The organism is Microbacterium sp. B19(2022) (genome assembly GCF_012030385.1).
Classification (GTDB): Bacteria; Actinomycetota; Actinomycetes; order Actinomycetales; family Microbacteriaceae; genus Microbacterium; species Microbacterium oxydans_B.
Map to the genome: position 1 here is coordinate 57,029 of NZ_JAAUVO010000009.1, position 55,093 is coordinate 112,121.

57 protein-coding genes and 1 tRNA gene (2 of these 58 cut by a window edge) are annotated in these 55,093 nt (G+C 68.9%); 30 read left to right on the plus strand and 28 right to left on the minus strand.

Annotated elements, in window-relative coordinates:
- Positions 1-631: the 3' portion of a DUF1206 domain-containing protein gene (locus tag HCX50_RS09895; RefSeq protein WP_167634107.1), read on the plus strand. 170 nt of this gene lie to the left of the window's left edge; the window shows 631 of its 801 coding nt (coding positions 171-801); its start codon lies beyond the left edge, outside the window; its stop codon occupies positions 629-631.
- A gap of 19 nt (positions 632-650) precedes the next feature.
- On the opposite strand, the gene HCX50_RS09900 is transcribed toward HCX50_RS09895, so the two are convergent.
- Complete coding sequence (locus tag HCX50_RS09900) at positions 651-1,298, minus strand: LysE family translocator (RefSeq protein WP_167634109.1); 648 nt, start codon at positions 1,296-1,298, stop codon at positions 651-653.
- Positions 1,299-1,360: 62 nt separating this feature from the next.
- Entirely contained in the window at positions 1,361-1,753 is a 393-nt protein-coding gene (locus HCX50_RS09905) for a nuclear transport factor 2 family protein (protein ID WP_167634111.1), read from the minus strand.
- An 89-nt stretch (positions 1,754-1,842) separates the two neighbouring features.
- On the opposite strand from HCX50_RS09905, the gene HCX50_RS09910 reads away from it, so the two are divergent.
- The 8 genes from HCX50_RS09910 (at position 1,843) to HCX50_RS09945 (ending at position 7,677) form a co-directional block, all read left to right on the plus strand.
- A complete protein-coding gene (locus tag HCX50_RS09910) occupies positions 1,843-2,223 on the plus strand; it encodes a winged helix-turn-helix transcriptional regulator (RefSeq protein ID WP_091035630.1) in 381 nt (126 codons plus the stop codon).
- Positions 2,224-2,265: 42 nt separating this feature from the next.
- Positions 2,266-3,573 (plus strand): aminotransferase class V-fold PLP-dependent enzyme, encoded by a 1,308-nt coding sequence (locus HCX50_RS09915; protein WP_167634113.1) that lies wholly within the window; start codon positions 2,266-2,268, stop codon positions 3,571-3,573.
- Positions 3,570-4,004 (plus strand): Fe-S cluster assembly sulfur transfer protein SufU, encoded by a 435-nt coding sequence (gene sufU / locus HCX50_RS09920; RefSeq protein ID WP_091035625.1) that lies wholly within the window; start codon positions 3,570-3,572, stop codon positions 4,002-4,004. The genes HCX50_RS09915 and sufU overlap by 4 nt, the downstream gene beginning before the upstream one ends.
- A 16-nt stretch (positions 4,005-4,020) precedes the next feature.
- Positions 4,021-4,962 carry a GNAT family N-acetyltransferase gene (locus tag HCX50_RS09925; RefSeq protein ID WP_167634115.1) on the plus strand — a complete coding sequence of 314 codons (942 nt, stop codon included), beginning with the start codon at positions 4,021-4,023 and terminating at the stop codon, positions 4,960-4,962.
- Between the two features lie 68 nt (positions 4,963-5,030).
- On the plus strand, positions 5,031-5,672 hold the full coding sequence (locus HCX50_RS09930) for an NADPH-dependent F420 reductase (RefSeq protein ID WP_091035620.1): 642 nt from the start codon (positions 5,031-5,033) through the stop codon (positions 5,670-5,672).
- A 136-nt stretch (positions 5,673-5,808) separates the two neighbouring features.
- The gene (locus HCX50_RS09935) at positions 5,809-6,462 is read left to right on the plus strand and encodes a GntR family transcriptional regulator (RefSeq protein WP_237682438.1); all 654 of its coding nucleotides are present in this window, start codon (positions 5,809-5,811) and stop codon (positions 6,460-6,462) included.
- 109 nt (positions 6,463-6,571) lie between these two features.
- Positions 6,572-6,817, plus strand: coding sequence for a hypothetical protein (locus tag HCX50_RS09940; protein WP_091035614.1), 246 nt, complete (start codon positions 6,572-6,574; stop codon positions 6,815-6,817).
- Positions 6,817-7,677 (plus strand): hypothetical protein, encoded by an 861-nt coding sequence (locus HCX50_RS09945; protein WP_167634117.1) that lies wholly within the window; start codon positions 6,817-6,819, stop codon positions 7,675-7,677. The genes HCX50_RS09940 and HCX50_RS09945 overlap by 1 nt, the downstream gene beginning before the upstream one ends.
- A 19-nt stretch (positions 7,678-7,696) precedes the next feature.
- On the opposite strand, the gene HCX50_RS09950 is transcribed toward HCX50_RS09945, so the two are convergent.
- Complete coding sequence (locus tag HCX50_RS09950; protein ID WP_167634119.1) at positions 7,697-8,536, minus strand: SDR family NAD(P)-dependent oxidoreductase; 840 nt, start codon at positions 8,534-8,536, stop codon at positions 7,697-7,699.
- A 130-nt stretch (positions 8,537-8,666) separates the two neighbouring features.
- Here HCX50_RS09950 and HCX50_RS09955 point away from each other — a divergent pair, with 130 nt between their 5' ends.
- Both HCX50_RS09955 and HCX50_RS09960 read left to right on the plus strand, forming a co-directional pair.
- Positions 8,667-9,251 carry an asparagine synthase gene (locus tag HCX50_RS09955; RefSeq protein WP_167634121.1) on the plus strand — a complete coding sequence of 195 codons (585 nt, stop codon included), beginning with the start codon at positions 8,667-8,669 and terminating at the stop codon, positions 9,249-9,251.
- A 64-nt stretch (positions 9,252-9,315) separates the two neighbouring features.
- Positions 9,316-9,388: transfer RNA gene (locus HCX50_RS09960), tRNA-Arg, on the plus strand.
- A gap of 115 nt (positions 9,389-9,503) precedes the next feature.
- On the opposite strand, the gene HCX50_RS09965 is transcribed toward HCX50_RS09960, so the two are convergent.
- Positions 9,504-10,439 (minus strand): LysR family transcriptional regulator, encoded by a 936-nt coding sequence (locus tag HCX50_RS09965; protein ID WP_091035601.1) that lies wholly within the window; start codon positions 10,437-10,439, stop codon positions 9,504-9,506.
- A 71-nt stretch (positions 10,440-10,510) separates the two neighbouring features.
- On the opposite strand from HCX50_RS09965, the gene HCX50_RS09970 reads away from it, so the two are divergent.
- Positions 10,511-12,241 carry an L-aspartate oxidase gene (locus HCX50_RS09970; protein ID WP_091035596.1) on the plus strand — a complete coding sequence of 577 codons (1,731 nt, stop codon included), beginning with the start codon at positions 10,511-10,513 and terminating at the stop codon, positions 12,239-12,241.
- 92 nt (positions 12,242-12,333) lie between these two features.
- On the opposite strand, the gene HCX50_RS09975 is transcribed toward HCX50_RS09970, so the two are convergent.
- The gene (locus HCX50_RS09975; protein WP_091035593.1) at positions 12,334-12,615 is read right to left on the minus strand and encodes a hypothetical protein; all 282 of its coding nucleotides are present in this window, start codon (positions 12,613-12,615) and stop codon (positions 12,334-12,336) included.
- Positions 12,616-12,740: 125 nt separating this feature from the next.
- Between HCX50_RS09975 and HCX50_RS19875 the strand changes: the two genes are divergently transcribed.
- From HCX50_RS19875 to HCX50_RS10000, 5 genes are all read left to right on the plus strand, one after another.
- Positions 12,741-14,237 (plus strand): L-serine ammonia-lyase, iron-sulfur-dependent, subunit alpha, encoded by a 1,497-nt coding sequence (locus HCX50_RS19875; RefSeq protein WP_091035590.1) that lies wholly within the window; start codon positions 12,741-12,743, stop codon positions 14,235-14,237.
- Positions 14,238-14,306: 69 nt separating this feature from the next.
- Positions 14,307-15,062: an AAA family ATPase gene (locus HCX50_RS09985; protein ID WP_091035587.1), complete on the plus strand. Its 756-nt coding sequence runs from the start codon at positions 14,307-14,309 to the stop codon at positions 15,060-15,062.
- Positions 15,063-15,106: 44 nt separating this feature from the next.
- A complete protein-coding gene (locus HCX50_RS09990) occupies positions 15,107-15,703 on the plus strand; it encodes a TetR/AcrR family transcriptional regulator (RefSeq protein ID WP_167634123.1) in 597 nt (198 codons plus the stop codon).
- A 57-nt stretch (positions 15,704-15,760) separates the two neighbouring features.
- A complete protein-coding gene (locus HCX50_RS09995) occupies positions 15,761-16,543 on the plus strand; it encodes an ABC transporter ATP-binding protein (protein ID WP_167634125.1) in 783 nt (260 codons plus the stop codon).
- Positions 16,540-17,274 carry an ABC transporter permease gene (locus tag HCX50_RS10000; protein WP_029263788.1) on the plus strand — a complete coding sequence of 245 codons (735 nt, stop codon included), beginning with the start codon at positions 16,540-16,542 and terminating at the stop codon, positions 17,272-17,274. Before HCX50_RS09995 ends, HCX50_RS10000 begins: the two co-directional genes overlap by 4 nt.
- Positions 17,275-17,295: 21 nt before the next feature.
- Here HCX50_RS10000 and hrpB read toward each other — a convergent pair whose 3' ends face one another.
- The 4 genes from hrpB to HCX50_RS10020 form a co-directional block, all read right to left on the minus strand.
- Entirely contained in the window at positions 17,296-19,851 is a 2,556-nt protein-coding gene (gene hrpB / locus HCX50_RS10005) for an ATP-dependent helicase HrpB (RefSeq protein ID WP_167634126.1), read from the minus strand.
- An 84-nt stretch (positions 19,852-19,935) separates the two neighbouring features.
- Entirely contained in the window at positions 19,936-21,537 is a 1,602-nt protein-coding gene (locus HCX50_RS10010) for an SPFH domain-containing protein (RefSeq protein WP_167634128.1), read from the minus strand.
- 114 nt (positions 21,538-21,651) lie between these two features.
- Positions 21,652-22,080 carry a MarR family winged helix-turn-helix transcriptional regulator gene (locus HCX50_RS10015; RefSeq protein WP_091035572.1) on the minus strand — a complete coding sequence of 143 codons (429 nt, stop codon included), beginning with the start codon at positions 22,078-22,080 and terminating at the stop codon, positions 21,652-21,654.
- A gap of 224 nt (positions 22,081-22,304) precedes the next feature.
- Complete coding sequence (locus HCX50_RS10020; protein ID WP_167634130.1) at positions 22,305-24,563, minus strand: right-handed parallel beta-helix repeat-containing protein; 2,259 nt, start codon at positions 24,561-24,563, stop codon at positions 22,305-22,307.
- 163 nt (positions 24,564-24,726) lie between these two features.
- On the opposite strand from HCX50_RS10020, the gene HCX50_RS10025 reads away from it, so the two are divergent.
- From HCX50_RS10025 to HCX50_RS10045, 5 genes are all read left to right on the plus strand, one after another.
- A complete protein-coding gene (locus tag HCX50_RS10025) occupies positions 24,727-26,046 on the plus strand; it encodes an ABC transporter substrate-binding protein (protein ID WP_091035567.1) in 1,320 nt (439 codons plus the stop codon).
- Positions 26,047-26,119: 73 nt separating this feature from the next.
- Positions 26,120-27,028, plus strand: a complete 909-nt coding sequence (locus HCX50_RS10030) for a carbohydrate ABC transporter permease (RefSeq protein WP_167381635.1) — start codon at positions 26,120-26,122, stop codon at positions 27,026-27,028.
- A 1-nt stretch (position 27,029) separates the two neighbouring features.
- Positions 27,030-27,818: a carbohydrate ABC transporter permease gene (locus HCX50_RS10035; protein WP_091035564.1), complete on the plus strand. Its 789-nt coding sequence runs from the start codon at positions 27,030-27,032 to the stop codon at positions 27,816-27,818.
- 14 nt (positions 27,819-27,832) lie between these two features.
- Positions 27,833-28,963: a glycoside hydrolase family 99-like domain-containing protein gene (locus HCX50_RS10040; protein WP_167381634.1), complete on the plus strand. Its 1,131-nt coding sequence runs from the start codon at positions 27,833-27,835 to the stop codon at positions 28,961-28,963.
- Positions 28,960-31,560 (plus strand): alpha-L-rhamnosidase, encoded by a 2,601-nt coding sequence (locus tag HCX50_RS10045; protein WP_167634132.1) that lies wholly within the window; start codon positions 28,960-28,962, stop codon positions 31,558-31,560. The genes HCX50_RS10040 and HCX50_RS10045 overlap by 4 nt, the downstream gene beginning before the upstream one ends.
- On the opposite strand, the gene HCX50_RS10050 is transcribed toward HCX50_RS10045, so the two are convergent.
- The 3 genes from HCX50_RS10050 to HCX50_RS10060 all read right to left on the minus strand — a co-directional run bounded on the left by HCX50_RS10050 (position 31,514) and on the right by HCX50_RS10060 (position 34,151).
- A complete protein-coding gene (locus HCX50_RS10050; protein WP_167634134.1) occupies positions 31,514-32,515 on the minus strand; it encodes a substrate-binding domain-containing protein in 1,002 nt (333 codons plus the stop codon). The genes HCX50_RS10045 and HCX50_RS10050 overlap by 47 nt on opposite strands.
- 91 nt (positions 32,516-32,606) lie before the next feature.
- On the minus strand, positions 32,607-33,131 hold the full coding sequence (locus HCX50_RS10055; protein ID WP_140403369.1) for a hypothetical protein: 525 nt from the start codon (positions 33,129-33,131) through the stop codon (positions 32,607-32,609).
- A 45-nt stretch (positions 33,132-33,176) separates the two neighbouring features.
- A complete protein-coding gene (locus HCX50_RS10060) occupies positions 33,177-34,151 on the minus strand; it encodes a helix-turn-helix transcriptional regulator (RefSeq protein WP_167634136.1) in 975 nt (324 codons plus the stop codon).
- 110 nt (positions 34,152-34,261) lie between these two features.
- Here HCX50_RS10060 and HCX50_RS10065 point away from each other — a divergent pair, with 110 nt between their 5' ends.
- Complete coding sequence (locus tag HCX50_RS10065; protein ID WP_167634138.1) at positions 34,262-35,203, plus strand: alpha/beta fold hydrolase; 942 nt, start codon at positions 34,262-34,264, stop codon at positions 35,201-35,203.
- Between the two features lie 17 nt (positions 35,204-35,220).
- On the opposite strand, the gene HCX50_RS10070 is transcribed toward HCX50_RS10065, so the two are convergent.
- Genes HCX50_RS10070 through HCX50_RS10095 form a run of 6 tightly spaced genes read right to left on the minus strand, consistent with a single transcriptional unit; the run spans position 35,221 to position 41,273 of the window.
- Positions 35,221-35,817: a DUF1349 domain-containing protein gene (locus tag HCX50_RS10070; RefSeq protein ID WP_167634140.1), complete on the minus strand. Its 597-nt coding sequence runs from the start codon at positions 35,815-35,817 to the stop codon at positions 35,221-35,223.
- Between the two features lie 58 nt (positions 35,818-35,875).
- Positions 35,876-36,574: an ABC transporter ATP-binding protein gene (locus tag HCX50_RS10075; protein WP_167634142.1), complete on the minus strand. Its 699-nt coding sequence runs from the start codon at positions 36,572-36,574 to the stop codon at positions 35,876-35,878.
- Positions 36,575-36,579: 5 nt separating this feature from the next.
- Positions 36,580-38,847 carry an ABC transporter permease gene (locus HCX50_RS10080; RefSeq protein ID WP_167634144.1) on the minus strand — a complete coding sequence of 756 codons (2,268 nt, stop codon included), beginning with the start codon at positions 38,845-38,847 and terminating at the stop codon, positions 36,580-36,582.
- Positions 38,848-38,900: 53 nt separating this feature from the next.
- Positions 38,901-39,575, minus strand: coding sequence for a TetR/AcrR family transcriptional regulator (locus tag HCX50_RS10085; RefSeq protein ID WP_167634146.1), 675 nt, complete (start codon positions 39,573-39,575; stop codon positions 38,901-38,903).
- A complete protein-coding gene (locus HCX50_RS10090; RefSeq protein WP_167634148.1) occupies positions 39,572-40,336 on the minus strand; it encodes an ABC transporter permease in 765 nt (254 codons plus the stop codon). The genes HCX50_RS10085 and HCX50_RS10090 overlap by 4 nt, the downstream gene beginning before the upstream one ends.
- Positions 40,326-41,273 carry an ABC transporter ATP-binding protein gene (locus HCX50_RS10095; protein WP_167634150.1) on the minus strand — a complete coding sequence of 316 codons (948 nt, stop codon included), beginning with the start codon at positions 41,271-41,273 and terminating at the stop codon, positions 40,326-40,328. The genes HCX50_RS10090 and HCX50_RS10095 overlap by 11 nt, the downstream gene beginning before the upstream one ends.
- Positions 41,274-41,518: 245 nt before the next feature.
- Here HCX50_RS10095 and HCX50_RS10100 point away from each other — a divergent pair, with 245 nt between their 5' ends.
- On the plus strand, positions 41,519-42,046 hold the full coding sequence (locus HCX50_RS10100) for a GNAT family N-acetyltransferase (protein WP_205829007.1): 528 nt from the start codon (positions 41,519-41,521) through the stop codon (positions 42,044-42,046).
- A 68-nt stretch (positions 42,047-42,114) separates the two neighbouring features.
- Here the strand turns inward: HCX50_RS10100 and HCX50_RS10105 are convergent, their stop codons facing one another.
- From HCX50_RS10105 to HCX50_RS10125, 5 genes are read right to left on the minus strand one after another with little or no spacing between them, the layout of a single operon-like run.
- The gene (locus HCX50_RS10105; protein WP_167634152.1) at positions 42,115-42,861 is read right to left on the minus strand and encodes an ABC transporter; all 747 of its coding nucleotides are present in this window, start codon (positions 42,859-42,861) and stop codon (positions 42,115-42,117) included.
- The gene (locus HCX50_RS10110; RefSeq protein WP_167634154.1) at positions 42,858-43,766 is read right to left on the minus strand and encodes an ABC transporter ATP-binding protein; all 909 of its coding nucleotides are present in this window, start codon (positions 43,764-43,766) and stop codon (positions 42,858-42,860) included. Before HCX50_RS10110 ends, HCX50_RS10105 begins: the two co-directional genes overlap by 4 nt.
- Positions 43,763-43,990 carry a PLD nuclease N-terminal domain-containing protein gene (locus tag HCX50_RS10115; RefSeq protein WP_167634156.1) on the minus strand — a complete coding sequence of 76 codons (228 nt, stop codon included), beginning with the start codon at positions 43,988-43,990 and terminating at the stop codon, positions 43,763-43,765. Before HCX50_RS10115 ends, HCX50_RS10110 begins: the two co-directional genes overlap by 4 nt.
- Before the next feature lie 7 nt (positions 43,991-43,997).
- On the minus strand, positions 43,998-44,537 hold the full coding sequence (locus HCX50_RS10120) for a helix-turn-helix domain-containing protein (RefSeq protein ID WP_167634158.1): 540 nt from the start codon (positions 44,535-44,537) through the stop codon (positions 43,998-44,000).
- Between the two features lie 49 nt (positions 44,538-44,586).
- The gene (locus tag HCX50_RS10125) at positions 44,587-45,693 is read right to left on the minus strand and encodes a fatty acid desaturase family protein (protein ID WP_167634160.1); all 1,107 of its coding nucleotides are present in this window, start codon (positions 45,691-45,693) and stop codon (positions 44,587-44,589) included.
- A 288-nt stretch (positions 45,694-45,981) separates the two neighbouring features.
- On the opposite strand from HCX50_RS10125, the gene HCX50_RS10130 reads away from it, so the two are divergent.
- The 3 genes from HCX50_RS10130 (at position 45,982) to HCX50_RS10140 (ending at position 49,228) form a co-directional block, all read left to right on the plus strand.
- A complete protein-coding gene (locus HCX50_RS10130; RefSeq protein ID WP_167634162.1) occupies positions 45,982-46,632 on the plus strand; it encodes a GntR family transcriptional regulator in 651 nt (216 codons plus the stop codon).
- A gap of 198 nt (positions 46,633-46,830) precedes the next feature.
- Complete coding sequence (locus HCX50_RS10135; protein ID WP_167634164.1) at positions 46,831-47,853, plus strand: TerC family protein; 1,023 nt, start codon at positions 46,831-46,833, stop codon at positions 47,851-47,853.
- A 94-nt stretch (positions 47,854-47,947) separates the two neighbouring features.
- Positions 47,948-49,228, plus strand: a complete 1,281-nt coding sequence (locus HCX50_RS10140; protein ID WP_167634166.1) for a hemolysin family protein — start codon at positions 47,948-47,950, stop codon at positions 49,226-49,228.
- Positions 49,229-49,246: 18 nt separating this feature from the next.
- Here HCX50_RS10140 and HCX50_RS10145 read toward each other — a convergent pair whose 3' ends face one another.
- The 5 genes from HCX50_RS10145 to HCX50_RS10165 all read right to left on the minus strand — a co-directional run bounded on the left by HCX50_RS10145 (position 49,247) and on the right by HCX50_RS10165 (position 52,775).
- Entirely contained in the window at positions 49,247-50,152 is a 906-nt protein-coding gene (locus HCX50_RS10145; RefSeq protein WP_167634168.1) for an arginase family protein, read from the minus strand.
- A gap of 40 nt (positions 50,153-50,192) precedes the next feature.
- Positions 50,193-51,098: an SDR family NAD(P)-dependent oxidoreductase gene (locus tag HCX50_RS10150; RefSeq protein WP_167634170.1), complete on the minus strand. Its 906-nt coding sequence runs from the start codon at positions 51,096-51,098 to the stop codon at positions 50,193-50,195.
- A 34-nt stretch (positions 51,099-51,132) separates the two neighbouring features.
- Positions 51,133-51,801, minus strand: coding sequence for a cation transporter (locus HCX50_RS10155; protein WP_167634172.1), 669 nt, complete (start codon positions 51,799-51,801; stop codon positions 51,133-51,135).
- A complete protein-coding gene (locus tag HCX50_RS10160; RefSeq protein ID WP_167634174.1) occupies positions 51,801-52,139 on the minus strand; it encodes an ArsR/SmtB family transcription factor in 339 nt (112 codons plus the stop codon). Before HCX50_RS10160 ends, HCX50_RS10155 begins: the two co-directional genes overlap by 1 nt.
- Before the next feature lie 93 nt (positions 52,140-52,232).
- Entirely contained in the window at positions 52,233-52,775 is a 543-nt protein-coding gene (locus HCX50_RS10165) for a small multidrug efflux protein (RefSeq protein ID WP_167634176.1), read from the minus strand.
- Positions 52,776-52,931: 156 nt separating this feature from the next.
- Here HCX50_RS10165 and HCX50_RS10170 point away from each other — a divergent pair, with 156 nt between their 5' ends.
- From HCX50_RS10170 to erm, 3 genes are all read left to right on the plus strand, one after another.
- Positions 52,932-54,131, plus strand: a complete 1,200-nt coding sequence (locus HCX50_RS10170) for a sensor histidine kinase (RefSeq protein WP_337749457.1) — start codon at positions 52,932-52,934, stop codon at positions 54,129-54,131.
- Positions 54,128-54,730, plus strand: coding sequence for a response regulator transcription factor (locus HCX50_RS10175; RefSeq protein WP_167634179.1), 603 nt, complete (start codon positions 54,128-54,130; stop codon positions 54,728-54,730). The genes HCX50_RS10170 and HCX50_RS10175 overlap by 4 nt, the downstream gene beginning before the upstream one ends.
- Before the next feature lie 225 nt (positions 54,731-54,955).
- A protein-coding gene (gene erm / locus HCX50_RS10180) for a 23S ribosomal RNA methyltransferase Erm (RefSeq protein WP_167634181.1) crosses the window boundary here: on the plus strand, positions 54,956-55,093 show its beginning. It continues 627 nt past the right edge of the window; 138 of the gene's 765 nt are visible here — the first part of the coding sequence; the start codon lies at positions 54,956-54,958; its stop codon lies beyond the right edge, outside the window.

Below are 55,093 nucleotides of genomic sequence, written 5' to 3' on the forward strand. Positions count from 1 at the left end.
GCAGATCCGGAACAACCCGGTCGGCGGATTGCTGCTCGTGCTCGTCGCCACGGGGCTGATCGCTCTGGCCGTGTGGCAGATCGCGAGCGCGTTCCTCGCCGCCGACCCCGCCGAGACGAAGAAGTGGGGGCAGCGTGTGAAGCTCTTCGGCATCGCGCTCGCCTACCTCGTGGTCGCGGGCATGGCCCTCATCTACGCGCTGGGTGGCAACGCCGATTCGGAGACGGCGTCGAAGACCCTCAGCTCCGTGGTGCTTTCCGCTCCGGGCGGCGTCGCCCTGCTCGTCGTCATCGGGCTGTCCGTGGTCGGCGTGGGGATCGGCTTCGTCGTGGGCGGCTTCACGCGCGGCTTCGAGAAACTGCTCGATCTGCCGACGGGAGTCGCACGCGGTGGCATCGTGACGCTCGGGGTGATCGGCTACTTCGGCAAGGGCATCGCGGTGGGCGTGACCGGTGTGCTGTTCGTGGTCGCTGCGGTGACGCAGGACCCGGAGAAGGGCGCGGGGCTCGATGCGGCGCTGCACAGTCTGCTGGAGCTGCCGCTCGGCGGACTCGCGCTGGGAGCGGTCGGCGCGGGCTTCGCGATCTACGGGGTCTTCTGCATCGCCCGGGCGCGCTTCGCCCGCATGTGAGCAGGGCCGCGCCGGGCGCTCACGCGGTCGCGGGCTTCTCGCTCCAGACCAGCAGGAACGCCCCGAGCGCGATCATGAGCCCGCCGCCGGTCGCACCCATCGCCTCGATGCGGCGAGGCGAGCGGCCGAACCAATCGCGGGCGGCGCTGGCGAGGAGGACCCAGACGGCATCGCACGTCACGCCGATGACGACGACGATCACGCCGAGCAGGAAGAGCTGGGCGGCGACGGAGCCCGCCTGCAGGTCGACGAACTGCGGCAGGATCGCGAGGAAGAACGCGATGGACTTCGGATTGGTGACTCCCACGACGAAGCCCTCGGTGAGCAGCCGCCATCCCGAGCGCCGCGCCGGAGCGGCGACCATCGCGCGCGCCGCATCCTTCCGGTGCCGGATGGCCTGGATGCCGAGGAAGATCAGGTAGCCGGCGCCGAGCACCTTGACGATGGTGAACAGCACGGCCGACTGGGCGATGATCGTGCCGACGCCGAGCGCGACCGCGACGACCAGCACGATCGAGCCGATCGCCGTGCCGAGAATGCTGAGGAACCCGCCCATCCGCCCGAGAGCCATGGCCCGGCCGATCGTGAACAGCACGGTCGGACCGGGGATCACCACCATGACGAACGCCGCGACGACGAAAGCGAGCAGCGTGTCCGGGGCGATCATGGGTCGAGCCTAGGGGCGCGGGCGTCGAGCGGTCGAGAGTGCGACCGCCCGACGCCGGTCGGTCAGCTCTGACCCCAGAAGCGGTCCTCCGCCTCCTGGTCCTCGCTGATGAGCCAGACTTCGGCGATGCGGTCGCCCGCGATGCGGAAGACGTCGACGCCGTGCTGGTCGAGGTCATCGCGTCCGGCGCGCTGCGCGCGGAAGCGCACGGTGGCGGAGACGAGGTCGCCGGCCTCCGTCGCCGAGTCGGTCTCGAGCACGAACGTGCCGCCGCTGAGTTCCATGAAGCGGCCGAGGTGGGCGAGGATCGCGTCGGGGCCGACGTGGTCGCCGGACGCCTGGTTGGCGCCCGGCTGGTGCCACACGGCATCCGGATGGAAGGTGGCCGCCAGCGCCTCCATGTCTCCCGCGGCCAGCGCCGCACCGTACTGTCCTACAACATCGATCGCCGACATGATGCTCCTTCTCGAGTGGTCGGTACTGTGGAGCATCCAGCGTCTCGCCGAGGGCGCGGTTACTTCAACGTCACCGGGAGGAGCAGCGCATGTCGCGCACGTGGACGGTGTTCTCCGCCAGCTGCCCGTCTCGGGCATCGCTCGCCCGCATCGCGAACAAGTGGACCGCGATGATCGTCGTCCTCCTGCACGAGCAGCCGCTGCGCTTCGGCGAGCTGCACCACCGGATGGACGGGATCACGAAGAAGGTGCTCGTCGACACGCTCCGGGCCCTCGAACGCGACGGGATGCTGGAGCGATCGGTCGGCGACGACGGCCATTCGCGCTACCTGCTCACCCCGCTCGGACGAAGCCTGCACGAACCGCTCCAGGCGTTGCAGGTCTGGGCGGAGTCGCACGTGGAGGATGTGCTCGACGCACAGGACCGCTACGACGAGGTCGCCGACGCGAAGACGCTCGACGGTCGCTGACCCGCGGGCCCACCCCGGGCTCACAGGTGGGAAACTGGAACGATGAGCGTTTCTTCCGGTGTCGACGTGATCGCCCCTCTGAGCGAGACCGAGGTGCAGCGCATCCGCGAGGACTTCCCGATCCTGCACACGCAGGTGCAGGGGCATCCGCTCGTGTACCTCGACTCGGGCGCGACATCGCAACGTCCGTCGGCCGTGCTGGATGCCGAGCGCGAGTTCTCGACCACCATGAACTCGGCCGTGCACCGCGGGGCGCACACGCTCGCCGCCGAGGCGACCGAGTTGTTCGAAGACGCTCGTGGCACTCTCGCGCGTTTCATCGGGGCCGCCGACGACGAGGTCGTCTGGACCTCGAACGCGACCGAGGCGATAAACCTCGTCGCCTACTCGCTGTCGAACGCGTCGCTCGGTCGCGGAGGAGCGGCTGCCGAGCGGCTCCGGCTGCGTGAGGGCGACGAGATCGTCACGACCGAGATGGAGCACCACGCGAACCTCATCCCGTGGCAGGAGCTCGCGGCCCGCACCGGCGCGACGCTGAAGGTGATCCCGCTCGACGACGACGGTGCACTGCGCCTCGACGCCGCGGCCGAGCTCATCACCGCGCGGACGAAGCTCGTGGCGTTCACACACGTCTCCAACGTGCTCGGCGTGATCAATCCGGTCGAGCGCCTGGTCGCTCTCGCCCGCGAGGTCGGCGCCCTGACGCTGCTCGACGCCTGTCAGTCGGCACCGCACCTGCCGCTCGACGTGCGAGCCCTCGGCGTCGACTTCGCCGTGCTGTCCGGCCACAAGATGCTCGGTCCCACCGGCATCGGGGTGCTCTACGGTCGCCGCGAGGTCTTGGCCGCGATGCCCCCGTTCCTCACCGGCGGCTCGATGATCACCACCGTCACCACGACCGAAGCCGAGTACCTGCCGCCGCCGCAGCGGTTCGAGGCCGGCACGCAGCGGGTATCGCAGGCCATCGCGCTCGCCGCGGCCGTGGACTATCTGACCGAGGTGGGGATGCCGCGCATCGCCGCGCATGAGGCCGCCTTCGGGCGTCGGCTCGTCGACGGGCTCAGCGCGATCGACGGGGTCCGGGTGCTCGGTGCCGGGATCGACCTGCCGCGCGTGGGGCTCGCGAGCTTCGACGTCGCCGGCATCCACTCGCACGATGTCGGGCAGTTCCTCGACGACCTCGGCATCGCCGTGCGCGTCGGACACCACTGCGCCCAGCCGCTGCACCGGCGCTTGGGCGTGACCTCGTCCACCAGGGCGAGCACCTACCTGTACACGACAGAGGCCGAGGTGGATGCCGTAGTCGAGGGCGTTGCCGGAGCGATCGACTTCTTCCGGAGGGGCGCATGAGCGACCTGCAGAACCTGTATCAGGAACTGATCCTGGACCACTCGCGCACCCCGCACGGCTACGGGCTGCGCGACGAGATCCCGGCGCAGTCGCATCAGCTGAACCCGACCTGCGGCGACGAGATCACGCTGCAGGTGCACCGCAGCGCCGACGGTGCTGTCGAGGCGATCGCGTGGGAGGGCCACGGCTGCGCGATCTCCCAGGCCTCCGCCTCCCTGCTGGCGGAGCTCGCCGAAGGACTCAGCGTCGAAGACCTCGAGATCCGCATCGCGGCGTTCCGCGAGGCGATGCGCTCCCGCGGCAAGATCGAGCCCGACGAAGAACTGCTCGGCGATGCCGCAGCCCTCGGCGGGGTGTCGAAGTACGTGGCGCGGGTCAAGTGCGCCATGCTCGCCTGGGTCGCCGCGGAAGACGCGCTCACCCGCAGCTGAGGTGCAGGATGGATGCATGCCCGTGCATCTGAAGCCGCTGCCCTCGGAACGCTTCGACGAGTGGCGGGGCGCGGCCAGGCAGCGCCTCATCGACGGCAACCTGGCCTCGGGCAGACGTGTCGGGGACGACGCGGTCGCGTTCGCCGATGAGTACTTCGACGAGCTACTGCCGCAGGGTTCGGCGACGCCGACGGCACGGGTCATGCGTATCGTCGATGAGCGTCAACGCGAGCTCGGCACGTTGTGGCTGGTGCTCGGCGGCCGGAAGCTGTTCCTGCTCGATCTCGCCGTCGAGACCGGCCTGACCGGCGCGCAGAACGACGCCCTGGTCGCGCGGATCCTCGCCGTCGCCCGCGACATGGGCGCCACGCAGATCAGTGTGCCGCTGTTCCCGCAGCAGGCGGCAGGTCACGCCCTGGTCGACGGTCGTGGCTTCACGGTCGCGTCGATCCAGATGGTGCTCGAGCCGCTGCCCTCCCGCGATGTCGCCGCGCACGTGGAGGTGGTGCCGATGACCGCGGAGAGGTTCCCCCGCTTCGTCACGGCATCGGAAGCGGGATTCGCCCAGGACCTCGTGTCTTCCGGCCGGTTCTCGCCCGAGGAAGCTGCCGCGGAGTCCCACCGTCAGCTGGTCGAGGAGCTGCCGGACGGCCTCGCCACCCCGGGGCAGGAGCTCTTCACGGCCGCGGTCGACGGCGTCGAGGTCGGCATCCTCTGGCTCGGCATGCGCGAACGCGATGGACGTGCGCATGCGTTCGTGCTCGACATCGAGGTCGCTGCAGATCAGCGCCGCAAGGGGTACGGGCGAGAGCTGATGCACGCTGCTGAACGCGAGGCCCGCCGGCTCGGCGCCGACTCGATAGGGCTGCACGTGTTCGGCTTCAACGCCGCCGCCGTCGAGCTGTACGAGAGCCTCGGCTACCGGCGGACCGAGCAGACGCTGCTGCGCGAACTGTGACGCCGGTCACGGGACGACACAGCCCGACTCGCAGGGAATAGTCCGCTCTGCTCGACGTTGCCCCCAGCATGACTACTCTCGGAATCATCGGTGCAGGACACATCGGCAGCCAGGTCGCGCGGGTCGCGGTGGCGAACGGCTACGACGTCGTGATCGCCAACTCCCGCGGTCCGGAGACGCTCGCGGACCTCGTGGAGGAGCTCGGGCCCCGCGCGAAGGCCGCCACGGCGGAAGACGCCGCGGCAGCTGCGGACGTCGCGGTCGTGACCGTTCCTCTCGGGGCGATCGACGCGCTCCCCGCCGCACAACTCGCCGGCAAGATCGTGCTCGACACGAACAACTACTACTTCGAGCGCGACGGTCACATCGAGGCCCTGGACAAGGGCGAGACGACGACGTCGGAGCTGGTTCAGCGCGCGCTGCCGGACTCGAAGATCGCGAAGGCGTTCAACCAGATCCTCGCGGCCGACATCACGACCGACGGCAAGCCGGCCGGTGACCCGGACCGTCGAGCACTGGCCACCGCCGGCGACGACGCCGAGGCCGTCGCGTTCGTCACCCGCTTCTACGACGAGGCCGGCTTCGACACGGTCAACGTCGGGCCGCTGAGCGAGTCGTGGCGGGTCGAGCGTGATCGTCCCGCGTACGTCGTGCGACAGAACGCCCAGGAGCTGACCGCGAACATCGCGATCGCCAACCGCCTCCCCTGAGCCCGGCGGGACGAGCGCGACGGAGACCTTCCGCGTCTCGCGCGCTCGTCCCGGACCGAGGCATCCCGGGCGTGTTGGGATACCAAAAGTTGAGTAACCCGGCCCGTGATGCGAGAATGCCCAGATGGCGGGGGCTATGGGGACAAGCGGCGAACTCGAATCGGTCAGGGTCACGCGCATCCTGCGCGACGACATCGTGCTGGGCAGACGTGCGCCCGGCTCGCGTCTGGTGGAGCGCGACATCGCGGCCGAACTGAGCGTCTCCCGCCTCCCGGTCCGCGAGGCCATCCGCACCCTCGTGGCCGAAGGGGTCGTCGTCGCACGCCCCCGCACCTGGGCGGTCGTGCGCGAGTTCACCCGCCGCGACATCCAGGATTTCGCCGAGGTCCGCGAGGCCATCGAGACGCTCATCTTCGTCTTCGCCGCCGAACGCCATGATGAGGCGGGCATCGCCCGGATCAGAGCCGCCTACGAGCGCGAGCTCGCAGCGGCCACGGCCGAGGACTCCGAGGCCGCGCGGATCGCGGCGGCCGAGTTCCACGAGGTCGCGGTCGAACTCGCGGGGAACGAGATGCTCGGGGAGCTCATCGCCGTGTTCCTCACGCGGCTGCGGTGGCTGTTCGGGCAGCACGACGATCTGCTCGCCATGGCCGACGAGCACCGCATCATCCTCGAGGCGGTGGCCGCACGCGACACGGAGGCGCTGCGCCGTATCGTGCCAGCCCACCTCGCCAGCGGCCAGTCGGCGGCGGAGCGACGTCTCGACGACGGCAGCGACCTGCTCGTCTGAACCGGCGCCATCCCGCTCGCGCAGATTCGGGAACACCGACGACGGGTCCAGTTGTATATTGGTCCGATCGGAGTCGGTCCGGAAACGTTGCGCTGTTCTGGGGAGCGAGATGCGGAGTCTTGCTGTCGCGGTCGGGTGCCTGCTGCTTCTCGGGGGAGTCGCGCTGGTCGCGATCGCCGATCAGGAGCGGGTGGCAGCCCTCACCGCCGTCAAAGCGGAGATCGTCCGTGTCGAGCGCGCCCTGGACGAGTCCCACGGCGAGAACCTCGAGCTCGCGCAGAAGCTCACCGCGCTGCGTTCGCAGATCGCTGAACAGGATGCCGAGATCGGCGACACCACGGGGTTCCTCCGGTGATGCGCCGGGTGCTGGCGGTCACGCTCGCGGCGGCGGTCGTGCTGTCCGCCGGAGTGCTCGCCAGGGCGGATGCCCTCGAGCAGGAGCGCGTCGCGGCCGTGGCGGAATTCGGCACCCTGTCGCAGCAGTACCACGAGGCCAGGCAGCGCACCGAGTATCTCGAGGCGACCATCGCGCAGGCCGAGCAGGACACCGCCGACCGCGCGTCGGTGCTCGCCGTCCGGCCGGCATTCGTCGCCGAGATCGCGGCTCTGAGCCGCGTCTTCGACAACGCACAGGGGATGGTCGACACGGCCTCTCATCGGGCGGCCGCGCTGTCGGCGCAGCAGACCGTGCTGGCCGAGTCGGACGACCCCGCGACCGTCACCGCCGCCACGGCCACGGTGCATGCGCTCGCCGAGAAGGTCGGCACGCAGGTCGCCTCGGTGCAGGCCGCGCAGAGCGCAGGGCCGGGTGGCCCGGCCTGGACATCGAGCGGGCCCGACGGGTACGCGCGGGTGCGGGCGGCGCTCGACCTCGTCGGCGGAGGCGGCGTCGGGCTGTACGAGTCGTCGTCGTGCGCGGGCGGGAACGCGCCGGCCTGCGCCAACAGCAACGGCTACATCAAGTACCGCGGCGACATCGCGAACTGGAGTGCGGGCCGGTTGAACTGGGCCATGGCGCACGAGCTCGCGCACATCTACCAGTTCCGGGTCTGGGGCGCGCTCACGTCTTCGGGCGCTTACGCCTCGATGTTCGGCAACGACCCGGAGTTCCTCGCCAACTGCATGGCCGTCGTCCGCGGCTACCCCGGCTCGGTCGGCTGCAACGGCGATCAGCAGGCCTGGGCCTCGGGCATCTGGGTGGGCGCGGTCCGCTGACCCGGGCCGGCCGGTGGGGTCAGGTGGCGGGCGTGGTCGTGTCGATCGCCGCGCGCAGCGGCCGCCGCATCACGCGCCAGTACGACGATGGGGCGATGCGCGTGAGCACGTCGATGAGCCGTGCCTCGCGTCCGACCATCGTGCGGGCAGCCCGTCGCTCGGTCGCCCGGATGATGCGGGCTGCGGCATCCGCCGGGTCGGTGTGGTACATCGCGGCCTGCGCCGCGGCGGCACGGGCGGCGACTTCCGGATCGATCGCGGCGGCGTAGCGCCCGTGCAGGATGATGCCGGTGCGCACGCCTGCCGGGTACACCGCTCCGACGCTGACCGTGGTGCCCTCCAGCTCGTGCCGCAGCGCCTCGGAGAAGCCCCGCACGGCGAACTTGCTCAGCGCGTAGGGGATGCGTCCGGCCGGAGCGGCGAGTGCGTACACGCTCGCGAAGTGGGTGATGTGCGCGGCGGGCGCAGCGCGGAGGGCGGGCAGCAGCGCCTTGGTGATCGAGACCGTGCCCCAGAGATTCACGTCGGTGAGCCAGCGCATCTCCTCCATCGTGAGCTGGTCGAGGTTTCCGAGCATCGACGAGCCGGCGCAGGTGATGAGGGCGTTGATCCTCGGATGCGCTGCGGTGATCTCGGTGGCGGCGGCGAACACGGCGTCGTCGTCGCGGAGGTCGACCACGTGCGTGGTCGCCCGTGCATCCCCCAGCTCGGCGGCGAGCGTCGCGAGCGCGGCACTGTCGTGGTCGATCAGGGCGAGGTGCGCTCCTCGGGCGGCCAGCAGGCGGGCGATGTCGGCGCCCATGCCGTTCGCGGCTCCCGTGATCACGGTGGTGCTGCCGGCGAGATCGAGGTGTTTCATGAGTCTCCTGCGGTGCGCGATCCGGGGCGGTGGCTGCGGATGTCGGAGGGGTGGGGCATGCTGATCCGGAACCATTCTGGCCGACACCGGGCCCTAGTGATACCGGTACGCTCGTGGAGAGGAGGTACCGGTGGGACGGACAGCGGATGCCATCGCCGAAGGCGTCGCGATCGCGACGGCTGCCGCGCGCCTCGCCGTGAAGAATCACATCCTCATCGGCACCATCGCCGAAGACGGCGTCTTCGACATGGAGAAGTACATCGACGATGCGCGGGAGGCGCTTCGGGCGATGGCCGAAGAGGCGGAAGAGGCGGCCGCCAACGTCACCGCTCTGCGCAAGCGGGCCAGGGGTCGGCACTCCGATCCGGTGGGCACGCACGACTACCGCGACCGCGATGTGCGCAACCTGCGCCGCCGGGCCAAGCAGTCCACCGGGGTCGGCCAGCGCCTGCGTGAGGTGATGGAAGACCGAGAGCGTCTCGCCCAGATCGTCGAAGAGGCGCGTGACGCCGCCTGGGCCGACGTGCGCCACAATCTCGACCGCCGACTGCGAGTCGAGGGCATGCGTCCTGACCAGGATCCCGACTACAACCGCATGCGCGAAGCGCGCATGCAGGCGCTGCGTCTCGTCGACCTTCAAGCGCTCTCGTCCGAACAGCGCGCGCGGGCCAAGCGGCGCAAGAAGCAGCAGAAAGCCGAGGCGGCGAGCGACTGAGGCCTCGTTTCGCTTTCGCGTCGGGACTGTTGTAGGCTGTTCCACGGCCCGCTGAGCGGGCTGGGCGCCCGTAGCTCAATGGATAGAGCATCTGACTACGGATCAGAAGGTTAGGGGTTCGAGTCCCTTCGGGCGCACACTGTGTTGAGACAGTACAGAATCCCCGTCGCGAAAGCGGCGGGGATTCTGCTGTATCCGGGTCCCATTCTCGGGGCCGCTGGTGGGGCGCTCTCGGGTTGACCGCAGGCCGCGTCAGAGGAGGCTGGTGATCGCGGGGTCGCGGCGGGCGACCTCCGCGGCGGTGGCGACGATGACCTCGCGGATCGCCGCGACCGCGACCGCAGGGGTGACGTCCGCTCGGTGGGCGAGGCTCACGGTGCGGGTCATCATCGGGTGCGTCAGTCGAACCGACCGCAGTGCGGGGCGATCGAGCAGCACCATCGCCGGGACCACCGCGACGCCGACACCGCGTTCGACGAAGCGCAGCACGGCATCCATCTCGGCTCCCTCGAGCACGTGGGTGGGCACCAGGCCCTCGGCGCGGAAGGCGGCGTCGGTGGTCGCTCGCAGCTCGTACGTCTCGTCGAGAGCGATCAGCGGGAGCGTTGCCAAGTGGGAGAGGCTCATCGCGGGCATGGTCGAGACCGGCGGCTCTGTCGCGGCGGAGATGACGACGAGTTCTTCGGCGAGCAGCGGCATGCGCGTGAGGCTGAAGCCCGACGGCGGTGGACCGTCGGATTCGGTGATGAGGGCGATGTCGACGGCACCGACGGCGAGCTGATCGACGAGCCGGCGCGAGCCGCTCTCGGTCAGATGCAGATCGACGCCCGGATGGCTGGCGTGGAACACGCTGATCGCCTCGGCGACGAGGCTGATGCAGAGCGTGGGCGGCGCGCCCAGTCGCACACGCCCACGGCGGAGGCCGGCCAGCTCGCCCATCTCGTCGCGGATCGCATCGGCTTCGGCGAGCATGCGCTGTGCGCGGGGGAGGAGCGTCTCACCTGCTGCCGTGAGCGCGATGTGGCCGCGTGCGCGGTGGAACAGTTCGGCGCCGAGCTCGCGCTCGAGGGTGGAGATCTGTCGGCTCAGCGACGGCTGTGCCAGGTGCAGGTGCTCGGAGGCGCGGGTGAAATGTCCGAGGCGTGCGACCTCGACGAACCCGCGGAGCTGCTCGAGGTTCATGGTCATAGCCTACCGGCATCGTTTCCACTCGAACTATGCATTGGAGTTATTAGGGTCCCCTAATTAGCGTGGAAAGCATGTCTACCCCCGAACGTCAGATATCCACCACCGTCCTCGTGATCGGCACCGGCGGCTCCGGTCTGCGCGCAGCGATCGAGATCGCCGAACACGGCGTCGATGTCCTCGCCGTCGGCAAACGTCCGCGTCAGGACGCGCACACCTCCCTCGCGGCCGGCGGCATCAACGCGGCGCTGGGCACCATGGACGCCGAGGACAGCTGGCAGCAGCACGCGGCCGACACCATCAAGGAGAGCTACCTGCTCGCCAACCCGCACACGGTCGAGATCGTCACGCAGGGCGCCGAGCGCGGCATCCGCGACCTCGAACGGTGGGGCATGGACTTCGCCCGAGAAGACGACGGCCGCATCTCGCAGCGGTTCTTCGGCGCACACACCTTCCGCCGCACCGCCTTCGCCGGTGACTACACGGGCCTCGAGATCCAGCGCACGCTCGTGCGCAAGGCCGAGCAGCTCGAGGTCCCGATCCTCGACCACGTCTACATCACCCGTCTGCTCGTGCGCGACAACGTCGTGTTCGGCGCCTACGGCTTCGACCAGGCCGACGGCACTCGCTACCTGATCCACGCGGATGCCGTGATCCTCGCAGCCGGCGGCCACAACCGCATCTGGCGCCGCACCTCGTCGCGTCGCGACGAGAACACGGGCGACTCCTTCCGCCTCGCGGTCGACGCCGGAGCGCGCCTGCGCGACCCGGAGCTCGTGCAGTTCCACCCGTCCGGCATCATCGAACCGGAGAACGCCGCCGGGACCCTGATCTCTGAGGCCGCACGTGGGGAGGGCGGCATCCTCCGCAACGCCCTCGGAGAGCGGTTCATGGAGAAGTACGACCCCGAGCGCATGGAGCTGTCGACCCGCGACCGCGTCGCGCTCGCCGCATACACCGAGATCAAGGAAGGACGCGGCACCGAGAACGGGGGCGTCTGGCTCGACGTGTCGCATCTGCCGCGCGAGACGATCATGACTCGGCTGCCGCGCGTCTACCAGACGATGATGGAGCTGCAGATGCTCGACATCACGACCGACCCGATCGAGATCGCGCCGACCGCGCACTACTCGATGGGTGGAGTCTGGGTTCGTCCCGAGGATCACCAGACCGACGTCGAGGGGCTGTACGCGATCGGCGAGGCCTCGAGCGGACTGCACGGAGCGAACCGGCTCGGCGGCAACTCGCTCATCGAGCTGCTGGTCTACGGGCGCATCGTCGGGCAGGCCGCCATGGAGCACGCGGCCGGTCTCGACGCGCAGCGCCGGTCGGCGACGGCGGTCGCGGCAGCACGGGCCGAGATCGACGACCTGCTCGCCGCGGAGGGGCGCGAGAACGTGCGCGCCCTGCAGCGCGCCATCCGCAACCTGATGACCGAGTACGCGGGCGTCGTCCGCTCGGAAGACGGGCTGCGTGCAGGACTCGCCGACCTCGACATGATCGAGGGGCGCATGGAGGATGTGGGGATCCACCCCGATATCGCCGGTTTCCAGGACCTCGCGCACGCGTTCGACCTCAAGGCCTCCGCGCTCGCCGCTCGTGCCACCCTCGAGGCTGCGCTCGAGCGTCGGGAGACGCGCGGATGCCACAACCGCAGCGACTTCCCCGACACCGACCCGACCCTGCAGGTGAACCTGGTGTGGTCGCCGACCGCGGGCGTCACCCGCGAGGAGATCCCGGAGGTCTCGCCCGAGATCGCCGAGCTCATGCGCGAGGTCGACACCGCGGGAAAGCTCGTCGAGTAGATCCGCCGAGGCCCCGGCTTCGCACCGAGACCCCGCCCTGCTGCTGTCTGCACGGGGGGTCTCGGCGGTGATCCGGGGTCTCAGCGAGCTGCTCAGCCGGCCTGCGGCTCTTCCGTGTCGACGACCCCGATCCCCACGGCCTCGTGATCCGGCTCGGGCTCTTCGCGCTTCGGCGCCTTCGGTTCCTCGCCCGGGTCCTTCTCGGTGCTCGGCTCTTCGAGGTCTTCGGTGCTCGGCACCTCGCTCGGGTCGGCGTCTTCGGGTGATTCGGCCTCGGCGGGTGTGGTCGCCTCGCCCGCGCTCGTGTCGGAGGCGGGCGTGGGAGTGGGCGTCTGCGCCTCGGCGGGATCCTGTCCGGCAGTGCTGTTCGTCATGGTGGCCCCTTTCGTGGTGTCGTCCGATCAGGATGCCTCGGAAGCACGCGCGGCTGAAGGGGCTTGACGCGGCGCCGAGTTAACCGGGGTGAACCGAAGGCGCCGATGCGGCGTAGCCTGGAGGGGTGACTGCGTACGTCTCGGCCTTCGACCTCTTCTCCATCGGAGTGGGGCCTTCGAGCTCCCATACGGTCGGACCGATGCGGGCCGCCCTCGACTTCGCGCGACGGCTCACCGCGACGGGCGTCCTCCCGCGCGTGGCGCGCGTCGGCAGCACGCTGTACGGCTCCCTCGGCGCCACCGGGATCGGGCACGGGACTCCGGATGCCGTGGTCGCCGGTCTGCGCGGACTCGCGCCGGAGACGTGCGAACCCGCCGACGTGAGGTCGGCCTGGACGGACTTCCCCGTGGGTGGCGCGCTGTCGATCGACGGCATCCATGACGTCCCGTTCGCGAAGGACGACATCGTCTTCGCGCCGCGCACCCGCCTGCCCGGTCACCCGAACGCCATGACGATCACGGCGTGGGATGCCGAGGAGCAGATCGTCGCCGAGGAGACCTATTACTCGGTGGGTGGCGGGTTCATCCGCCGCGACGGGGAAGAGGCGAAGCTCACGACCGCGGGGTTCCCCTACGCGTATGCGGATGCCGCGTCGCTGCTCGCCCTCTGCGACGAGAACGGACTGTCGATCGCCGAGGTCGCGCGGCTCAACGAGACCTCGCTGCGCGGCGAGGAAGAGGTCGCGGCCGGGCTCGACGCGATCTGGGATGCGATGTCGGGGTGCGTCGATGCCGGCCTCCACGCCGACGGCACGCTGCCCGGCATCCTCAAGGTCAAGCGACGGGCCGGAGTGATCCGCGGCCAGCTCGAAGCGGTCGAGGCCGATGGGCATCGAGAGCTGCCGGGCGAGTGGCTCGGCGCCTTCGCCCTGGCCGTCAACGAAGAGAACGCGGCGGGTGGCCGGGTCGTGACCGCGCCGACGAACGGCGCCGCCGGCATCCTCCCCGCCGTCGCCATGTACTGGTGGCGGTTCCTCGCCGACTCCGGACTCGGCGCGGGCAACGCCGTGACTCCCTACGGCGAGCTGGTCGGCAGCGCGTTGCTGGGCTTCGAGTCCGACGTCCGGGCGGTGGAGGCCGCGAGCGACCTCGATGAAGAACAGACTGCCGAGGCCAACCGTCGCCGTGGCATCCGTCGTTTCCTGCTGACCGCGACCGCACTCGGATCGCTGTTCAAGGCGAACGCGTCGATCTCGGGAGCCGAGGGCGGATGTCAGGCCGAGGTCGGCTCCGCGTGTGCGATGGCGGCCGGCGGACTCACCGCGGTGATGGGCGGCACGAACCGTCAGATCGAGAACGCCGCGGAGATCGCCATGGAGCACCACCTGGGGCTCACCTGCGACCCGATCGGCGGACTCGTGCAGATCCCGTGCATCGAGCGCAATGCGATCGCGGCGTCGACGGCGGTCACGGCGGCTCGTCTCGCCCTGCGCGGAGACGGCAGCCACTACGTCTCACTGGATGCGGTCGTCGAGACGATGCGCCAGACGGGCGCCGACATGTCGACCAAGTACAAGGAGACCAGCGAGGGCGGCCTCGCGGTCAACGTCATCGAGTGCTGATCGCGCCCGCCCGACTCCGTGTCCGCGGATGCCGGTAGCCTCCACCTGACACCACGCGGAGGGAGCACGATGGATGCGTTCTGGGAGCCGAGCTCTCGCCGACGGCGGCAGCAGCCGGTCGTGGCGGTGCGCCCGAACGACGACGCCCCGACGCCGGATGGGGAATGGCCGACGAGCATTCCCGCGGTCGCCCAGGTGCTGCGGGAGGGGATCGATCTCGACCCCGGGGTGACGTTCCTCGTGGGCGAGAACGGCAGCGGCAAGTCGACCCTGGTCGAAGGCGTCGCACTCGCCTACGGCCTCTCGCCCGAGGGCGGTTCGCGACAGGCGCGGCACAGCACGCGAGCGACCGAGTCCCCGTTGTCGGAGTGGATCCGGCTGCAGCGCGGTGTGGGAGCCAACCGCTGGGGCTTCTTCCTGCGGGCCGAGACGATGCACTCGTTCTACACGTACCTCGAAGACAACCCGTCGACCGGCGGCGCCGATGTGCGGTTCCACGAGATGAGCCACGGCGAGTCGTTCCTCGCGCTGTTGGAGAGCCGCTTCGACGAGCCGGGCTTCTACTGTCTCGACGAGCCGGAGGCCGCCCTGTCGTTCAACTCCACGCTGGCGCTCATCGCGGTGCTGCGGCGCATCGCCGACGACGGTGGGCAGGTGCTGTGCGCCACGCACTCGCCGGTGCTCGCGGCGCTGCCCGGCGCGAAGATCCTCGAAGTGGGGGAGTGGGGAGTCCGTCCCGCCGAATGGGGCGATCTTGAGATCGTGAACCACTGGCGCTCGTTCCTCGAGCATCCGACACGCTACCTCCGCCACCTGCTCGACTGAGGGTGGAGCCCCGCGCCGCCGGCACGCGTCATAGGCTGGCGGTCATGACCGAGCAGACGGCGCCGCGCCGGCGAGGGCGCCCCCGGGGCGGCTCCGATTCGCGGGCGCGCATCATCGCGTCGGCGGTCGACGACTTCGCCGAGAAGGGGTACGACGGGGCGACGATCCGTTCGATCGCCGCGAGAGCCGGCGTCGACTCGGCACTCGTGCACCACTACTTCGGCACCAAGGCCGACCTCTTCGCGGAGGCCGTCGGCATCCCGCTGCGCCCTGACGTCGATGTGCCGAAGATCCTCGCGGGTCCGCGCGACGAGGTCGGCGAGCGGCTGATCCGCTACGTGCTCGAGGCGTTCGAGCAGCCCGAGGTGCGCCGGCGAGGGGTCATGCTGCTGCGCACGGCGATCGGCAGCCGGCTCACGACCCCGCTGCTCGCGGGCTTCCTGTCTCGTGAGCTGCTGTCCCGCGTCGCCCGGAGCCTCGACGCCGACGATGCCGACCTTCGGGCATCCCTCGTCGCCTCGCAGATCGCCGGGATGCTGATCGCACGCTACGTGCTGCGACTACCGGCGCTCGCCGCGGCGTCGGTCGACGAGCTCGTCGCCCGGATCGGCCCCACCCTGCAGCGCTACCTCTTCGACTGAGCACACGGCCCCCGGATCCCGTTGACGTGATCGACCCGTAGGCGCATAATTCATCACATGATGAATAACTCGGCCGTCGAGATCGCGCAGCTGCGGGTGCACCGCGGGGCGGTGCAGGTCTTCGACGGGATCGACCTCACGATCCCGCGCGGGCAGATCACGGGACTGCTCGGGCCATCGGGATGCGGCAAGACCACCCTGATGCGCTCGATCGTCGGCGTGCAGCGGATCGCCGAGGGCGATGTCACGGTCCTCGGCGAGCCGGGAGGATCCAGGCAGCTCCGCCACCGCGTCGCCTACGGCACGCAGGGTGCTGCGGTGTACGGCGACCTCAGCGTGCGCCAGAACCTGTCCTACTTCGCTTCGCTGCTCAAGGCGCCGAAGGGCGACGTGGACCGCGTGATCGACGAGGTCGGTCTGCGTGCCCAGGCGGGGCAGCTCGTCGACGCGCTCAGCGGCGGCCAGGCGACGCGGGTGTCGCTCGCGGTCGCGCTCATCGGCTCTCCCGAGCTGGTCGTGCTCGACGAGCCCACGGTCGGGCTGGACCCCGTGCTGCGTGCCGAGCTGTGGGCGTTGTTCCGAGGGCTCGCCGACCGCGGTGTGACCCTCATCGTGTCGAGTCACGTGATGGACGAGGCGGTGCGCTGCGACCGGCTGCTGCTGATGCGGGAGGGGCGGATCATCGCCGACACCACGCCGTCGTCGCTCCTCGCCGACACCGGTACGACCGACGCCGAGTCCGCATTCCTGGCGCTGATCGAGCGGGACCGCAGCGGCGATGCCGACGTCCCTCGATCACGCCGTGAAGCACGGGAGCACCGAGAGGAGGCCGGAGAATGAACGGCCGCCGGATGCTCGCCACCGCGGGTCGCGTGCTCGCACAGCTGCGGCACGATCCGCGGTCGATCGCCCTGATGCTGGTGGCGCCGAGTCTGCTGGTCGGTCTCTTCGCCTGGCTGTTCAGCGACCAGGCGGGGGTGTTCGACCAGTTCGGCGGCGCGATCCTGGCGCTGTTCCCGTTCATCGTGATGTTCCTCATCACGTCGATCACGACCCTGCGCGAGCGTCGCTCGGGAACCCTCGAGCGTCTGATGACCACACCCCTCGAGAAGGCCGACTTCATCCTCGGCTACGCGCTCGCGTTCGGGCTGATGGCCCTGCTCCAGGCGGTGATCACGGTGTCGTTCGCGGTCGGGGTCTGCGGGCTCGACGTCGACGGGCCGCTGTGGCAGCTCGGACTCGTCGCGGTCGTCGACGCTCTGCTCGGCACCGCGCTCGGACTGCTCGCCAGCGCGTTCGCACAGACCGAGTTCCAAGCGGTGCAGTTCATGCCGTTGCTCGTGTTCCCGCAGATCATCCTCGGCGGCCTGTTCATGCCCCGCGATCAGATGCCGGACGTGCTGTACGCCATCTCGGATTGGCTCCCGCTGAGCTACGCGATCGACACGATCAACGCGGTGGCCGCGGGCGACGAGGGCTGGGATGTGTTCGGCCCGCTGCTCATCGTCGTGGCCTTCGCGGTGGGCGCCCTCGTGCTCGCGTCGCTGACGCTGCGGCGGCGCACGCGCTGAGGCTCCGACTCCGGCCGCTGCTCAGCGCGCGGCGCGGTTCTTCGTGTGCTTGGTCGGCACGGCGGCCCACGGGTCTTCGGGCCACGGATGCCGAGGGTAGCGTCCGCGCATCTCGGCGCGCACCTGGCTGTAGGGACCGGACCAGAACGAGGCGAGGTCGTCGGTGACCGCGAGCGGACGCCCGGCGGGGGACAGCAGATGGAACAGCACCGGCACCCGCCCGTCGACGAGCCTGGGAGTCTCGGCCCACCCGAAGCACTCCTGCAGCTTCACGGCGACGACCGGCCGTGCGTCCGGGTCGCCGTCGGGCTCCGGGTAGGTGATGCGGACGCGGGATCCGCTGGGCACCTCGAGGCGCTCCGGCGCGAGCTCATCGAGGCGCACGGCATCGGGCCACGGCAGCAGGCGCCGGAGCGGTGACGAGAGTTCCAGCCGTGCTGCGGGGGTGCCGGACGCGAGGCGATCGAGCTCGGGCGCGAGCCACACGTCGAGGGAGTCGACCAGCCCGGCATCCGAGACATCGGGCCACGGATCGCCGAGCTCTCGTCGCAACAGTGCGAGTCGCCGGCGCAGCGCGTCTGCGGTGTCGGACCAGGTGAACATACCGAGCCCGTCGCGGCGGAGCGCCCGGCGCACGGCGTCGCGGCCCTCCTGTGCCGACGCCTTCACGGGCGCCGAGGACCGCGGAATGGCGCCGATCCGCCGCTCGCGTCGAGCCTGGACGCGGCCTCCGACGAACTCCGCCTCGACGCGGTCGGTCATCAGGTGGCTCGCCGCCTGCTCCATCTGCGCTTCGGTGAGCACAGCGGCCGACCGGATGATCGCGCCGGACCCGGCCGCGGCGCGCGCGGTGGCGCGCGCGACGTCGGCGACGGCGAGCCACTCCACCGCTGCGAGCGGACCCCGCACCCCGGCCCGGGTTCCGGAGGCCAGCAGGAATGTCGCCCCTTCGGCGGTGCGCTCGACGCGATGTGCGATCCGGCCGGGGAACGCCAGCGCGATCACGAGGCCGACTCCGTCGAGGTCCGACCGGACACCCGGCGCGTCCCGGACCATGCGTTCGAGGCGGTTCGCATCGTCGCGCCATCGGCGGGCCTCCGGGCTCCGACCGCCGCGCAGCGCGATGAGGGCCTGCGCGATGTCGGCATCCGAGACGCGCAGCTCGCCGCCCACGAGCGCGACGACCTCGGCCGCGAGTCGGCTTCCGACGACCGGGCTGCCGTCGCGAAGCGCTCGGGCGAGCCGAGGATCGGTCGGGATGCGCGCCAGGACGCGGCCCTCGGCGGTGGCGCGACCGACCTCATCGATGGCTCCGAGGCCCTGCAACACCGTGATCGCATCGGCCAGGTTCTCGGCGGGCAGCGGGTCGATCATCCGCAGTCCGATGCCGCTCGGGGCACCCCAGCAGGCGAGGAGCAGGGCGGCATCCGCGAGGTCGATCACGGCGATCTCGGGCACGGGACGAGCGGGGGCCGCCGCGTAGGTGCGCTCGTCGACGCAGCGGATGACGGTGCCGGGGCCCTGACGGGTGCCGCGCCCCGCCCGCTGCACGCACGACGAGCGCGACGCGGCGGTGGTGACCAGACCCGTCATGCCGCGGCCGGCGTCGCGCTGCGGATGCCGCGAGAGGCAGCTGTCGACGACCAGGCGCACCCCCGGCACGGTGAGCGACGACTCGGCGAGAGAAGTCGTGACGATGATGCGCGGAAGGTCCGTCGGCGTGCGGCCGCGGATCACGGCATCCTGCTCGGCCGGCGGGATCTGGCCGTGCAGTTCCCGCACATCGAAGGCATCGGTCGTGTCGCGGACGCGGCGGGCGATCTCCGACACCTCACGGGCCCCTGGCGCGAAGACCAGCACGTCGGCTTTCGGGTCTTCGCGCACCAGGTTCAGGGCTGCGGATGCCGTGACGCGCGCGACGTGATCGAGGAAGCCCCAGGTGACTCCGCGCTCGTCGAGGCGTGGCACGGGGCTCGGAGCCCAGCGCTCGGTGAGCGGGAAGGCGGGGACGTCGTGGTCGACGACCGGTGCGGGGGAGTCGTCCGTGCCGATGACGGCGGCGATGCGCGCCGCGTCGAGGGTGGCGGACATGGCGATGACCACGAGGTCATCCCGCAGCTCGCGCACCTCGGAGAGCAGCCCCACCAGGAGGTCGGTCTCGAGCGCGCGCTCGTGCACCTCGTCGAGGATTACGGCATCCACACCGTCGAGCCCTGGGTCATCGAGCATTCGTCGAAGCAGCACGCCGGCCGTGACGAACTCGACCTGCGTCTCGGGTCCTGCCGAGCGCTCGCCGCGGACGGTGAAGCCCACGCGCGAGCCCACGGGCGATCCGTCGAGGTGGGCGAGGCGTCGGGCGGCGGCGCGGGCGGCGACGCGGCGCGGCTGGGTGACGATCACGCGACCGGTCGTCCGCGAGGCGAGGAGCGGCGGCACGAGGGTGGTCTTGCCCGTGCCGGGTGGGGCGGTGACGACAACCGATCCGCTCGCATCGAGCGCTGCTGACAGTTCGTCGAGCGCGGCCGCGAACGAGAGCCCCGCACCGATGGCGGCGAGGTCGAAGGCGGCGGACGTCATACGTTCAGTCTGCCCGGTCGCAGAGACCAAGCAGCGGATGCCGCGACCGGAGAGGTCGCGACATCCGCTGTCGTGAAGGTGTGACTAGTCCGCTGCCGGAGCCGGCGGTGCGGGCGGCGGCGGGGTGGTCGGCGTCGAGACGCGCGGCGCGGGTGCCGCAGGCGTTGCTTCCGCGACACCGGCTCCGAAGCCGCGGCCGACGGCCTGACCCTGGATGATGCCGGCGAGGTCGAGCCCGGTGGCTGAGTGGACGCTCTCGAACACCGAGGCCAGGGCCTTGGCATTGTCGGCACCGACGACGTCTGATGCGCCGTCCTGGCCCGAGCCGCCGATGATCGACACGTTGCCGATCGCTGCGTACCCCTTCGAGAACTCGGCCATGATCGACGGCAGCACCTCGAGCACGCGCTGCGAGAGGAAGGCGTCCTGGTTCGAGGCGATGGCCTTGGCCTCGGCCTCGAGAGCTGCGGCGCGGGCGTCACCCTCGGCGCGGATCGCCTCGGCTTCGGCAGCAGCCTGCAGGCGTCGGGCGTGAGCCTCGGCCTCGGCCTTCGAGCGCAACGCGTCGGCCTCACCGGTGGCGCTCGCGACGGCAGCCGCGGCCTCACCGGCGGCGCGGGCCTTGTCGGCCTCGGCCTGCTGCTCGGCGATGCGGGTGCGGGCTTCGGCCTGCTTGACCTGCTCGATCGCTGCGGCCTCGGCGGCCCGCTCGCGGGTGTAGAGCTCGGCCTGAGCACGGGTCTCGGCCTCGTACCGCTGCGCGTCGGCGACGCGCTTGACGTCGGCGTCGAGCTGAGCCTGCTTGTTCTCGGCCTGCTGCTGCAGCACGGCCTGCTGCGCCTGCTCGCGGGCGAGGTTCTCGGCCTGCTCCGCCTCGGCGCGCGCGCGACCGATGCCGGCGTTCGAGTTGGCGGTGTTCGTGTCGAGCGCGGTCTGCTCGATCAGGTTGGCTTCCTGGTTCGCGATGTTCTTCTGGTTGATCGCGCGGTCGGCGTTGGTCTGCGAGATCTCGGCGGACTGACGCTTCGCCTGGATCTCGGGAGCGCCGAGCGACTGGATGTAGCCGACCTTGTCGGTGATGCCCTTGATCTGGAACGAGTCCAGGATGAGGCCCTGCTCGGCGAGCTCCTGCGAGACGTCGGCGGCGATCTGGTCGGAGAACTTCTTCCGCTCGCGCATCAGCTCGACGACCGACAGGGTCGCGACGATTCCACGGAGGGCACCTTCGAGCTGCTCGGTGGTGAACTGCTCGATGGCCTTGTCCTGGGAGGCGAAGCGCTCGGCGGCACGACGCACCAGGATGGGGTCGGAGCCGATCTTCACGATCGCGACACCGTCGACGTTCAGGGTCACGCTGTCGAGCGACTGCGCCTCGGCGTTGAGCGAGACCTGACGCGAGCGCAGCGAGATGATCTCGTGGCGCTGCGTGATCGGGTTGACGAGCGACTTGCCGTTGACGATGACGGTGACGGGCGACTCCGACATCTCGGAGCGGCTCGACCCGTCGGTCCCGATGACCGCGGTCTGCACCTTCTGCTTGCGGCCCGAGATGACGAGGGCCTCGTCGGCTCGGGCGACCTTGATCCAGCTGCGTGCGAACAGCAGCAGGATGAGCAGCAGGACGACGGCGACGACGACTGCGATACCGACGATGACGAGGATGCCGACGATTCCGGCGATCTCCATGGATGACCTCCCTGGTTCCCCCCGAGGGGGCGGTCTGACGTGCCCGCGACACAGCGGGCGTACGCACCCCACCCTGCCAGAAACGGAAGCGGGCCGTTCTCTCGCGGTAGTGCGTCAGCGGGTGCGGAGCTTCTCCGCGAGGTCGCGCAGCGTGCGCAGCTCGTCGTCGCCGAGGCGCGACATGCGGTCGGCGATCGAGCGCCCGTGCACGGTGGCGAGGGAGCGGAACGCCCGGGCCCCTTCATCCGTCGCGCGGATCAGCGCACCGCGTCCGTCGTCGGGGTCGGCGCACTTTGACACGAGTCCGCGGGTGACCATGCGGTCGACCAGGCGCGAGACACTCGGCTGGCTGATCAGCATGTTCGCGGTGATGTCGCGCAGCCGCGCGGTCATGCCGGGGGAGCGGGTGACGGTGAGCAGCACGTCGTACTCGGCCTGACCCAGGTCGCTGTGCTCGAAGTCCGACATCATCTCGGTGAACAACTCGTGCTGCGCGCGGAACAGGCTCTCCCAGGCCTCCAGGGCGAGCTTGCGATCGGTCATGTTCACAGAATAGTGGGAACAGTAAAGGGCCGGTCGGAGAGGCTCCCGACCGGCCCTTGTCCCTTGCACCAAGAGTGTCCTGCAATCACATGCGGTGTATGCCACAGCAAACATTCACCGTGTGATCACTGTATAACGGCGAGATAACGAATGCAACGGTTTGGTCACGGAAAGTTTCGTGCGACATTTGACGGCGGTGCTGTCCCTTCCCTGCCGCTTGTCAATCATCGATAGGTTGCGAACTTGAGATCGCGGCTGCTCACATCCGGGCCCCACGTCGTTCCGCCGTCGGTGCTGAACCATGCGGTGCCTCGCGCGTAGGGATCGCCGTCGAAGTACTCGAACCCGTAGGAGTTGCTCGTACCGGCGTTCGGCGTCAGGGGTGAGGTCGCGGCGACACCGTAGGACTTCGCCGGATCGAGAGCACTCGTCGATACGGATACCGGCGCGGAGGCCGACGGCACGTCGCCGGGCGCGAGCGTCCTCTGCCCGACTGTCGCCACGGGTTGACCGCCGGCGCCCAGCTCATACACCCGGATCTCGAGGTTTCCGGCGGGGCTCCCGGCACGGTAAGCCCAGAAGTCGACGCGCGTCGCGGCCGTCTGCGGGCGGAACGTCTGCATCCTGCCGAGCGTGCTTCGCAGATCGCTATAGGGATAGAAGGTGCCGAAAGTGTTGGCCTGGTCCAGGATCGGCGCGCCCGCGTCGTACCCGATCGACGGCATCCATGAGACCTCGGCGCCCGTCGAGCCCTGCGTGATGAAGCGAATCGTGTCGCCGGCGGTCACAGCGAGACCGTCCGCATTCGTGGCGACTCCTACCCTCGTGGCGGGAACGCTCTGCGCGGTCACGACCGCGACGCCGTTCTTCTCCACACGGACCGTCGGCGTTCCCGCACCCGTGCTCAGGGCGCGCCCACGGATGTTCACGTAACCCGTGGCCGGCGCGGTCCAGGCCAGGGCGACCGATTCGCCGGTAGCGGGCACGCGCGCGAATCGGCCGGACGCGGTGGATGTCCCGTTCCACTGCTGTGCTGCAGCATCGAAGGTCATGGCGATCCACGAAGTGCCGGTCCGCGACTCATGCTTCCATCCGTGCTGGCCGGCTGTTCCCGTGAAGTCCCGAGCGGCTTGAGAGGTGCGGGTGGAGGTGCCGACATCGTGGTTGTCGAGGAAGCTGAACCCGCGGAAGTCCTCGCCGACGCCGGAGACTGCGAGGCCGTGCGGCTCGTCGTAGAGGTTGTTGGTCACCGTGCCGGTGGGGACGAAGCAGTTCGATACGCGGTGCACAGCGCCTTCGCCGTTGTCCTCGAAGAGGTTGCCGTCGATCAGGGTGTCGTCGCTGTGGTCGAACGGATCGTTACTGCTGCCGGGGCACGTCGCCGGGTTGCGGATGGCCAGGACGTCGATGCCGGGCCCATGATTCTCCGCGATGTAGTTGTAGAGGATCTTCACGTCCCGATTCGCGTACTCGAGATCGATGCCCATCTGATCGTTGGGGGTGCCGACGTCGGGTGTCTGCACGATGAGGTTGTTGACGATGACGAGCCCCTCGTTGCGGGAGAGCAGGAGGCCCGTGGTGCCGTTCTTCGACGGGCAGGCGCCGGCGTTCTGGACGATGGAGTCGCGCACCACGGCATTGCGTGTATTGATCAGGGTGATGCCGTTCGGGCAGTCGGCGCGCATGTCACCGCCGCCGTCGAGGTCGTGGATGTAGAGGTCTTCCAAGACTGCATCCTGTACCAGGTTGGCGCCGTCGGTCCCGTCATGGGTGCGGATCCCGTTGCACCAGGCGATCTCGACCCCCATGTTCGAGTGCGCGACCTCCACGCCGGAGATGCGGAGGTCACGAAGGCCGACGTCGGAGCTCGTGAAGGGGAAAGGCGCGACCGTGGCCTTGCCGGTGGCATCGTTGACCGCCGGTCCCGTGATCGCTACTCCGGCGGAGGTGTAGAGGCCGGGAATGGGCGACAACGAGCACGTGCCGTCGTACGCCTGCGAGTTGCCCTGGGCGATGCCGGTGATGTGGTGCGCGTACACGTTCTCGATCGTCAGGCCCTCATGGTCGAGCTCGTCGTAGTAGGCCTGGACGCCGACGGCGGCGTTCGCGACTTCGAGGTCGCGTACCGTCACGTGCGACACGTTCTCGAGGTAGACCCCACGGTCGTCGTCAGCGGCGTCGCGGGAGATCAGTGGTCGCGCTCCGCTTCCGTAGGCCGCGACCGTGATCGGCGCGCTGCCCGTGCCGGACCCCGAGATCTCGAGCTGCTGGTTCCAACTCGCCCCGCGGGCCAGAAGGAGCTCGTCGCCCGCAGCGAAGTCCGTGGCGGCGACCGGCACGAAATCGCACCACGGCGCATCCGTGGTCGTTCCCGGCCCAGCGTTGCTGCACCCGGCGATCGGATTCACGTATCGCGTCGTGCCGGCAGCGGATGCCGTGGTCGGCGCACCGAGCAGGGCGGCGGAGAGGGCCGCCGCGGTCATCAGGGCAAAGATCCTTCGCATGGAAGTACCACCTCGTCGTTGAGTTTCGGCTTCGAGTTTGACCGCGAGGCGATCACCTCGTAATCTGCTCAGTACGGCCGATTCTAAACGTTTAGTTTCCCTGGCCGCCACCCCAGAATGATCACGCAAAGGAGCCGATCACATGCTCACGATCCGTACCCGAGTCGCGGCCGTCGCCACTGTCGGCGTCGTCGCCGTCGCGCTCGCCGGCTGCGTCGGAACATCTGACGCACCATCCGCCGACGGCGACGTCACCCTGACCTGGTGGGGGTGGAACAACTTCCGGTACGAGCAGGTGATCGACGAGTTCGAAGCCGCCAACCCCGGGATCACCGTCGAGTACAAGAACTACGCGTTCGACGACTACGTCACGGCTCTGCGCCCGGCTCTCACCGGCAGCGACGGGCCCGATGTGTTCCAGATGCAGCCCGGCGCGCTCGTCACCAACTTCGGTCCGCTCGCCGTCGATCCCTCGGAGCACATGGAGTCCGTGCACGGGGCGGACTGGCAAGATCGCTTCTACCCTGCCGGTCTGGAAGCGCTGCAGGCCGACGGGGAGCAGGTCGCGCTTCCGAATTACATGAGCGCCGCCGGCCTCGTCTACTACAACGCCGACATCCTCGAGGAGCTCGGCCTCGACGTGCCCAGCGATCTCGACCAGTGGGAAGCGGACTGCGCGACGATCGTCGAGGCCGGGTACGCCTGCCTCGCGCACGGTGCGAAGGACGGCTGGGTCAATGAGGACGTGTTCCTCTCCCTGGCCAACAGCGTGTCTCCCGGACTCGTCTACGAGGCGATCGAGGGAGATACCTCCTGGACGGATCCCGACCTCGTCGCCGCGATGACCGCGTGGGGATCTCTTTTCACGAACGGCATCGTCGCCGAGGGAGCGACCGCCATGGCCGAGTACCCCGACGCGTTCTCGGCCTTCCTTGAGGGGAACGCCGCCTTCGTCGCCCTGGGCACCTGGAACACCTCGCAGACCATGACCGCCGCGGGCATCGCCGAGGCGCAGAAGGGCGTCAGCACGCCCATCGACAACGTCTTCCTGTCGGCGCCCTTCCCCGCCGCGGAGTCGGGTGGGACACCGACGAGTCCCTTCGGCGGCCCGGACAACGGCTGGGCGGTCGCGGCCAACACGCCGTCAGAGGAGGCGGCCCTCGCCTTCCTCGACTTCCTCACCACCGGGTACGGGCAGGAGAATCAGGCCAGCGGCGGCAACATCCCGGCCGTGCGCGACGTCGCAGTCTCGACGGAGGACGTCGTGGATCCGCGGCAGGTCGAGGACATCGAGCGCCAGCAGGCGAGCATCGACGACCTGGTCGGGCTGCGCCAGATCCCCTACCCCGACCTGGATGCCGCCCTCATCGACGCGCTCTCCCAGGTCGCAGCCGGTGCCGCGACTCCGGAGGCCGCGCTCGAGAGCGTCGAGTCGGTGTCGGCCGGTCTTGACCGCGAGTGATCCGTCCGGGGCGGGCTCGGTCATCGAGCGCGCCCCGGACTCCGCGCGACTTCGCAGCCACGAGAGGAACTCCATGATGACGGCAACTCCGGCGAGGCCCGCCACCGGGCGCGCGCCGGTGCGGGTATACCGGTCACTGCAGAAGTGGATCTGGGCGGTGCCGGCACTGATCCTCGTCGGAGGCGTCATCCACGCGGCGATCCTGGCGAACGTGTCCTACTCGACTCTCGAGTGGAACGGCGTCTCCACCGACGCCGAGAACGTCGGCTTCGGTAACTACATGGCCCTGGTCACCGATGCGACGTTCCTCACCGCACTGCGCAACACCCTGACGTTCGCCGTCGGCACGGTCTTCATCCAGATGGTGCTGGGCTTCGGTCTCGCGCTCCTGGTACGCACGCGAGTGGTTGGTCGCGGTCTGCTGCGCACTCTCGTCTTCGTGCCGGTGGTGCTGTCACCTGCCGTCGTTGCCGTCTCCTTCCGACTGCTCCTCACCCCCGATGGCGCTTTCAATCAGACGCTGGAATCGCTCGGGTTCGGGTGGCTGACACAGGCGTGGCTCGCGAATCCGTCGATCGCTCTCCTCACCCTCATCGCCATCAACGTGTGGCAGTACACCGGATACAGCTTCGTGATCTACGACGCGGCGCTCGGCCAGGTCGATCCCTCGATGATCGAGGCGGCGCGGCTCGACGGTGCCGGCACCTGGCGGCTCACGAAGAGCATCCTGCTTCCGACGGTGTCCGGATCCCACCTCGTGCTCATCGTGCTCGGATTCGTCAGCTCCCTGAAGATGTTCGAGCTGGTCTTCCTCACGACCGGAGGTGGGCCGGGCAACTCGACTCAGGTGCTCACCGGATACATCTACGAGCAGGCGATCGCGAGGTTCCACGCGGGATACGCCTCGGCCATCTCGATCGTGGTCGTCCTCGTCGCCGCCGTCTTCGCGGCGCTCCAAGTCCGACTGGCAAGGAACGCCTGACATGTTCTCTCATCAATCGCTTCCCGCGCGGGTCATCAGCCAGGTCTTCCTTCTCATCGCGGTCGGGGTGCTGGTGCTGCCTCTGGGAATGATCCTGTTCGTGAGCATGCAGGGGGAGGGGCCGGTCAACTATCTCCGCGTCCTCGAGGGCACCCCGTTCGTCCGGTTCTTCGTCAACAGTGCGATCGTCTCCGTCTCCACCGTCGTTCTGGTGACCCTCACCGCGACGATGGCCGCGTTCGCCACGTCGGTGCTCCGTCCCCGGGGAGCTGGGATCGCGCAGCTGCTGCTCATCGCCGGGCTCGCGCTTCCGGCCATCGCGCTCGTCGTGCCCCTCTTCTACGCCGTGCAGTCACTCGGACTCCTCAACACCTACTGGGCGGTGATCATCCCGCTCGCCGCGATCTCCCTGCCGTTCGGTGTGCTCGTCGCATCGAACTACATCCGGTCGCTGCCCGTCGAGGTCTACGAGGCGGCCAAGGTCGACGGCGCCACCGACCGGCAGTACTTCTGGCGGGTGCTGTTGCCGATGTGCCGGCCCATCCTCGCCGTGGTGGTGATCTTCACCTTCCTGAGCGCCTGGAACGAGTACCTCCTGCCTCTGATCTTCATTCAGAACACCGACATGCAGGTCCTCACCCAGGTGCCGACGTACTTCCAGAGCCAGCGCCTGGTTGACACCCCCAAGATCTTCGCGGCGAACGTGCTCATCAGCCTCCCCGTCGTCGTCCTCTATATCGCACTGCAGCGCACCTTCCAACGCGGTCTCTCCGCGGGTGCCATCAAATGAACGAAGGATCCCCGATGCGGCCCACTGTCCTGGCCTACTTCTTCCCCGACTGGCAGACCGACGCGCGCAACGACGCGTGGTTCGGTGAGGGTTGGACCGAGTGGGAGCTGCTGCGCCGCGCCACCCCGCGGTTCGACGGCCATCGCCAGCCGCGGGTCCCCGTTGCGGGTGAGGAGGACGACGCCGATCCGGCGGTGATGGCGCGTCAGATCGAGCTCGCGCACCGGCACGGGATCGACGGATTCCTCGTGGACTTCTACTGGTACGACGACGGGCCCTATCTGAACCGCGCCCTCGACGAGGGGATGCTGGCTGCAGAGATGCCCGACGACTTCCGCATCGCGCTGATGTGGGCGAACCACGAGCTCGTCGACATCTTCCCCTCGCGGCACCCGCATCGGAAGCCCCCGGTGTTGAAGTCCGGGGCGATCGACAGATCGGCCTTCGAGCGGATGGCGCGGCACGTGATCGACACGTACTTCACGCATCCGAACCATCTGCTCATCGACGGCAAGCCGTTCTTCTCCGTCTACGAGGTCGGAACCCTTCTCGAGGGCCTCGGCGGCGTCGAAGGCGCCCGCGATGCGCTCGACTGGTTCCGCCGGGAGACGATCGCCGCCGGCTTCCCCGGACTGCACCTCGACATGGTGGTCTGGGGCTTCGGCGTTCTGCCCACCGCGGTGACGGTGGCGGATCCGGCCATCCTCATGCGCGCGCTGGGCGCCGACAGTGCGACCTCGTACGTGTGGATCCATCACACCGCCACCGAACGCCACCCGTGGCCGCTCGGAGACTGGTGCGACGTGCAGCGCGATGCGTTCGACGCCTACGAAGGATACGTCGAGGCGCTGCCTGTGCCCTTCCACCCCAACGTCAGCGTCGGGTGGGACCCGTCGCCGCGTACGGTGCAGTCGGCCGAATGGGAGGACGGCACCTATCCGTGGATGACGGTGTTCGACGCCTCGCCGGATGACTTCCGACAGGGGCTGCTCACCGCGCGCCAGTTCCTCGCCGACCACCCCGTCACCAGCCCGCTGCTCACGATCAACGCCTGGAACGAGTGGACGGAGGGGGCGGCGCTCCTTCCCGACACCCACTTCGGAACGCGATTCCTGGAGACGATCACGGAGGTCTTCCCTCGATGAGTTCTGCTGCACGCATCGTCTCCGTGTCCGTCGAGCACCACGCCGAGAGCCTCGGTATCGGCACGTCGAAGCCGCGGCTCGCCTGGACGCTCGATGCACCATCCGACTGGAAACCCGGCAACGCGGAGGCGCAGCTCGAGGATGAGACCGGTGCGGTCACGGTCGCGCCCCTCGATGCGCGGGATGAAGTCCTGGCGTCCTGGCCCTTTCGGCCGCTGGCGTCGCGCGAGCGCGTGGCGGTGCGCATCCGCGCGGTGAACGACGCCGGTACCGAGCGGACGCCCTGGAGCGCGCCGCTCTTCGTGGAGGCAGGTCTGCTCGACCCGGCCGATTGGCAGGCTCGCCCGGTCTCAGCGCCGTGGCCCGAGACGCCGGGAACCGAGCGGCGACCGAGCCGGATGCGTCGGCGCTTCGACCTCGACGGCGGGTTTCGCTCCGCCCGGCTCTACATCAGCGCGCACGGCGTCGTCGACGGCTTCCTCAACGATGAGCGTGTCGGAGACGACACACTCGTGCCGGGCTGGACAAGCTATCGTCACCGCCTCGCATACCGCACCTACGACGTCACCGATTTGCTGGTCGGAGGCGAGAACGTCTTCGGCGCGCACCTCGCTGACGGGTGGTACCGAGGCCGTCTCGGCTATGTTGAGAACCTTCGCGACTACTACGGGGACGATCTCGCGCTCATCGCCCAGCTCGAGATCCGCTACGACGACCGAACGATCGTGATCGCGACGGGGGAGCCGGGATGGGAGGCCACCACTGGACCGATCCTGAGCAGCAGTCTCTACGACGGTGAGACCTATGACGCCCGCGTCGGCGACGACTGGCGCGGCGGTGAGTGGGTGCCGGCCGTCGTCGGCGACCGGGATCCGGCGACTCTGTTCGCGCCGCGTAGCGCTCCTGTGCGTCGCCATGCGGAGCTCGCGCCTCGGACGACGACGGTGCAGGCAGACGGCAGCATCCTGTACGACTTCGGGCAGAACATCTCGGGGCGCCTTCGTCTGTCGATGGCGCGTACGCGCCGAGGGGAGGAACTCGTGCTGCGCCACGCCGAGGTGCTCGAAAACGGCGACCTCGCTCTGCGTCCGCTGCGTTCGGCAGCGGCGACCGACCGCTACGTGCAGGGCGGAGGCGAGGAGCATTGGGAGCCGCGGTTCACGATGCACGGCTTCCGCTACGCCACCGTGACCGGGTGGGGTGGTGCGCCGGCAGAACTCGACGTGTGTGCGATCGCCTACACGACGCAGATGCGGCCGTCCGGCTCGTTTGAGACGGACAACCCGCTCCTGAATCGCTTCCACGAGAACGTTCGATGGGGTCTGCTCGGCAACATGGTCTCGTTGCCCACGGACTGCCCGCAACGGGACGAGCGATTGGGGTGGACGGCGGACTTCCAAGTCTTCGCCCCCGCCGCCTCGTTCCTCTATGACATCTCCGGTTTCGCTCTGGACTGGCTCGACGATCTCGCAGCCGAGCAATCGCCCGACGGCACCGTCCCCATCTACGTGCCCTGGCTGCCGCTCGACTACGACACGAGCCCGCCGGTCGCGGCGTGGGGCGATGCGGCCGTCCTCGTGCCGGACACCCTGCACGAGCGTTACGGCGATCCAGAGATCCTGAGGCGCCACTTCGAGATCGGGGAGCGCTGGATCGAGCGCGTCCGTGAGCTCGCCGGTGACGATCTCGTCTGGGACGAGGGGTTCCAGTTCGGGGACTGGCTGGATCCGCTGGCCCCGCCTGACGACCCGTTCCGCGCCGTGACATCCACCGGATTCGTCGCCACAGGATGCTTCGCGCACGCGGCCGAGCGTCTGGCGAGGATCGGGCGGGTCATCGGGGCCACGTCCGCAGACCGGATGCAGCGCCTGGCGGACGACGTGCGCCAGGCGTTCGCCGATCGATACCTGGGCGACGGCGGTCTTCCCCGCGACGACACCCAGACGGCCTGCGCCATGGTGCTGCAGTGGAACCTCGGCGCCTCGGAGCACCGGCCGCGCGTGGCCGAGCGGCTCGCACAGCTCGTGCGCGCGAACTACTTCCGGATCGGGACCGGCTTCGTCGGGACGCCCCTCGTGCTCGACGCGCTCGCCGACAACGGACACCTCGAGGATGCCTACGCCCTGCTCTTGCAGACGGAGTGCCCGTCATGGCTGTACGCCGTGACGATGGGTGCCACCACGGTGTGGGAACGGTGGGACTCGATGCTCCCCGACGGCTCGATCAACCCGGGCTCGATGACGAGCTTCAACCACTACGCCCTCGGTGCGATCGCGGACTGGCTGCATCGCAGGGTCGGCGGCCTCGAGCCGGTGGCCGCCGGCTTTCGGCGGATCCGCTTCGCTCCGCGCCCGGGCGGGGGCATCACGAGCGCTTGGACGCGCCACGAGACGCCGTTCGGGTCCGCATCGATCGAGTGGCGGATCGGCGACGGGTGCCTCGACGTGCAGCTCGTCGTCCCGACCGGGGCCACCGGCTGGATCGACATCGAGGGCATCGTTCCGCATGAGGTGCCCGCGGGGCACCATCGCTTCACGACCGACGCACCGCTCAGCTACGTGGCACCGATGACTCTCGGACGATCAGTTCGGGCATGAACACGACCGTGCGAGGCGGGGGAGCCGGTGATGCCTCCGCCTCGAGCAGCAGCTCCACGGCCGTTGCCCCGAGTTCCGCCTGCGGCGGGTGGAGCGTGGTGAGCTCGAGGGGTGAGTATTCGTCGGCGAGGGCGTCGTTGTACCCGACGACCGAGATGGCGTCGGGCACCGGCAGCCCGCGCTCGACGACCAGTGCCTGGAGGAGACCGACGGCGACGAGGTCGTTCACCGCGAAGATCCCGTCCGGGCGCTCCGGCTCCGGTCGGTCGGCGATGCGGCGGCCGATCTCCCGCCCCTGACGGGCGTTGCGCTCAGTGGTCTCGATCAGCTCGAGGGTCGCATCTGCGACGCCGGCCGCAGCACCGCGGAAGCCCTCGAGGCGCTCTGCGACCTGATGGATCTCGCTCGGGCCGCCGACGAACGCGAGCCGGCGGCGTCCGCACTGCAGAAGGTGCTCCGCGGCCACCCTGCCTCCGGCGCGCCCGTCGATGGCCACGGCGGGGAGAGTGCCTTCGTCGGCGCTGTAGTCCAGCAGCACGATGGGGACGCGGGCCTTTCCCTCGACCAGGTAGGGGGAAGGGTCTGCGACGGGAGCGAGGAGGAGGCCGCGCACCCGCTGCTCCTCGAACAGATGGAGGTACTCCGTCTCCAGATCCACCTGGCTGTCACTGTCGGCGAGAACCACGTACAGGCCGTGCTCGGTCGCGGCCGCCCTGATGCCGCGCGCGACCGCGGCGAAGAACGGGTCGGTCACGTCGAAGCCGATGAGTGCGAGCATTCGGCTCTTGCCGGCCTTGAGCTGGCGGGCGGCATCGTTGCGCACGTATCCCAGCGCCTCGATCGCGACTCTCACTCGTTCGGCCGTCTCGGGGCGGACCTTGTCCGGCTTGTTCAGATAGAACGACACGGTCGCCGTGGAAACGCCCGCATGCTCCGCCACCTCGCGAATGCCCACCACCACATCACCTCACGACGAGTCTAAACGTTTTGCAACTCGTGAAGACAATGAGCTCGAACGGGAGGGGGCGTGGAGATCCGCGGAATCGTCAACTTCCCTGAGGACGGACCGGCTTCCCGGAGGCCGTCAACCATTCGACCGCTTCCTCCACCGTCATCTCGGTTCTCGTACCGTCGGGGCTCCGCCGGGAGCCGAACAGCACCCGATGGTCGTAGCGGCTGCAGTTCTTGCGGAGAAGTTCGTAATAGTAGTCGTCGAGATAGATCTCGAACTCGTCGGCGAAGGAACCGGAGCGCGGCAGCCGGGGCGTCTTCAGCCACTGCACGACGGCGCGGATATCGTCGCTTCCGAGTGTGATGGTCGGGGGCGCCGGAAGCGATAGCCGGAAGGCCAGTACCTCGGCGCCTTCGCCCTCCCACCATTCCGCGAGGTTGAAGGAGCTGGTGTCTTTTCCTGTCAGCTGTCGGACCCGGGCCGACAGCGACTCGTACGCGGATCCGTCCTCGTCGCCATGCTCATCGACGAATCGCGCATACGCGTGCAGCTCACGCAGCACAGCGTCGTACCGCGCTTCGGCGGTCTCGAGGTCTGGTTGCAGTGGGCGCGGGATCACACAGTCAGGATATGGGGGCGCGGATGCGGGGCGCGTCCGAAGGCGTCACGAGAGGCGTACCCGGTCAGTGAGGTGAGTGGCGAGCCGCTCGACGGCGCCCGCGAGTTCGGCCGGCTCGATGACAGACACCGGAGCGGTGAGCGCTATCTCGGCGACCGTCATCGCGAGCCGTCCGAGGTCTTCGCTGCGGATTCCGACGACGCAGTGTTCTGCGTGCTCCTCCCTCAGAGTGTGGTCGGCCCACTGGAGGACGCCCTCAACCTCCGCGAACGGTTTGTGGATGACGAGGGTCGCATCGTGATCGCGGGCAGTGCGGCCGATCGATCTCGCGACGAAGTCGGCCGCATCTCCCCCGGGAATCGTGCGCGGCGCGAAGTGATTGCCGACTGGTCGCGGCGCCTGGATGCGGTCGAGTCGGAACGTTCTCCAATCGCGACGGTCTCCATCCCACGCTACGAGATACCACCGTCGTCCGGCTGTGACGAGCTGGTGCGGCTCGACGTGCCGCCCGCTGCTCTCGCCGTCGCTTCGCAGGTAGTCGAACCGCACGTGCTCATGGTCGCGACATGCTGCGGCGAACACGCTCAGCGACTCGGGATGGATGACGTCGTCATCGACGGCCCGCCGCAGTGAGGCGACGCTCGAATACAGCGCCGACACGCGTCGACGAAGCCGATGAGGCAGAAGTGCCTCGATCTTCGCCAGCGCGCGCAGCGACGTCTCCTCGATCCCGCTAACGGTGGCTTCCGCGGCATAACGCAAGCCGATCGCCACCGCGACGGCCTCCTCATCATCGAGGATCAGGGGCGGCACATGCGTTCCCGTCGCGAGCCGGTAACCTCCGTACCTCCCCGAGGTGGAATCGACCGGGTAGCCGATCTCGCGAAGGCGGTCGAGGTCGCGCCGCACCGTTCGTTCGGTCACCCCGAGCCGATCCGCCAGTTCCGCACAGGGCCAGAAGCGGTGGGTCTGCAGAAGCGACAACAACTGCAGGGCTCTGCCCGTGGGATTGGTTCTCATGATTCTCAGCCTGCCGAGGATCTCGGACATCCGGTGTCCAGGATGCTCCGTACGGTCCGAGTAGCCGCCGATCCACACCTGCGATCGGTGCCGAACTCAGAGGAGCAACCGTGAACCCGTCCGACTTCCCCGACCCCACCCTCATCCCCGTCAACGGCATTGAACTCGAAGTCTTCGAGGCCGGGCGAGAGAACGCCGGGAACCCTATCGTGCTGTGCCACGGATGGCCGGGGCATGCCTCCGTGTGGCGGAATCAGGTGCCGGCCCTCGTCGCTGCGGGGTACCACGTCATCGTCCCGAACCAACGCGGTTACGGCAACTCTTCGCGGCCGACCGAGGTAACGGCCTACGACATCGAACATCTCGCGGGCGACCTCGTCGGACTTCTCGATCACTATGGGTACGACACGGCGATCTTCGTCGGTCACGACTGGGGCGCAAGCGTCGTCTGGGGGCTGACCCTGCTGCACCCGGACCGCGTGGACAAGGTGATCAATCTGAGCCTGCCCTATCAGGAGCGCGGAGAGATTCCGTGGATCGAGCTCATGGAAGCCGTGCTCGGCGGTGACTTCTACTTCGTGCACTTCAATCGGCAGCCCGGCGTCGCGGACGCCGTGTTCGATGAGAACACGTCCCGGTTCCTTCGCAACCTGTACCGGAAGAACGAACCCCCTCGGCAGCCTCAGCCGGGGATGGAGTTCATCGATCTCGCCCGAGCGGAGGCACCGCTCGGCGAGCCCGTCATGAGCGACGACGAACTCGCCGTTCTCGTCTCCGCTTTCGAAACCTCGGGATTCACGGGCGGTGTGAATTGGTACCGGAACCTCGACCGCAACTGGCACCTGCTCGCCGACGCGGACCCGATCATCCACCAGCCCGCACTCATGATCTACGCCGACAGAGACATGGTCCAGAAATCCGAGACGCTTGCGGACTTCGTGCCGAACGTGGACGTCGTCAGCCTCGACTGCGGGCACTGGATCCAGCAGGAAAAGCCCACCGAACTCAACGAGGCGATCGTGAGTTGGCTGCAGCGACAGGACGCGCGATGAGATCGGAGAGCCCGACGTCAGGAACCGTCGCGCAGGTCGGCCGGAGCTCCCGCCGAGAACCGGATCCGGTCGAAGCGCGAGTCGCAGTCCTCTCCCATCGGCGCCTGCGACATGAAGCCCACCGTCACGGGGAGATCGGTCTTCAGGCGGAACACCCGGACGAACTCCCACCGGTCGCCGTCGTCGGAGGCATGGAAGGCGAACGCGTCTCCGATGCGCGCGACGCGGAGATAAACGAACTCGCGCTCGACGAGGGTGGAGTTGCAGTCATCGGAGAACTCGTTGGTCACGACGCTGACGACCATCGCCCGGCCGTCGGGTGAATACTCGAAGCAGAGCTTCGCCCAGTACTGCTCATCGCACCACAGGCCCAGCACGGCGGCGTCGAACGTCGTCCGCTCCCCGATGACGCGAGCTCTGGCGCTCAGCGTGAAATCGCCATCGGTCCGGAAACCCAGCAAGCTCGCGCGGTGCTGTGCGGGGCCGCCGAGCGAGTCGTTGGTCCAGTCCCCTCCCGGGGCCGCGTGCAGCACGAGCTCGCCGGTATCGCCGTCGTAGCTGGCATCCAGTTCGCCGTTGGTCCATTCGAGCGTCGGCAGGGCAGGTATCTGCATGGTCGTTCTCCTCCGTGTCATTGCGGTGTGGGTGTGGGTGTGCGTGTGTGGGGGTCGTTTAGACGGGAACGGCGTCGAGCATCCGCCCGTCGACGAGATGACGGCGGGACCGCGCCCGCTGAGCGACCACATCGTCGTGCGTGACGACGATGATGGTCATGCCTGACGCGTTCAGCTCATCGAACACGTCGAGCACGTCGTCGGTGGCCTCCCGGTGCAGGGCGCCGGTCGGCTCGTCCGCGATGAGGATCGGCGGACGATTCACGAGTGCGCGGCAGATGCCGACCCTCTGCCGCTGGCCGCCGGAGAGCTCGTGCGGTGCGCGAGCGCCGAGGTGTCCGATCCCGAGCCGATCCATGAGCTGCTCGGTGTTTGCCAGGGTGTCTGCGGAGACCCGGCCGCGTCGTCGCACCGCCGGGAGCAGGATGTTGTCGATCACCGCCAGCTCGTCGAGGAGGTCGGTGCGCTGGAACACGAAGCCGAGGGTGGTGCGACGGATGTGTGCGAGGGCCTTGTCGTCGAGCGCGGAGAGATCGTCGTCGCCGATGCGCACCGACCCCGATGACGGCTGGTCCAAGCCGCTCAGACACGAGAGCAGAGTCGTCTTGCCGGAGCCGCTGGGACCCGTGAGGGCCAGATAGTCGCCTTCGGAGACATCGAGGTCGATTCCGCCGAGCACGGTCGCGAAGTCGCCCGCGGCCGACTCGAAGCGGCGGGTGACGGCGCGCGCCGTGATGAGTGCGGGCGATCGTTGCATGTCGGTCAGCTTTCGTTGAGGAGTGCGGGGCTGTGGGCGCAGGCGATGAGGGCGCCGACCACGGCGGCGGCAGCCACCACGGGGCCGGTGATCAGGCTCCAGCCGTTGGCCGCGACGAGGTCGGTGGCGCCTCCGCCGAACGAGGAGAGGGTGGCACCGAGCACGCCGGGCCCGAGGAGCTCCGTCGCGACCCACCCGAGGAGAAGACCGGCCCCGGCGACACCCACCGCCCGGAACAGGGGGATCGTGCGCAGCCCGCCGCGAGACCATCCGAGGAGCCGCAGCAGACGCAGATCGGACTCGTCGCGAGTCGCCTCGAGCCGCCCCCGGAGAGCGAACACCAAGAGCATCACCACGGCAGCGGCTGCCCAGGCGATCATCGACGCCGTCTTCAGACGCTCGACCGTGTCGCCCAGCGTGTAGTGGACGAACCTGTCCAGCTCGGTGAAAGACGCCGACGGGTGATCGAGCGCGAGTGACGAGGCTTTCGCGCCCTGGTCGACGCCGTCTCGGAGGTCGACCATGAACGTTTGCCACAGGGGGATGCCCTGATCGCCGGGCAGCTCGACGGCTTTGCCCGATCGGCCACCGTTGGTGATGTCGTGATAGACGCCCGTGATGCGGTACCGATGGGTCGAACCGGCCGAATCCACCTGGACGGACTGTCCGACCTCCACCCCCGCGTTCTGCGCGGCGAGAGTCGACAGCGCGAGCTCCCCGGGCCCTGCGGGCGCTTCGCCACGCGCATAGGCGAGGGGGAAGGTCGAGGTGTCGCCCACCTCCAGAGCGACGTCATCGGTGCGCGCCGCGGCGATGAGCGCGACCCGGAAGCTGGTGGCCTTCGCGAACCGGGCGATGTCCGGGTCATCGCGCAGAGACCGCTCGAGCGCGTCGCCCGCGCCGGCCTCCGCGCCCTCGCGGACGAACGCACGGAGGTCGCTCTGGCCGACGCCCATGGTGGTGACGAAGTCGGGTGCCGCGATCGTCTGGGTCACACGCTGGGGCAGGGCCGCCAGCGCGACCGCGAAGCCGACCATGACGATCAGCAGCACGGCGGTGGTACCCCGGGTGGTGAGTCCGCGGACGGCGAGGCGGATGCTGACCGGAATCGGAAGATCCCAACGCAGTGCACGCGGACGACCTCGGGTCTGCGCCGACACCCCGGGCCTGGTCAGAGCGAGCAACGGGCTGATGCGGCGCACTCGGCGCAGCAGGTGCGCCGCGAGCGCGGTCGGGATCGCGGACGCGACCACGACGGCCAACAGCATCACGATGTTCCCCGTGGCGCCGTGCCCGTCCGAGGGAGCGCCGTCGCCGCCTCGCAGGAGTGCGGACGCGGGGAAGACCATGAGCAGGGCGACCAGGACAGCGGCGCCCGAGTGCACGGCGTATCCGAGGAGCAGGGTCGACGAGACCTCGCGGTGCGAGAAGCCGATCGCCCGCATCACGCCGATCCGACGTGCGTCCTGTTCGAGGGCGGTGAGGACCATGATCCGCAGGCACAGCAGCGTGATGGCGAGCAGGACGATGCTCACCAGGATGGTGAGGATGGCGACCAGGCCGTCTGTCAGCGCGGCGATCAGACGCAGCAGGCTCCCGTCGACGGCCGCACCGTTGGCCGGGAGTCCGGCCGCACGGTATGCCTCCGTGAATCGATCACCCGCGTCGTCGACCAGGCGGAACGTGAGGATGTGCTCCACGGGAAGCCGCTCGGCAAGGTCGTTCCAATCCCCTTCGGAAAGCACGAATCGCTTCGAGTTGACCAGACTCGGCCCCATCTGGGCGTCGCGGACGACGTCGGCGACGGTGAACGTCTGCACGTCGCCGTGCACGGAGATCTCGACCGTGTCACCGCGCACCAAGTCGTAGGCGTCGGCGTAGTAGCCGGGCACGGCGATCTCGCCGTCGCGGACGCTCGTCGGCGTGCCGTCGGGTCCGAGCAGGAAGTCGAATCGCGGGCTCTGGGTGACCAGCAGGAGGTCCATCACGCCGTCGCGCGCGGCATCCGAGATCCCGTGCATCCGAAGATCCTGATTGTCGAGCTGGAGCGCATCCTGCACCTGGTGGTCGTCGACGATGTCCGGGTGGGCTGCGGCGAAGGAATCCAGGGAGGAGGTCTCGAGGGGGCCGACGTGCATCTGCACGGCGTCCGGTGCTTCCGCGAGCGCGAAGAGCCGTTCGGTCGCCCCGATCGTCGAGACGAGGGTGGCGACACCGGCACCGGCGGTGGCGGAGCTGATCGCCATCAGCAGGATCAGCGAGACGCTGCTCACGGGATTCCTGCGGATGCGAGCGGAGGCCATCCGCCACGCGGTCGAGCGCGCCCTCACGATGTCGGGGGGAGGGGGAACGGCCAGCCGTGCAGGATGGCGCCGATGCCCGCCTCGAACTGCCGTTCGGCCGACGGCGCCCACCCTGCGGCGATGATCCGGCCGAGGTGGGGCAGCTGCGAGAGCAGTGCTGCTTCGGTGTCTTCGTGCTCGCCCTCCACCTCGGCCGTCTCCGCAGTGGTGGACTCCGACCCCGCAGGAGCGCTGAACTCTCCCATCGCCGAGGCGACGGTGATCATCACGAGCACGTTGACGAGGTCGCCGAGGGCCGGGTCGACCGGAGCCCCGAGATCGAGCAGGATACCGATGGCCTCGTCGGCCACGGCGAGCGCCGCCGGTGAGGTGATCGGATGCGTCGCGACGATCGGGATGAGTCCGGAATGCGCGGCGAGCTCGGCGCGGATGGCCCGCATCAGTTCGTGCGCGTAGGCGCGCCAGTCGGGCACCCCGGAGGCGGAGGGAAGCGAGAGTTCCGTCCAGAACTCGTCGGCGAGTGCGGCGGCGAGGTCCGACTTCCCGGCGAAGTGCCGATAGGCGGTCATCGGATCCGCCCCGAGCGCGGTGCCCAGCCGGCGCATGGTGAGCTGATCCAGGCCATCGGCGTCGATGAGCTCGAGAGCCGCCGACAGCACGTCGGCGCGGGAGATCCGCTCCGGTCGAGGTGTCATCATGAGATTCCTTTCCGCCTGCGCAGGGCGAGCAGAGCGACGGCGAGCAGGACGAAGCCCGCAGCGAAGCCGAAGAGTGCCATCGACGGACCGAGCGCGTCGAGAGCTCCGGCGCGATCCAGGGTGAGCGACCGCATGGCCTGCAGAGCCCAGTATGCAGGCGACGCCGGAGCGATGGTCTGCATCCATGTCGGCAGCGCCTCGACCGGTCCGAACGCGCCGCCGACCCCCGCCATGAGCATGGCCAGCACGTTGCCGATGACCAGCGCGAGTTCGAGGGATCGGGATGCGGACACCAGGAGCAGTCCGAAGCCGATCATCGCCGCCGAGAACGCCACGAGCACCAGGACCAGCCCGAGCATGGAGCCGTTGGGGCGGTACCCGAAGAGGAGCGCGCCGCCGAGGAGTACCGCGACGAACTGCAGCAGCTGCGCGGCGAATGCCGTCAGTGACTTGCCGAGGAGGAGGTCGACGCCGCGGGCCGGTGATGTCCGCAGCCGGTCCCACGTGCCCCACTGCTGATCGCGGAAGAACGCCGTGACGACCTGCTGGACGCAGAGGAGGGCGAACAGCACGGCCAGGCCGGGGACGGCGTACTCGACTCCGGACGCCGAGGCGTAGCCCGCGGTGGCCAGCTGTCCCCGCGCACCGGGGACGAAGAACGGGACGAACACGAGCGGAATCACCGTCATGACCACGACCGGAGACGGGTCGCGCCACAGGATTCGTGCGTCGATCGCTGCGACCGCGAGACTATGCCGCAACACCGTGCACCTCCGCGTCGTCGAGTGCCGGTGTCTCCTGTGCGCGGAGCAGGCGCACGTACGCGCTCTCGAGGGTGGGGCGAGGGAACTGCACATCGATGATCGCGCTCGCGCTTTCGCCGAGGCGGGCGATCAGGTCGGCGAGCTGCTCACCCGCGCTGGTTCCCGTCGATCCGCTCACGAGCCAGTCGCCCTCGCGCACCCAGCCGGCCGGCGGCTGAGCATTCGTCTGCAGGCGCACGCGCACGCCGTCGCCCTGCGACCTCACCACCTCGCTGACGTCTCCGAGATCTCGCAGCACGCCGTCGTGCAGGAGAGTGAGTCGTGACGGGAGCTGCTCGAGCTCGGTGAGGTAGTGGGTGGTGTAGAGCACGGATGCTCCGTCGTCGGCGATGCGGCGCACCAGGTCGAGGATCTGCTGGCGCGACTCCACGTCGGCGCCGACGGTCGGCTCGTCGAGGAACAACAGGCGCGGGCTGTGGGTGAGCGCCATCGCGAGGTGCAGTCGGCGCTGCTGGCCGCCGCTGAGCTGTTCGGCGCGGACGCCGGTGCTCTTCGTGAGCCCCAGTCCCTCGATCACCGCCGCGCATCGTGCGCGCAGCCCTCGCCCGCGCACGCCGTGAAGACGAGCGAATCCCTCGACGTTCTCGCGCACGGTGAGCGAGGGGTAGATGCCGAGTCGTTGCGGCGCGCTGCCGATCAGGACGGCGGCGGTCTCCCGGCGGGAGGCGAGGTCGATGCCGTCGACGGTGACCGACCCGGAATCGGGCGCCAGCGACCCGTTGGCGATGGCGATCAGCGTGGACTTGCCTGCGCCGTTGGGGCCGAGGAGACCGAGGATCTCACCCGCGGGTAGGACGAGATCGACGCCGGAGAGCACCGCGCGCTCGCCGAAGGATCGCCGGATGCCGCTCAACCGCAATCGTGTGTCGCTCATGATTCCCCTTCGTAAATCTACATCGTAGACTAACTGATGGAGCCGCGGTGATCGAATCTGTCGAGCGGCGCGATTCGATCACGTCTTCGGCGATGATCAGGGTGTCGAGCTCTTCGTCGAAGACGCGGGGGCGTGCCCATCGGTGCCTGGCCGGTGGGGGAACGATCGGAATGGACGTGAGGCGAGCAGTGCAGAGAACGAAGTCTGGGTTGGCGGGCAGCTATTCACTCGAAGGCGGTGCCGTGATGCGGCTCCTCTGCGACGATGACGCACCGGAGTTGGCCGCCGTCTATGAGCGCAATAGGGATCACCTGTCTCCGTGGGAGCCGCTGCGTCCGGAAGGCTTCCACACCCCGGCCTGGCACCGTGAGGACATCGCCAGATGGCTCGAACTCTCTGAGGCCGGACGCGGCTTCTCCTTCGGGATCTTCGACGGAGGGGAACTCGTCGGTCGGCTCAACTTCGTCGGGATCGTTCGGGGCGCGTTCCAGAGCGCGACCCTGGGGTACTGGATCGATGCCGGCAGGGCGGGGCGCGGGCTGGCTACAGCGGCGGTCGGCGAGGCTGTGCGGATGGCGCGGGACGAGCTCGCGCTGCACAGACTGGAAGCGTGCACGTTGCCTCACAACGCGGGCTCGCAACGCGTGCTCGAGAAGTCGGGGTTCCAGCGGATCGGATCGGCTCCGCAGTACTTGCAGATCGCCGGTTCCTGGCAGGACCACGATCTCTTCCAGAAGATCCTGCACGAGCAGGATCAGGTCGGCGCGGGGTGAACCGCCGACGATAGACGAGCGCACCGCGCGGTGTCCCGAGGCGTGCCTAGGGTCGCGTCTCCGGGAGTTCACCCATCTCTGCGCAGACGCTGCAATGGCGCGAGGTAGGCGGCGCAGACATGGAATACGCCGGCGATCACGATCGCCGAGAACATCGGTCCGGGGTGGGTGAGGTGACCCGTGATGAGCGAGGTCGGCGACCATGCGGCGAGGATGTCGATCTGGCTGGCCAGGGGCAGCACGAGAAGGATGACGATGGTCACCGCGATGGCGGTCGCCGTGCGACGGAGCATCGTCATGACGAGGTGGGCCATGCTCATCGCGAAGATGAGGTAGACCGCGCCGGGGCCCCAGGTGGAGATCATCAGATCGACGGGTACCGGTCCGATCACGAGTGCCGTGAGAGCCGCGGCGAGGGCGAGGCCGAGCGTGTAGGCGCCGACCGCGGCGAGCACGTCGACGAGGAATCGAGGCAGGGTGAGCGAGGCGAGTCGGGTCGCGCGGGTGCGATAGAAGATCGCTGTGCCGTTCCGCGTGTCCCAGCCGAGCGCGGTGATCGCGGTGGCCGCCGCGAGGATGAGCCCGAGTTGCATCGCGCTCTGCGTATACAGGGCGATGCCGTCTTGAGGTGTCGCAGCGGCGGCATTGATGGTCAGCTGTTCGGTACCCGCGGCTCGGAGGAGATCGGGCATGGCGACGGCGAGACCGGGGCCGGCGAGACCGAAGAACGCGAAGGCGGCGAGCAGGGCGGTGAGAAGGCCGGTTCGCGTCAGGCGCCGGAACTCGAGGGGAAGAGAAGTCATCACGGCGCTCATCGGGCCTCCTGCTGCTGGATGATGCGGACGAAGGATGCGTCGAGATCGCGCCCCTGCAGGGTGACCTCGAGGATCGGCGTGCCGAAGGAGGCGAGCAGTCGCGGAAGCTCGGCCTCCGCGGTCTCGAAATCAGGGAAGCGGATCGTGCACAGGGACTCGGAGGGAAAGGCGATCCGGACTCCGACCGGGGGCTCTGCCACCGGATGGGCGCTGGCTCCGCTGGTTGCGAACCGCACATTCCATACGGGCTCGAGCCCGTTGAGAAGGATCTCTGCTGTCGTGCCCTGCGCGACCACGCGGCCGTCGTCGATCACGACCACGTGGTCTGCGAGCTGCTCGACTTCGCTGAGCATGTGGCTGGACAGCACGATGCAGCGATGCCGCTTCTGCTCGAGGATGAGAGCGCGGATGTCGGCCCTGCCCAGAGGGTCGAGTGCGCTGTTCGGTTCGTCGAGGATGAGCACTTCGGGGTTGAGGACGAGCGCGGCGGCTATCCCGAGACGTTGGAGCATGCCACGGGAGAAGTCGGCGACCCGGCGGTTCGCGACCTTCGCGAGACCGCACTGTTCCAGCGCCTCGCTCGGTGTGATCCGGCTCGTCGAACCCGAGATGCCCAGCGAGGTCTCGACGACTTCGTGGGCGGTCAGCCACGGTTCGAACTGCGGCACGTCGGGGCAGTAGGCCACCCGAGTCCGTGACGGACGCTCGATGCGACCGGAGTCGATGGAGATCAGCCCGGCGAGCGCGCTGAACAGGACGGTCTTGCCGGCGCCGTTCGGCCCGATCACGGCGGTCACCGAACGCTCTCGAGCGGTGAAGGTGATGTCGTGGATCCCCGCGCCGTTCGGAAAGATCCGCGTGAGACCGCTGACTTCCAGTGCGGGTTCAGGGATGTCGGTGGTCATCGCAGGTCCGTGTCATCGAGCTGCCGGTCGGTCCTGCGGCCGAGCAGAAGATACAGAATCGGTCCGAGGGGGATCACGAGGATCACGATCAGCGCCCATGCAGCTCGGGGGAGATGTGCAACCCGGGGCCGGCGAATGATGTCCACCAGACAGAAGCCCATGAGCGTGAGCAGGAGGGCGAGGACAGGCAGCAGCGGCAGCCACGACGTGGGGTCGAGGTTCATCGGGGTATCACCGGGTCTCGTCTGTGGGGCGGGGCATGAGCACGGTGGTGAGCGCCCGACGCCGCCTTCCCCTCGCGGGGTCGTTGGCGAGCAGCGGTCGCAGAACAGCCATGAGCCCCTCCGCGAACGCATCCATCTCTGCATCGGTCGCCCAGAACTCGGCCTGCGCGAAGCTGACGCGATCCTCGGCGAGATCGAAATCGCCCTCATCGAGATAGTCCCCGAAGTCCCGGATCGTCCCCGACACGAAGACCGTGAACGCGGCGAGCAGTTCCTCCGACGACGACGCGGCGAGTTCTTCCGCCGTGGGATTGGCCAGCTCTCCCGTGACTCGGTACGACTTCTCGCTCGCCCCCCGAACCTGCCGCTCGTGGTCGACTTCGATCAATCCGCGCTCGGAGAGGTACGCGATGTGACGGTAGAGCGTCGCGATCGGGATGTCGCCCAGCCGTTCATGAAGATCGCGGGTCGTCGAGGTCCCCTTCGCGAGCAGCGTCTGAACGATGCGCAGTCGAACGGGGTGGAGGAGCGCGGAAGTGGTGCTCATGCCGCAATAGTATCAGTATTGATATTGATAACAAAAGCGGCCCGCGAAGTCACCTCACCCCGACCGCCGCCCCGAAGCTGCGCTGCTCCACGAGCGGGCACGCGAACACGTCGCGCTCGCCGAGTCCGACGCGGTTGATGTAGCGCACCACGATCGCGTACGAGGCGAACAGACCCACCTGGGTATAGGGCACGCCGTGGTCCCGGCAGTACTCGGCGATGAGGGGTGCGGCACGCCGCAGGTGCGGGCGCGGCATCGACGGGAACAGGTGGTGTTCGACCTGATAGTTCAGACCGCCCATCGCGATGTCGAGGAAGCGGTTGCCGCGGACGTTGCGACTCATCAGCACCTGCCGGCGGAGGAAGTCGAGGGTCATCTCCCTCGGCACCACCGGCATCCCCTTGTGATTGGGTGCGAAGGCGATGCCCATGTAGAAGCCGAACAGCCCGAGCTGCACCGCGAGGAAGACGAACGCGATGCCGGGGGAGAGCACGAGGAAGACCAGCACCAGGTAGCCGATCATGCGGATGCTCAGGAAGGCGATCTCCGCCCACCGCCGCTCCAGTCGCCCGCGCGCGAACATCCGCCGCACGCTCGATGCGTGCAGCGACAGGCCCTCGAGTAGCAGGATCGGGAAGAACAGCACTCCCTGGTGTCCGCGCAGCCAGGTGATGACCGGTCCATGATGCCGCGCTGCGGCTTCGGGGGAGACGGCGATGACCGGGAGCTCGATGTCGGGGTCGGACCCCAGCTTGTTCGGGTTCGCGTGGTGGCGGGTGTGCTTGTGCTGCCACCACCCGTAGCTCATGCCGACGAGGAGATCGCCCAGGATCAGGCTGATCCAGTCGTTCCAGCGTCCGGACACGAAGATCTGCCGATGCGCGGCGTCGTGCCCGAGGAAGGCGATCTGCGTGAACACGATCGCGAGGACGGCGGCCGTGAACAGCTGCCACCAGGTGTCGCCGATCCAGACGAAGGCGAGGAGGCAGACGCCCAGGAGGAGCGGCGCGGCGATGAGCTTGGTCCAGTAGTAGCCGTACCGACGGTGCAGCAGTCCGCGTCCACGGACCTGCTGCGCGAGTTCGGTGAACGCGCTCGACGTGCGTGGCGCGCTGTCGGGCGGGCGCGTGCGGATGGTCGGACGGATGCCGTCCATGATGACCTCTTCTCCACGCCGACCTCTGCGGCGGCGCGTTCTGCGACCCGTGCCTCAGCGATTCCCGGTCGTCGTCGGAAGCGGCCTTCGCTGGTGGGTTCGGGGGCAGGGTACGCCGCGAACCTGCGTGCGCTCTGAGATGACGAACGCCCCTCGCGGCGGTTTCCACGGTCGTCGGCCTCTGGAATGCGATACATTGCATGGTAGGTAGAACTTCAGGCTCTACGTCGCTGCAGGCTCAGTGGAGGAAAATTGGCACTCTCAGGCGGACCCCTCGAGCGCAGGTCCATGAGCGACGAGGCATATGCCCGGTTGCAGGATGCGATCATCAGCGGTGAGTTGCGTCCGGGGGAGCGGCTGCGGGACTACGAGCTCGCCGAGCGGCTCGGCACGTCGAAGACTCCGATCCGGCACGCCCTCGACCGGTTGGCCGATCACGGCCTGGTCGAGATGCAGCGCAACCGCTACACGCGGGTGGCCCCGATCGACCTCGATCGGGTTCGCAACGCCGTCGACCTCTTCGGCGACATCTGGATCGGCTCCGTGCGCCATGTGATGCCCGTGATCCAGGATGACGACATCGTCTACCTCACCGACCTCGCCGACGACATGTCGAGGGCGGTCAGAGCGCGCGACGTCGCGGGCTTCGGAGTCGCTCTGCGCTCCATCGCCACCGGGTTCGCCCGCATCGAGGGCAACGCGGCGCGCGCGGTGATCATCGAACGGCTCGGGCCGCAGATCCGGCGCTTCGGCGAGCACTCGCGGGACGCCTTCGAGTGGGACAAGATCGAGGCTTTCGCGGTCGCGATCCGCGAAGCGATCAACGCGCGCGATGCGGTCCAGACCCGAGCAGTGCTCGTCACGCTCTTCGACGACGTGCTCCCCGCGACGATCGACCGTGCCGAAGCTGCGGGTGTGGACATCGTCGACGAGGACTGATCCCACCGTCGCCGGCATTCCAGGCGAACCCACAGGAACTGCAAAGGGTCGTCTTCTAGCCTGGAGATCCCAAGGGGAGTACTCCGATACGGTCGGGTCGTCATTACGGATGCACGTCGCATCCCGGGCCACCGGTTCCTGTTCAGGAATGGAGAAGACTTTGGCGGTGCTTTCGCGCCCCGAGTCTGGAGTCCCCGTTTGGATATCACCCCCCTGATCTGGATCATCACGATCGCGGTCACGATCGCCTTCTTCGTCTACGAGTTCTTCGCGCACGTGCGCACGCCGCATGCGCCGACGATCGCGGAGTCGGCGCGCTGGTCGATCTTCTACATCAGCCTCGCGCTGTTGTTCGGCGTCGGGATCGGCGTCTTCTCCGGGTGGACGTTCGGCGGTGAGTACTTCGCCGGCTACCTCACCGAGAAGGCGCTGTCGATCGACAACCTCTTCGTGTTCCTCATCCTGATGACCGGCTTCGCGGTTCCGAAGATCTATCAGCAGAAGGTGCTGATGATCGGCATCGTGATCGCGCTGATCCTCCGTGGCATCTTCATCGCCGTCGGCGCGACGCTCATCGAGAACTTCTCCTGGATCTTCTACCTGTTCGGTGCGCTGCTCCTCGTGCTCGCCTACCGTCAGGCGTTCAGCAACCATGAGAGCAACCCGGCGAACGGGCGCTTCATGACGTTCGTGCGTCGGCACCTGCCCGTCAGTGAGGAGTACAACGGTGACAAGCTGACGGTCGTCAAGAACGGCAAGCGCTTCGTCACGCCGATGCTGCTCACGATCATCGCGATCGGGTTCATCGACCTGGTGTTCGCCGTCGACTCGATCCCCGCGATCTACGGTCTCACCGACCAGGCCTACATCGTCTTCACCGCCAACGCCTTCGCGCTCATGGGACTCCGACAGCTCTACTTCCTCATCGGAGGACTGCTCGAGCGGCTCGTCTACCTGGCCCAGGGACTCGCGGTCATCCTCGGGTTCATCGGCGTCAAGCTCGTCCTGCACGCGTTGCACGTCAACGAGCTGCCGTTCATCAACGGCGGTCAGGGCGTCGAGTGGGCGCCCGAGATCCCGATCTGGTTCTCGCTGCTGTTCATCGGCGCGACCATCGCGGTGGCCACGACGGCGAGTCTCATCAAGACCCGCCGTGCCCCGGACGCCGTCACCGCTTCCACCGACACCACCCCCACCATCACGCAGAAGGAGCACTCTTGAGCGCGCAGCGCTGTTCTGACTCTTCGGACTCTGACAGTACGAGCGCCCGGTTCATCCCGGGCGCTCACCCCACCACAGACGAGGCGGCCCGCTGATGGGCGACCTGCTCTGGAACATCGCCCTCGTCTTCGCGTTCGTGCTGATCGGCGGTGTCTTCGCTGCGACGGAGATGGCGCTGGTAACGCTGCGCGAGAGCCAGATCAACGCGATAGGTCAACGCGGGCGCCGTGGGGCCAAGGTCGCGGCCCTCGCCCGCAACCCCAACACCTTCCTCTCGGCCGTGCAGATCGGTGTGACCGTCGCCGGGTTCGCCTCGGCCGCGTACGGTGCGACATCGATCGCCCCGTCACTGGCGCCCGTGCTCGAGTCGTGGGGTCTCGCCCCCGCTCTCGCGCTCACGGTCGCGACACTCGTGCTCACGCTCGTGATCGCCTACGTGTCGCTCGTGCTCGGAGAGCTCGTGCCCAAGCGCCTCGCGATCCAGCGCAACGCGCAGTTCGCCTACGCGGTCGCGCCCGCTCTCAACGGCTTCGCCACGGTCATGCGTCCGGTGATCTGGCTGCTCTCGGTGTCGACGAACGCCCTCGTCCGGCTGCTCGGCGGAGACCCGCACAAGACGAGCGACGAGATGACCGATGAGGAGGTGCGCGACATCGTGGCCAGCCATCAGGGGCTGCCGGATGACGAGCGACGCATCCTCGACGACGTGCTCTCCCTGCGGGGGCGGCAGGTCAGCGAGGTCATGCGCCCGCGGCCGGAGGTCGTCGCCCTCGACGAGGCCGCGAGCGTCGGCGAGGTGATGGCGCAGGTGCGAGACCTTCCGTTCTCGCGCTATCCCGTCTCGGAGACCTCGATCGACGACATCACCGGGTTCGTGCACGTGCGCGATCTGTTCGAGGCGGTGTCCGATGATCCGACGCGTCCGCTGCGCGCGCTCATGCGCGAGATCCCGTACATCCCCTCGTCCGCACGGGTGCTGCCGACGCTGACGCGCATGCGCGCGGAAGGGCACCACATCGCGGTCGTCGTCGACGAGTACGGCGGCACCGATGGCCTCGTCACCCTCGAAGACCTCGTGGAGGAGGTGGTCGGCGAGATCTTCGACGAGTACGACGCCGAGGTGTTCATCTCCGCCGACGACGGACTCGACGGGCGACTCAACCTGCAGGACTTCGAGGAGGCGACGGGGCTCGCGATGCCGCGCGGCTCGTCCGACACCATCGCCGGATTCGTGACGGAGCAGCTGGGCCGACTCGCCGTCGTCGGCGACACGGTCGAGGTGCCCGGGGCCACGATTCAGGTGGCGGAGCTCGACCGACGTCGGATCTCGCGAGTGCGGGTCACGCTCGAACAGGTCGTGGAGCCGCAGGTCTGACCGCCCGATCGACGGGCTTCAGGGTTGCTGCACGCGGCTGCCGAGTTCGCTGAGGCCTTCGGTGAGGACCTCGACCAGCAGGCGGGCATAGCGTCCGTCGGGATCGAGGTCGGGGTCGAACACCGTGATCGACGCGCCGACCGCGCCTGGCGCGAGTTCGCGCAGTAGACCCGTGAGCTCGACAGCCCCGATCCCGCCGGGGTCGGGGCTGTCGACGGCGGGCATGATCGCGGCATCGAGGACATCGACGTCGACCTGGAGCCAATACGCGGAGCCCGCGACGGCGGCGGCCTTCGCGCCGACATGGGCGGCGCCGAGGGAGAGCACGTCGGCGGAAGAGAAGACACCGCCCAGGATGCCGCGAACCTCCGGCAGATCTTCGTCATCGTCGCGGTGGCCGATGTGCGCGGTGCGCGCGGTCGCGAAGGACGGACCCAGCCCGTCGATGTCGGCGACGGCGGGCCAGTGTCTGCCGATCGCCGCGGCGAGAGCCTCTCCGGCCAGGCTCGCGCATTCGTCGCTGTTGCCCGGATGGCGGAAGTCGGTGTGGCCATCGACGTGCACCAGTCCGATGCCGCCACGGCGCACGGTCGCGAGACCGGCACCGAGCAGGATCGCGCAGTCGCCGCCGATCACGAGCGGAGCCTCGCCTCGGTCGAGTGCCGCGCCGATGCGTGCGGCGAGACGCCGCGAATGGTCGATCGTGGCGCTCTCATTGCGCACGTGCTCCGGAGGTCTCGTGGCATCGTCGTCGACGTAGCGGCCAGCCAGGACGACGCCGGAGTCGGTCGCCCCGAGCTCGGCGAACCGTGCGAACAGGCCGGCCTCGCGCAGAGCCTCCGGTGCCTTCGCTGCACCGGGGACGCTGCCCGGCTCGGGCGGACGCAGGCCGAGGTTGGACGGAGCCGACAGCAACGTGATCATGCCTGCATCCTGCCCCGGGCATCGGACATTCGGAGGGGGGTCAGGCCGGGAAGCGCACCCCGGTGATGCTCTCCGCCGCTGCCCACAGCGCCGTCCCGATCGCCGTGGAACGCACGTCGTCTGAGGCAGCCACTCGCGCCGGTGCTCCGCGGAACTCGAGCAGACCGCCCGGCCCCCAGTAGTCGCCGCTGACGACTTCTGCGGCCGTGGCCGCATGCACGATCGGCAGCGCGCCGCCGTCCTTGCCCTGCACGAGCGCGCGACTCGGCCCGGACAGTGCGCGGACGAAGCCCGAGACTTCGGCGAGACCCGGACGCGGTGGTGTGAGCGGGTCGACCGCATAGCCCGGGTGTGCGCAGACAGCCATTCGGGAGGAACCCGACCAGCGGCGGGACAGCTCGAAGGCGAACGACATCAGCGCCGCCTTCGATCGCCCGTACTGCCGGAGTGAGGAGCCGGTCCACGGGGCGTCGAGGGTCGCCGGGTCGAGGGTCGCGAAGCGGTGCGCGATAGAACCGACGGCGATGACGCGGGCGTCCGGCGCGAGGGCCGGCTCGAGCTGCGCCACGAGGGCGAAGTGGCCGAGGAAGTTCGTGCCGACCATGAGGTCGAAACCGTCGCTCGTGCGCGCCGAGCGGTCGGCAGCCTTGACTCCGGCGTTGCAGATGACCGCGTCAATCCGTTCGCCGACGTCGGCTGACGCTTCGGCCACGCTGTCGAGGGAGCCGAGGTCGAGCGGCAACACCCGGAGGTCGGCGTCCGGCACCTGCGCGCGGATCGCCGTCACCGCTGTCGCCGCGCGTTCGGCGGAACGGCATCCGAGCAGGACCCGCGCACCCCGTGCGGCGAGCTGCTCCGCGCACCAGTACCCGATGCCCGCGTTCGCTCCGGTCACGAGCATGCTGCGCCCGAGCAGATCGCGGGCGGGAGGTGGGGCGGCATCCATCCTCCCAACCTAGGCCGCGCGGATGTCTCGCGCCTCAGTGGTCGTGGTCGTGGTGCTCGTCGTCTTCGTCTTCGAGGAGCATGCCGACCGACGTCGCGCAGGCGTCGCCCTTCCACGCCTCGATGCCCTCACGCACGGCGAAGGCCGCGATGACCAGTCCGGCGACGGCATCCGCCCACCACCACCCGAGCAGGGAGTTCGCAACCAGTCCGATCAGCACCGCGGCCGAGAGGTAGGTGCAGATGAGCGTCTGCTTCGAGTCCGCGACGGCGGTGGCGGAGCCGAGCTCGCGACCTGCACGGCGTTCGGCGAATGACAGGAACGGCATGACGGCGACGCTGACGGCGGTCAGCACGATGCCGACGGTGCTGTGCTCCGGGCGCTCGGCGGTGACCAGCGCTGCCACCGAGGTCGCGGTGACGTAGGCCGCGAGGGCGAAGAACGCGACCGCGATGACACGCAGGGTCGGCTTCTCCCAGCGTTCCGGATCACGGCGGGTGAACTGCCAGGCGACCGCCCCCGCAGAGAGGACCTCGATCGTGGAGTCCAGGCCGAACCCGATGAGCGCGGCGGAGGAGGCGACGGATCCGGCGGCGATTGCGACGACCGCCTCGATCAGGTTGTAGGTGATCGTGATGCCGACGATGAGGCGGATGCGGCGATGCAGGGTCTCGCGGCGGGTGAGGGCGAGCGTGGCGGTCATCAGCAGGTGCAGCCTTCGCCGGAGCAGCAGTCCGGTTCCACGAGGAGCGTCACCCGCATGAGCATGTCGAGCGCGGGTGCGAGGTGCCGGTCTGCCAGGCGATAGCTGCTGCGGCGGCCGTCCGGCACGCTCTCGACGAGGCCGCATCCACGGAGGCACGCGAGATGGTTCGACATGGCCTGGCGCGAGACGCCGAGCGCTTCGGCGAGGTCGGCGGGATAGGCGGCGCCCTCCCGCAGGGCGAGCAGGACGCCGGCGCGTGTGGGGTCGGAGAGCGCGTGCCCGAGGCGAGCGACGGCGGCCGTGTGCGTGGGGGAGGAGGCGAGGGCGGTGGTCACGTGACCACTGTACAGAAAATGATGAATTCAGAACAGGCTGAATTCAAGGATGCGGGGCGCGACGAGATGTCACGCCCCCGCACCCTCACTTGCTCAGCGGATCGCGTACACCGCGCTGCCGACGATGACGGCGAAGATGGTCGTCCAGCCGATGATCGCCAGTGCCTGCCAGAACAGGATGCGGGCCTTGCCGATGCCGGAGGCGGCGAGCATCGTCGCCGTGAACTGCGTCGGCAGCAGGAGGGGGCCGAGCAGGCTGACTCCGGGGACGCCGTAGCGCTCGAACGCGCGCTGGAACTTCTCGCGACGCGGGGTGCCGTGCGCGGTGTCCGCCGTGCCCGCTGCCGCCTCCTCCGTCGTGCCGCCACCGGCGAGGGCGACTGCCTTGGCCCGCGAGCGGTTCACGACGGCCTGTCGGGCCCCCGAACTCACCAGCACCACGACCACCACGCAGAGGAAGTTGCCGACCATTGCGGCGATCGCGGCGACTACGGGTGGGATGCCGCCGATGATGCCGATGCTCACCGCCCCCTCGCCCTCGATGAAGGGGATAGCGCCGGCGAGGGCGACGATGAGGGGCTGCACGAGCTCGGGAACCTGGGCGACCAGGTTCTGGAACGTCTCGATGAGGTTCATGGGGTGCTCCTGGATGTCGGTGCGAACGGAGTCTCCGCCGCGATGACTCCAGTCCACTCGAAGGGCGGGCACTGCGGCAGTGTCGAGCCGTCACCGCTTCCCGGGTGGATCGCACGAGACAGCCGTGACAACTGTCACGGCCGTATCGTGGGGAGCGTGAGCAGCCAGGTCGAGCCCCTCGCCCCCGTCGAGCCGAGTCCGGGGGCGCGACAGCTGTCCCGCGGGGTCACGGCCACGTGGTGGTACACGGTGAGCGCCGTGATCGCGTTCGAGCTCGCCCTGATCGCGTCGTGGACGCTCACGTCTCTCGCTGACGACTTCGAGGGGTTCGTCGGCCTGGTCGTCGGCGTCGGCGGCATCCTCTGGTGCGCGTCCACGATCCCGTTGCTGCTCGATTATCGGCACCGGCTGGACGCCGAACCGGGCGTGCGCTGGATGCGTCTGGCGCTGCCGTTGGTCGTCGCCGTCGTCTACGGAGCTGTCGCCGGTGTCGTGGTCGGCAGCTGGCAGCTCGCGGTGATGCCCCTCGTGCTGACGCTCGTGCTGCTGAACTGGCCGCGCGGGGTGCGGTACAAGGTGGTGATCACGGCGACGATCGCGCTCATCCTCCTCGGCATCGCGGATTCCGCTCTCGACGTCGCCGACGGCAACCCGTTCCTGATCCCCGCCGTGTACACCGTCTTCTTCCCGGTGATGCTGGTCAGCTCGCTGTGGTGGTGGGACGTGCTGATCACGCTCGACCGCGCCCGCGCCTCCGAGGCGAAGCTCGCCGCCACGCAGGAGCGGTTACGGGTCGCCACCGATGTGCACGACCTGCAGGGCCACCACCTGCAGGTGATCGCGCTGCAGTTGGAACTCGCGGAGCGTCTGCTGCCGACCGACCCCGACGCGGGAATGGAGCAGCTCCGTGCCGCGCGGGTCAGCGTCGACGAGGCACGCCAGGGGACCAGGGACCTCGCGACCCGCTTCCGCTCGGTGCCGCTGGGGGATGAGCTCGCCAACGCCCGTGACCTTCTCACTGCGGCCGGACTCGAGGTGGAATCCTCCATCGACGCGGATGCCGATTCCGCTCCGGCATCCGCGCTGGGTCCCGTGATCAGGGAGACGACGACGAATGTGCTGCGGCACGGCGGGGGAGCGCGGGCACGGCTGGCGCTCCGCAGAACCGCGGACGCGTGGCGGTACGAGATCGCGAACGATGTGATCGCGGGCGTCGAGGTCGAGCACGACGGCTCGGGTCTGGAGGGCGTGCGCCGCCGGATCGAGGAGGCGCACGGCTCCCTCGAGGTGCGACGCGACGGCGACGAGTTCGTGGTCGTCGTGACGGTGCCGACGCAGGGTGAGGGTGCTCGATGATCCGCGTGCTGCTCGCTGACGACGAGGCGATGATCCGCTCCGCTCTCGCGGCGCTGCTGCGCCTGGAGCCGGACATCGAGGTGGTTGCCGAATGCGCCGACGGCGAGCAGGCCGTCGCCGAAGCCCTGCGCCTGCAGCCGGACGTGTGCCTGCTGGACCTCGAGATGCCGGGACTCGATGGCGTGCAGGTCGCCGAGAAGCTGAACAGGGCGATCGCGACGCGCTGCGTGGTCGTCACCCGCCATGCGCGACCGGGCGTGCTCCGTCGCGCTCTCGCGTCCGGCGTCTCCGGCTTCCTGCCGAAGTCCCGGGGTGCCGACGAGGTCGCCGCGGTCATCCGCCGGGTCGCCGCGGGTGCTCGCTATGTGGACCCCGAGATCGCCGCCGACGCTCTGAGCGACGAGCGCTCCCCGCTCACGGACCGGGAGCTCGACGTGCTGCGGGCCGGTCGCCGCGGCGAGACGACCGGACAGATCGCGCGGGCCCTCTCCCTCGCGCCCGGCACCGTGCGCAACCACATCTCGGTGATCCTCGGGAAGCTCTCTGTCGGCACCCGTCAACAGGCCGTGCTCATCGCCGAGGAGCGCGGCTGGATCTGACTGCCGTTATGCTGGCAGGCATGGGAACCATATGCGCAGCGCCCATGATGGGGCGCAACTTCGTGATCCGCGACCGCCGCGCCTGACGGCGCGCTCGCTCTCCGCACGCATCTGCGCGCCGTCCACCGAGATGTCATCGCACCTCGGGACGGGCAGCCCTCACTGACGCCTCTTCGCGTCCTCCCCTCCTTCGAGGTGCTCCGATTCTTCTTCTGGAGCGCACTCATGCCTCGTTCAATCCATGGCGGCCGCCACGAACTCGGCCAGAACTTCCTCACCCATCGTCCGACCCTCGCCCGCATCACCGACCTCGTCGGACGCACCTCGGGCTCGATCCTCGAGCTCGGGTGCGGTGACGGCGCA

Bases quoted from the DNA above. Each gene is read 5' to 3' on its own strand.
- HCX50_RS09900 (WP_167634109.1), bottom strand. From the start codon at position 1,298: ATGATCGCCCCGGACACGCTGCTCGCTTTCGTCGTCGCGGCGTTCGTC.
- HCX50_RS09905 (WP_167634111.1), bottom strand. From the start codon at position 1,753: ATGTCGGCGATCGATGTTGTAGGACAGTACGGTGCGGCGCTGGCCGCG.
- HCX50_RS09910 (WP_091035630.1), top strand. From the start codon at position 1,843: ATGTCGCGCACGTGGACGGTGTTCTCCGCCAGCTGCCCGTCTCGGGCA.
- HCX50_RS09915 (WP_167634113.1), top strand. From the start codon at position 2,266: ATGAGCGTTTCTTCCGGTGTCGACGTGATCGCCCCTCTGAGCGAGACC.
- sufU (WP_091035625.1), top strand. From the start codon at position 3,570: ATGAGCGACCTGCAGAACCTGTATCAGGAACTGATCCTGGACCACTCG.
- HCX50_RS09925 (WP_167634115.1), top strand. From the start codon at position 4,021: ATGCCCGTGCATCTGAAGCCGCTGCCCTCGGAACGCTTCGACGAGTGG.
- HCX50_RS09930 (WP_091035620.1), top strand. From the start codon at position 5,031: ATGACTACTCTCGGAATCATCGGTGCAGGACACATCGGCAGCCAGGTC.
- HCX50_RS09935 (WP_237682438.1), top strand. From the start codon at position 5,809: ATGGGGACAAGCGGCGAACTCGAATCGGTCAGGGTCACGCGCATCCTG.
- HCX50_RS09940 (WP_091035614.1), top strand. From the start codon at position 6,572: ATGCGGAGTCTTGCTGTCGCGGTCGGGTGCCTGCTGCTTCTCGGGGGA.
- HCX50_RS09945 (WP_167634117.1), top strand. From the start codon at position 6,817: ATGCGCCGGGTGCTGGCGGTCACGCTCGCGGCGGCGGTCGTGCTGTCC.
- HCX50_RS09950 (WP_167634119.1), bottom strand. From the start codon at position 8,536: ATGAAACACCTCGATCTCGCCGGCAGCACCACCGTGATCACGGGAGCC.
- HCX50_RS09965 (WP_091035601.1), bottom strand. From the start codon at position 10,439: ATGACCATGAACCTCGAGCAGCTCCGCGGGTTCGTCGAGGTCGCACGC.
- HCX50_RS09970 (WP_091035596.1), top strand. From the start codon at position 10,511: ATGTCTACCCCCGAACGTCAGATATCCACCACCGTCCTCGTGATCGGC.
- HCX50_RS09975 (WP_091035593.1), bottom strand. From the start codon at position 12,615: ATGACGAACAGCACTGCCGGACAGGATCCCGCCGAGGCGCAGACGCCC.
- HCX50_RS09985 (WP_091035587.1), top strand. From the start codon at position 14,307: ATGGATGCGTTCTGGGAGCCGAGCTCTCGCCGACGGCGGCAGCAGCCG.
- HCX50_RS09990 (WP_167634123.1), top strand. From the start codon at position 15,107: ATGACCGAGCAGACGGCGCCGCGCCGGCGAGGGCGCCCCCGGGGCGGC.
- HCX50_RS09995 (WP_167634125.1), top strand. From the start codon at position 15,761: ATGATGAATAACTCGGCCGTCGAGATCGCGCAGCTGCGGGTGCACCGC.
- HCX50_RS10000 (WP_029263788.1), top strand. From the start codon at position 16,540: ATGAACGGCCGCCGGATGCTCGCCACCGCGGGTCGCGTGCTCGCACAG.
- hrpB (WP_167634126.1), bottom strand. From the start codon at position 19,851: ATGACGTCCGCCGCCTTCGACCTCGCCGCCATCGGTGCGGGGCTCTCG.
- HCX50_RS10010 (WP_167634128.1), bottom strand. From the start codon at position 21,537: ATGGAGATCGCCGGAATCGTCGGCATCCTCGTCATCGTCGGTATCGCA.
- HCX50_RS10015 (WP_091035572.1), bottom strand. From the start codon at position 22,080: ATGACCGATCGCAAGCTCGCCCTGGAGGCCTGGGAGAGCCTGTTCCGC.
- HCX50_RS10020 (WP_167634130.1), bottom strand. From the start codon at position 24,563: ATGACCGCGGCGGCCCTCTCCGCCGCCCTGCTCGGTGCGCCGACCACG.
- HCX50_RS10025 (WP_091035567.1), top strand. From the start codon at position 24,727: ATGCTCACGATCCGTACCCGAGTCGCGGCCGTCGCCACTGTCGGCGTC.
- HCX50_RS10030 (WP_167381635.1), top strand. From the start codon at position 26,120: ATGATGACGGCAACTCCGGCGAGGCCCGCCACCGGGCGCGCGCCGGTG.
- HCX50_RS10035 (WP_091035564.1), top strand. From the start codon at position 27,030: ATGTTCTCTCATCAATCGCTTCCCGCGCGGGTCATCAGCCAGGTCTTC.
- HCX50_RS10040 (WP_167381634.1), top strand. From the start codon at position 27,833: ATGCGGCCCACTGTCCTGGCCTACTTCTTCCCCGACTGGCAGACCGAC.
- HCX50_RS10045 (WP_167634132.1), top strand. From the start codon at position 28,960: ATGAGTTCTGCTGCACGCATCGTCTCCGTGTCCGTCGAGCACCACGCC.
- HCX50_RS10060 (WP_167634136.1), bottom strand. From the start codon at position 34,151: ATGAGAACCAATCCCACGGGCAGAGCCCTGCAGTTGTTGTCGCTTCTG.
- HCX50_RS10070 (WP_167634140.1), bottom strand. From the start codon at position 35,817: ATGCAGATACCTGCCCTGCCGACGCTCGAATGGACCAACGGCGAACTG.
- HCX50_RS10075 (WP_167634142.1), bottom strand. From the start codon at position 36,574: ATGCAACGATCGCCCGCACTCATCACGGCGCGCGCCGTCACCCGCCGC.
- HCX50_RS10085 (WP_167634146.1), bottom strand. From the start codon at position 39,575: ATGATGACACCTCGACCGGAGCGGATCTCCCGCGCCGACGTGCTGTCG.
- HCX50_RS10095 (WP_167634150.1), bottom strand. From the start codon at position 41,273: ATGAGCGACACACGATTGCGGTTGAGCGGCATCCGGCGATCCTTCGGC.
- HCX50_RS10100 (WP_205829007.1), top strand. From the start codon at position 41,519: ATGCGGCTCCTCTGCGACGATGACGCACCGGAGTTGGCCGCCGTCTAT.
- HCX50_RS10105 (WP_167634152.1), bottom strand. From the start codon at position 42,861: ATGAGCGCCGTGATGACTTCTCTTCCCCTCGAGTTCCGGCGCCTGACG.
- HCX50_RS10110 (WP_167634154.1), bottom strand. From the start codon at position 43,766: ATGACCACCGACATCCCTGAACCCGCACTGGAAGTCAGCGGTCTCACG.
- HCX50_RS10115 (WP_167634156.1), bottom strand. From the start codon at position 43,990: ATGAACCTCGACCCCACGTCGTGGCTGCCGCTGCTGCCTGTCCTCGCC.
- HCX50_RS10120 (WP_167634158.1), bottom strand. From the start codon at position 44,537: ATGAGCACCACTTCCGCGCTCCTCCACCCCGTTCGACTGCGCATCGTT.
- HCX50_RS10125 (WP_167634160.1), bottom strand. From the start codon at position 45,693: ATGGACGGCATCCGTCCGACCATCCGCACGCGCCCGCCCGACAGCGCG.
- HCX50_RS10130 (WP_167634162.1), top strand. From the start codon at position 45,982: ATGAGCGACGAGGCATATGCCCGGTTGCAGGATGCGATCATCAGCGGT.
- HCX50_RS10140 (WP_167634166.1), top strand. From the start codon at position 47,948: ATGGGCGACCTGCTCTGGAACATCGCCCTCGTCTTCGCGTTCGTGCTG.
- HCX50_RS10145 (WP_167634168.1), bottom strand. From the start codon at position 50,152: ATGATCACGTTGCTGTCGGCTCCGTCCAACCTCGGCCTGCGTCCGCCC.
- HCX50_RS10150 (WP_167634170.1), bottom strand. From the start codon at position 51,098: ATGGATGCCGCCCCACCTCCCGCCCGCGATCTGCTCGGGCGCAGCATG.
- HCX50_RS10155 (WP_167634172.1), bottom strand. From the start codon at position 51,801: ATGACCGCCACGCTCGCCCTCACCCGCCGCGAGACCCTGCATCGCCGC.
- HCX50_RS10165 (WP_167634176.1), bottom strand. From the start codon at position 52,775: ATGAACCTCATCGAGACGTTCCAGAACCTGGTCGCCCAGGTTCCCGAG.
- HCX50_RS10175 (WP_167634179.1), top strand. From the start codon at position 54,128: ATGATCCGCGTGCTGCTCGCTGACGACGAGGCGATGATCCGCTCCGCT.